This window comes from Microbulbifer weihaiensis, from assembly GCF_048323715.1.
Lineage (GTDB): Bacteria > Pseudomonadota > Gammaproteobacteria > Pseudomonadales > Cellvibrionaceae > Microbulbifer.
In genome coordinates this window covers 60,172-117,842 of the sequence record NZ_JBLWFL010000005.1, presented here as the reverse complement: position 1 = coordinate 117,842, position 57,671 = coordinate 60,172, and the positions used below count along the sequence as shown (strand labels likewise).

The 57,671-nt window shown below is 58.7% G+C and carries 43 protein-coding genes (2 of these 43 only partly in view); 30 read left to right on the top strand and 13 right to left on the bottom strand.

Annotation, left to right across the window (positions count from 1 at the left end; genetic code table 11):
• The 3 genes in view from ACNKU7_RS06820 to ACNKU7_RS06810 are tightly spaced (at most 9 nt apart) and all read left to right on the top strand, a layout consistent with a single transcriptional unit that may run on beyond the window.
• On the top strand, positions 1-1,461 hold the 3' portion of the coding sequence (locus tag ACNKU7_RS06820) for a DUF3604 domain-containing protein (RefSeq protein WP_418296223.1). Its footprint begins 486 nt before the window's first position; only the last 1,461 of its 1,947 coding nucleotides appear in the window; its start codon lies beyond the left edge, outside the window; its stop codon occupies positions 1,459-1,461.
• Positions 1,462-1,470: 9 nt separating this feature from the next.
• A complete protein-coding gene (locus tag ACNKU7_RS06815) occupies positions 1,471-2,367 on the top strand; it encodes a peptidyl-prolyl cis-trans isomerase (protein ID WP_418296222.1) in 897 nt (298 codons plus the stop codon).
• The gene (locus tag ACNKU7_RS06810) at positions 2,364-3,401 is read left to right on the top strand and encodes a HupE/UreJ family protein (RefSeq protein ID WP_418296221.1); all 1,038 of its coding nucleotides are present in this window, start codon (positions 2,364-2,366) and stop codon (positions 3,399-3,401) included. Before ACNKU7_RS06815 ends, ACNKU7_RS06810 begins: the two co-directional genes overlap by 4 nt.
• Here the strand turns inward: ACNKU7_RS06810 and ACNKU7_RS06805 are convergent.
• A complete protein-coding gene (locus tag ACNKU7_RS06805) occupies positions 3,396-4,397 on the bottom strand; it encodes a helix-turn-helix transcriptional regulator (RefSeq protein WP_418296220.1) in 1,002 nt (333 codons plus the stop codon). The two genes, ACNKU7_RS06810 and ACNKU7_RS06805, sit on opposite strands and share 6 nt — an antisense overlap.
• Before the next feature lie 183 nt (positions 4,398-4,580).
• On the opposite strand from ACNKU7_RS06805, the gene ACNKU7_RS06800 reads away from it, so the two are divergent.
• The 5 genes from ACNKU7_RS06800 (at position 4,581) to ACNKU7_RS06780 (ending at position 10,501) form a co-directional block, all read left to right on the top strand.
• The gene (locus ACNKU7_RS06800) at positions 4,581-5,114 is read left to right on the top strand and encodes a 2,4'-dihydroxyacetophenone dioxygenase family protein (protein ID WP_418296219.1); all 534 of its coding nucleotides are present in this window, start codon (positions 4,581-4,583) and stop codon (positions 5,112-5,114) included.
• Positions 5,115-5,139: 25 nt separating this feature from the next.
• Positions 5,140-6,162 carry an NAD-dependent epimerase/dehydratase family protein gene (locus ACNKU7_RS06795; protein WP_418296218.1) on the top strand — a complete coding sequence of 341 codons (1,023 nt, stop codon included), beginning with the start codon at positions 5,140-5,142 and terminating at the stop codon, positions 6,160-6,162.
• A gap of 12 nt (positions 6,163-6,174) precedes the next feature.
• A complete protein-coding gene (locus ACNKU7_RS06790; protein ID WP_418296217.1) occupies positions 6,175-7,008 on the top strand; it encodes an SDR family NAD(P)-dependent oxidoreductase in 834 nt (277 codons plus the stop codon).
• Positions 7,009-7,140: 132 nt separating this feature from the next.
• The gene (locus ACNKU7_RS06785) at positions 7,141-8,715 is read left to right on the top strand and encodes an AMP-binding protein (RefSeq protein WP_418296216.1); all 1,575 of its coding nucleotides are present in this window, start codon (positions 7,141-7,143) and stop codon (positions 8,713-8,715) included.
• 187 nt (positions 8,716-8,902) lie between these two features.
• The gene (locus ACNKU7_RS06780) at positions 8,903-10,501 is read left to right on the top strand and encodes a phospholipase D family protein (RefSeq protein ID WP_418296215.1); all 1,599 of its coding nucleotides are present in this window, start codon (positions 8,903-8,905) and stop codon (positions 10,499-10,501) included.
• Between the two features lie 47 nt (positions 10,502-10,548).
• Here ACNKU7_RS06780 and ACNKU7_RS06775 read toward each other — a convergent pair whose 3' ends face one another.
• From ACNKU7_RS06775 to ACNKU7_RS06750, 6 genes are all read right to left on the bottom strand, one after another.
• Complete coding sequence (locus tag ACNKU7_RS06775; protein ID WP_418296214.1) at positions 10,549-11,265, bottom strand: DUF2092 domain-containing protein; 717 nt, start codon at positions 11,263-11,265, stop codon at positions 10,549-10,551.
• Positions 11,266-11,501: 236 nt separating this feature from the next.
• Positions 11,502-12,290 (bottom strand): transporter, encoded by a 789-nt coding sequence (locus ACNKU7_RS06770; protein ID WP_418296213.1) that lies wholly within the window; start codon positions 12,288-12,290, stop codon positions 11,502-11,504.
• A 267-nt stretch (positions 12,291-12,557) separates the two neighbouring features.
• Positions 12,558-13,448, bottom strand: a complete 891-nt coding sequence (locus tag ACNKU7_RS06765) for a DegV family protein (RefSeq protein WP_418296212.1) — start codon at positions 13,446-13,448, stop codon at positions 12,558-12,560.
• Positions 13,449-13,669: 221 nt separating this feature from the next.
• Positions 13,670-14,596, bottom strand: a complete 927-nt coding sequence (locus ACNKU7_RS06760; protein ID WP_418296211.1) for a DUF4380 domain-containing protein — start codon at positions 14,594-14,596, stop codon at positions 13,670-13,672.
• A 14-nt stretch (positions 14,597-14,610) separates the two neighbouring features.
• Positions 14,611-17,214: a glycoside hydrolase family 3 protein gene (locus ACNKU7_RS06755; protein ID WP_418296210.1), complete on the bottom strand. Its 2,604-nt coding sequence runs from the start codon at positions 17,212-17,214 to the stop codon at positions 14,611-14,613.
• A 221-nt stretch (positions 17,215-17,435) separates the two neighbouring features.
• Positions 17,436-18,905: a sugar porter family MFS transporter gene (locus ACNKU7_RS06750; RefSeq protein WP_418296209.1), complete on the bottom strand. Its 1,470-nt coding sequence runs from the start codon at positions 18,903-18,905 to the stop codon at positions 17,436-17,438.
• Between the two features lie 317 nt (positions 18,906-19,222).
• Here ACNKU7_RS06750 and tilS point away from each other — a divergent pair, with 317 nt between their 5' ends.
• From tilS to rpoS, 12 genes are all read left to right on the top strand, one after another.
• Positions 19,223-20,521, top strand: coding sequence for a tRNA lysidine(34) synthetase TilS (gene tilS, locus ACNKU7_RS06745; protein WP_418296208.1), 1,299 nt, complete (start codon positions 19,223-19,225; stop codon positions 20,519-20,521).
• 124 nt (positions 20,522-20,645) lie between these two features.
• A complete protein-coding gene (locus ACNKU7_RS06740; protein WP_418296207.1) occupies positions 20,646-22,280 on the top strand; it encodes a CTP synthase in 1,635 nt (544 codons plus the stop codon).
• An 83-nt stretch (positions 22,281-22,363) separates the two neighbouring features.
• A complete protein-coding gene (gene kdsA, locus ACNKU7_RS06735; protein ID WP_418296206.1) occupies positions 22,364-23,209 on the top strand; it encodes a 3-deoxy-8-phosphooctulonate synthase in 846 nt (281 codons plus the stop codon).
• Between the two features lie 101 nt (positions 23,210-23,310).
• Positions 23,311-24,597: a phosphopyruvate hydratase gene (gene eno, locus ACNKU7_RS06730; protein ID WP_418296205.1), complete on the top strand. Its 1,287-nt coding sequence runs from the start codon at positions 23,311-23,313 to the stop codon at positions 24,595-24,597.
• A gap of 229 nt (positions 24,598-24,826) precedes the next feature.
• Positions 24,827-25,129 carry a septum formation initiator family protein gene (locus ACNKU7_RS06725; RefSeq protein WP_418296204.1) on the top strand — a complete coding sequence of 101 codons (303 nt, stop codon included), beginning with the start codon at positions 24,827-24,829 and terminating at the stop codon, positions 25,127-25,129.
• Complete coding sequence (gene ispD / locus ACNKU7_RS06720) at positions 25,126-25,869, top strand: 2-C-methyl-D-erythritol 4-phosphate cytidylyltransferase (protein ID WP_418296203.1); 744 nt, start codon at positions 25,126-25,128, stop codon at positions 25,867-25,869. Before ACNKU7_RS06725 ends, ispD begins: the two co-directional genes overlap by 4 nt.
• Positions 25,866-26,351 carry a 2-C-methyl-D-erythritol 2,4-cyclodiphosphate synthase gene (gene ispF / locus ACNKU7_RS06715; RefSeq protein WP_418296202.1) on the top strand — a complete coding sequence of 162 codons (486 nt, stop codon included), beginning with the start codon at positions 25,866-25,868 and terminating at the stop codon, positions 26,349-26,351. The genes ispD and ispF overlap by 4 nt, the downstream gene beginning before the upstream one ends.
• Positions 26,344-27,336 (top strand): tRNA pseudouridine(13) synthase TruD, encoded by a 993-nt coding sequence (gene truD, locus ACNKU7_RS06710; RefSeq protein WP_418296201.1) that lies wholly within the window; start codon positions 26,344-26,346, stop codon positions 27,334-27,336. Before ispF ends, truD begins: the two co-directional genes overlap by 8 nt.
• A gap of 103 nt (positions 27,337-27,439) precedes the next feature.
• On the top strand, positions 27,440-28,111 hold the full coding sequence (locus ACNKU7_RS06705; RefSeq protein ID WP_418296200.1) for a protein-L-isoaspartate(D-aspartate) O-methyltransferase: 672 nt from the start codon (positions 27,440-27,442) through the stop codon (positions 28,109-28,111).
• Positions 28,111-29,058 carry a DUF368 domain-containing protein gene (locus ACNKU7_RS06700; RefSeq protein WP_418296199.1) on the top strand — a complete coding sequence of 316 codons (948 nt, stop codon included), beginning with the start codon at positions 28,111-28,113 and terminating at the stop codon, positions 29,056-29,058. The genes ACNKU7_RS06705 and ACNKU7_RS06700 overlap by 1 nt, the downstream gene beginning before the upstream one ends.
• Positions 29,059-29,332: 274 nt before the next feature.
• Positions 29,333-30,097, top strand: a complete 765-nt coding sequence (locus ACNKU7_RS06695; protein WP_418296198.1) for a peptidoglycan DD-metalloendopeptidase family protein — start codon at positions 29,333-29,335, stop codon at positions 30,095-30,097.
• Between the two features lie 241 nt (positions 30,098-30,338).
• Positions 30,339-31,391 carry an RNA polymerase sigma factor RpoS gene (rpoS, locus tag ACNKU7_RS06690; RefSeq protein ID WP_418296197.1) on the top strand — a complete coding sequence of 351 codons (1,053 nt, stop codon included), beginning with the start codon at positions 30,339-30,341 and terminating at the stop codon, positions 31,389-31,391.
• 81 nt (positions 31,392-31,472) lie between these two features.
• Here rpoS and ACNKU7_RS06685 read toward each other — a convergent pair whose 3' ends face one another.
• The 3 genes from ACNKU7_RS06685 to ACNKU7_RS06675 form a co-directional block, all read right to left on the bottom strand.
• Positions 31,473-31,799: a YdbL family probable chaperone protein gene (locus tag ACNKU7_RS06685; RefSeq protein ID WP_418296196.1), complete on the bottom strand. Its 327-nt coding sequence runs from the start codon at positions 31,797-31,799 to the stop codon at positions 31,473-31,475.
• Positions 31,800-31,865: 66 nt separating this feature from the next.
• Entirely contained in the window at positions 31,866-32,078 is a 213-nt protein-coding gene (locus ACNKU7_RS06680; protein WP_418296195.1) for a YnbE family lipoprotein, read from the bottom strand.
• A 147-nt stretch (positions 32,079-32,225) separates the two neighbouring features.
• Positions 32,226-35,378, bottom strand: coding sequence for an intermembrane phospholipid transport protein YdbH family protein (locus ACNKU7_RS06675; RefSeq protein ID WP_418296194.1), 3,153 nt, complete (start codon positions 35,376-35,378; stop codon positions 32,226-32,228).
• Between the two features lie 103 nt (positions 35,379-35,481).
• Here ACNKU7_RS06675 and ggt point away from each other — a divergent pair, with 103 nt between their 5' ends.
• Both ggt and pepN read left to right on the top strand, forming a co-directional pair.
• Positions 35,482-37,194, top strand: coding sequence for a gamma-glutamyltransferase (ggt, locus tag ACNKU7_RS06670; RefSeq protein ID WP_418296193.1), 1,713 nt, complete (start codon positions 35,482-35,484; stop codon positions 37,192-37,194).
• A gap of 60 nt (positions 37,195-37,254) precedes the next feature.
• Positions 37,255-39,897, top strand: coding sequence for an aminopeptidase N (pepN, locus tag ACNKU7_RS06665; protein WP_418296192.1), 2,643 nt, complete (start codon positions 37,255-37,257; stop codon positions 39,895-39,897).
• Positions 39,898-39,933: 36 nt separating this feature from the next.
• Here pepN and ACNKU7_RS06660 read toward each other — a convergent pair whose 3' ends face one another.
• Both ACNKU7_RS06660 and ACNKU7_RS06655 read right to left on the bottom strand, forming a co-directional pair.
• Positions 39,934-40,539, bottom strand: a complete 606-nt coding sequence (locus ACNKU7_RS06660) for a histidine phosphatase family protein (RefSeq protein WP_418296191.1) — start codon at positions 40,537-40,539, stop codon at positions 39,934-39,936.
• Between the two features lie 150 nt (positions 40,540-40,689).
• Entirely contained in the window at positions 40,690-42,279 is a 1,590-nt protein-coding gene (locus ACNKU7_RS06655) for a carboxylesterase/lipase family protein (protein WP_418296190.1), read from the bottom strand.
• Positions 42,280-42,970: 691 nt separating this feature from the next.
• On the opposite strand from ACNKU7_RS06655, the gene ACNKU7_RS06650 reads away from it, so the two are divergent.
• From ACNKU7_RS06650 to ACNKU7_RS06615, 8 genes are all read left to right on the top strand, one after another.
• Positions 42,971-44,221 (top strand): MDR family MFS transporter, encoded by a 1,251-nt coding sequence (locus tag ACNKU7_RS06650; RefSeq protein WP_418296189.1) that lies wholly within the window; start codon positions 42,971-42,973, stop codon positions 44,219-44,221.
• Between the two features lie 384 nt (positions 44,222-44,605).
• A complete protein-coding gene (locus tag ACNKU7_RS06645) occupies positions 44,606-46,708 on the top strand; it encodes a BapA/Bap/LapF family prefix-like domain-containing protein (RefSeq protein ID WP_418296188.1) in 2,103 nt (700 codons plus the stop codon).
• A 167-nt stretch (positions 46,709-46,875) separates the two neighbouring features.
• Positions 46,876-48,339: a TolC family outer membrane protein gene (locus ACNKU7_RS06640; RefSeq protein WP_418296187.1), complete on the top strand. Its 1,464-nt coding sequence runs from the start codon at positions 46,876-46,878 to the stop codon at positions 48,337-48,339.
• 86 nt (positions 48,340-48,425) lie between these two features.
• A complete protein-coding gene (locus ACNKU7_RS06635) occupies positions 48,426-50,588 on the top strand; it encodes a type I secretion system permease/ATPase (RefSeq protein WP_418296186.1) in 2,163 nt (720 codons plus the stop codon).
• Entirely contained in the window at positions 50,585-51,910 is a 1,326-nt protein-coding gene (locus tag ACNKU7_RS06630; protein WP_418296185.1) for an HlyD family type I secretion periplasmic adaptor subunit, read from the top strand. Before ACNKU7_RS06635 ends, ACNKU7_RS06630 begins: the two co-directional genes overlap by 4 nt.
• Positions 51,907-53,004 carry a transglutaminase-like domain-containing protein gene (locus ACNKU7_RS06625; RefSeq protein WP_418296184.1) on the top strand — a complete coding sequence of 366 codons (1,098 nt, stop codon included), beginning with the start codon at positions 51,907-51,909 and terminating at the stop codon, positions 53,002-53,004. The genes ACNKU7_RS06630 and ACNKU7_RS06625 overlap by 4 nt, the downstream gene beginning before the upstream one ends.
• On the top strand, positions 52,982-54,970 hold the full coding sequence (locus ACNKU7_RS06620) for an acylphosphatase (protein WP_418296183.1): 1,989 nt from the start codon (positions 52,982-52,984) through the stop codon (positions 54,968-54,970). Before ACNKU7_RS06625 ends, ACNKU7_RS06620 begins: the two co-directional genes overlap by 23 nt.
• 49 nt (positions 54,971-55,019) lie before the next feature.
• Positions 55,020-55,748, top strand: a complete 729-nt coding sequence (locus ACNKU7_RS06615) for a TIGR02466 family protein (RefSeq protein ID WP_418296182.1) — start codon at positions 55,020-55,022, stop codon at positions 55,746-55,748.
• A gap of 55 nt (positions 55,749-55,803) precedes the next feature.
• On the opposite strand, the gene ACNKU7_RS06610 is transcribed toward ACNKU7_RS06615, so the two are convergent.
• Positions 55,804-57,671, bottom strand: partial view of a CapA family protein gene (locus ACNKU7_RS06610; protein ID WP_418296181.1) — the 3' end only. It continues 2,908 nt past the right edge of the window; only the last 1,868 of its 4,776 coding nucleotides appear in the window; the start codon falls outside the window, past its right edge; the stop codon is at positions 55,804-55,806.

The following is a 57,671-nucleotide window of genomic DNA, read 5'->3' as shown; positions in this document are numbered from 1 at the left end:
GTGCTGGATACCATGTCGCCGGGCATGGCGGATCCTGCGCTGGCAGACCCGGCAATCATGAAGCCAATCTGGCAGGAAGTTGTGCGCACCGCCGATGAATACTATGAGCCGGGCAGGTTCACTACCTTCCCTGCATTCGAATGGACCTCCACCCCGGCCATGCGCAATCTGCACCGGGTGGTGGTGTTCGAGTCTTCCAAAGGCGTACCCGAGCTGCCCTTCAGCACCAATGAATCCGAAGACCCGCAGGATCTGTGGAAGTACATGGATCGTGCCCGCGAAAATGGTGCGACGTTGCTGGCGATTACCCACAACGGCAATGCCAGCGATGGGCTGATGTTCCCCACGGCCACTGCCGATGGCGAACCGCTGTCGGCGGAATATATCGAAGCGCGCATCGCCAATGAGCCACTGTATGAGGTCACCCAGATCAAGGGCACCTCGGAAACCCATCCCTCCCTGTCGCCGAATGATGAATTTGCCGGTTTTGAACTGTGGGATTACCTGCTGGCTGCCAGTGCAGCCGTGGTGCCGGAGCACAAAAAAGGCGGTTATGCCCGTCAGGCGTATCTGGACGGCCTGTCGATGGCGGCGGATGGCCGGCCCAATCCCTACAAATTTGGTTTGATCGGGGATTCCGACACCCACAACGCGGCGGCTTCGGTGGAAGAAGACAATCACACCGGCAAGTTCGGTATTGAGGCCACGGCGCAAAAACGTCTCGATGGCCCGCTGCCTGGAGACGAAGTCAACAACCGCCGCGTGCGTGAATTCAGCTCCGGTGGTCTCGCCGCCGTGTGGGCCCCGGAAAATACCCGTGAGGCGATTTACGCCGCGCTGATGCGCAAGGAAACCTACGCAACCACCGGCACGCGCATGAAAGTGCGTTTCTTCGGCGGATGGAACTTCGATGAAACCACGCCGCAAAGCAGTGACTGGGTTGAGCAGGCCTACCGCACCGGCGTGCCGATGGGCGGGGAACTGCCCGCATCGGAGGGCGGGAAAGCACCGGTATTCCTGATCAGCGCGCTGAAAGACAGCGCTGGTGCCAACCTGGATCGCATCCAGGTGGTCAAGGGCTGGATTGAAAATGGCGAGCAGCGCGAAGCCATTTTCGATGTGGCCCTGTCCGATGGACGCACCGTCGGTGATGACGGCAGGGTACCGCCGGTGGGCAATACCGTAGACCCTGAAACTGCGACCTACACCAACGACATCGGTGACAGCCAGTTGTCGACAGTATGGCGCGACGACAGCTTCAAACCGGATCAGCACGCGTTTTACTACGTACGCGTTCTGGAAATTCCGACACCGCGCTGGTCTACCCATGATGCCAGCGCGCTCGGTCGTAAACCCCGTGCGGATCTGCCGGTTTCGATTCAGGAGCGGGCCTGGAGTTCGCCGATCTGGTACACGCCGGAAGCAAAGTACTTCGCTGAAGTGAATGCCTTTGAACAGTGAGTGGTTGTCATGCACTTGAATAAAATCCCGCTGCTGCGGGATCCCCTGCTGCACTTCGCGCTGATCGGCGGGCTGCTGTTTGCGGTCGATGCGCTGGTGAATACCGACTCAAATACGGTCGAGGACATTGTGATTACCCCAAACCGGGTGGAGCATCTGGCGGCGGTATTTGAGCGCAGCTGGCAGCGCCCGCCGAACGCTGAGGAAATGCAGAAGCTGGTGGATAACTTTGTGCGTGAGGAAGTGCTTTACCGTGAGGCACTGAAGCTCGGGCTGGAGTCGGATGACACTGTCATCCGGCGGCGCCTGCGGCTGAAGATGGAATTTCTCGCTCGGGATCTTGTGGATACGATCGAGCCTGAGCCTGAAGTACTCGCGCAGTTTTTCCGTGACAACGCCGAGCGTTACCGCGTGCCGGCACGCATGACTTTCCGCCAGATCTATTTCAGCAGTGATTCCCGCACGGCGCCAGCCCGGGATGCCAAAGCGCTGCTTGCCCGTTTAAGGCACAGTGACAGCACCACAGCGGGCACGGATGAGAGTGGTGACAGCACCCTGTTACCCGACCGTATTGCGCAGGCTTCGGCGGAGGCGGTGAATAAGCAGCTGGGCCCGGGGTTTGCTGAGCAATTGGCTGGTCAGCCGCGGGGACAGTGGCTGGGCCCGGTCCAATCTGCCTACGGCGAACACCTGGTATTTATTGAAACGTATGAGGCGGAAGCTGCGGCAGAATTGGCCAGTGTAAAGACGCAGGTCGTACGCGACTGGCAGGCGCAGGCCCACGCGGAGGTTTTGGAGCAGCAGTATCAGCTGCTGCGTGAAGGGTATCGCGTACAGATGGATCCCGAGGTAAGGGATCAGGTTGCTGGTGGCTCTGCACTGGTACGCGAGGTTGCTGGCCGATGACCGGGAAGCTTATGCGGGCGTTGACGTTACTCATTGCCTTCTGCGGCAGCGTATTTGTCAGTGATGTGTTGGCCCATGAATTGCGTCCCGCATACCTGCAGATTACCCAGAAAGCGCCAGAAGAATTCAGTGTGCTCTGGCGGGTGCCCGCACGGGGGCAGATGAAACTCTCTCTCTCGGTTGCCTTTGATGGTGAGGTGACCCAGCTCGATAGTGCGGCTGGCCGGCTGGCGAATGGTATGTACAGTGAACGCTGGCACATCAACAGTGCAACCGGGTTAACCGGAACCGCGGTGGTGGTGAACGGACTGGAGCAGACCATGACCGACGTGCTGATGCGCGTGGAATGGCTCGACGGCCGCGAACAGGTAGTCCGCCTGGTACCGGAAAATCCCCGCTATGTGTTTTCTGGAAACGCCCGGGCTGACCATTGGCTGCCGACGTATTTTGTACTGGGGGTGGAGCATATTCTGCTGGGTATCGATCACCTCTTGTTCGTACTCGTGCTGTTGCTGCTGGTGAGTGGCTGGCACTCCCTGGCGATCACGATCTCCGCATTTACCCTCGCGCACAGTGTGACTCTGGCGCTGTCTGTTTTGGGGGTGCTGTCAGTACCGCAGGCGCCGGTAGAGGCGGTTATTGCCTTGAGTATTGTCTTCGTTGCCAGTGAGATCCTGCTGAAGCAACGGGGATTGTCGACACTGTCGATTCGGCGCCCGTGGCTGGTGGCAATGGGGTTCGGGTTATTGCACGGCCTCGGGTTTGCGGGTGCCCTCGCAGACATCGGTGTGCCTGCGGAAGCCATCGCGGGATCCCTGCTGGCGTTCAATCTCGGTGTAGAGGCGGGGCAGTTATTGTTTATCGCCGCAGTTGCCGCAGTGTATGTACTACTGCGCACGGGACTTGAAACCGGCGTGATAACAGGCAAACGCCTGCACGCAAGCCGCGCAATGGTGATGTCGTTGCTGGTCTATGTTATCGGAGGCACTGCGAGCTGGTGGTTGATCGATCGCACGGTCGCGCTGATCTCATGAATTCTTGTTCCGTGTTTTCCATTCGCTCGGGGAGTTTCCGGTCCAGCGTTTGAAATTGCGGCTGAATATCGCCACATCGGCGTAGCCCAGGTTCAGCGCCAGATCCGTGACACTGAGCTGGCCGTGCTGCAGGTTGCGTTCAGCCACTTCCATGCGGGTTTTCTGCAGCAAGGCGCGAAAGCTGGTGCCGTCCTGCTGCAGTTTTTTCTGCAGTACCCGCGGGTGGAGATTCAGTGCCGCGGCAACGCGCTCGATGCTGCACTCGCCGCTGGGCAGCAGGTTGCCGATGATATGGCAGACCTGAGCCTGCAGGTTGCCGGGATAAATAGACTGCAGCAGGCGGATGCGCTGCTGGAAGTGCGCCCGCAGCAGTTGTTCGTCGTACTGTGGTTTCCGCGTGAGCCAGCTGAGCGGAAAGCTGATTCCACCAAAGCTACTGCCGTAGTGGATCTGGTCTTTGTACGGTGACGGCGTATCCACACGGGTCGTGGGGGCAGACTGGGGCAGGTGCAGTTTCAGTGCGCTGCCGGTATTGCCCACCATTTGCGCAATCAGGTTGAACGCTTGCCCGGCGCTCAGTTGCATCAGTTGGGCGAGCCCGCTGGCGTTGGAAAAGTCGAACGCCAGCTGCAGTTCCAGCACATCTCCGCGGGGTTTTTGCTGCACGTGCACGCCGTAGGCATGCAGGCTGATGTGCTGGTTTGAATAATTGAACGCGTCCGCCAGTGTGGGTTGCTGGCGGATGGACAGGCCGATCTCGCCAAGTGCCAACACGCTCTGTTCGGCGGCCAGGTTCAGGCCGAGCAGTGGGTTTCCGCAGGCGACGGCCGTGGCATCCAGCAAGTCCGCAAGCCGGGTATAAGACACATAGGTGTTTGGGTCGCGCAGCTGCGCGCTGCTGAATCCGAACTGTTGCAGCAGGGTAGTGGGGTTCTGACCGTACTGGGTGACCAGTTGTTCATAGCCTTCGATGGCGCCACTTCGGATCAGGAACATGGGGATCTTCGACTTTTGTCTGGGGTAGGGGTTCGCAAATAGTCAAATTGCGTTCGTAAAAAGTCAAGTTTGGCTTGTGCCATCTTCCCTAGACTGGGCAAATTCCCTCACACCTGTACAAGGGTTGAGAGGGCAGGGGGAAACAGAATAACAACCTACCTATGCAACTTTTGGAGAATGGCGATGAGTGAGACAAAGACCCCGATTCTGGAAATGCTGGCCGCAATGCAAAGCGGCGGCGTAGTATCCCGCGATCACGCCCGTGAGGCGATCCTGATTCAGGAAGCGGATCTGCCCTGGGTTCCCCTGCCCGATGGCTCCCTGTTGCAGGTACTGCACGTGGATCTGAACCAGAACCTGTGGGTTATCCGCAACAAGTTCAAACCGGGCTTTTGCGTCGACACCCATTACCACACCGGCCCGGTATTCGCCGTGACCACCAAGGGCGAATGGTTCTACAAAGAGTACCCGGACAAGGTCAACAAGGCCGGCTCCTACCTGTTCGAGCCCGCCCACTCCGTACACACCCTGACCGTAGCGGACGACGCGACAGAAGATGCGGAAGTCTGGTTTGCGGTTTTCGGCAGCAACGTGAACATTGACGACGACGGCAATGTCACCAGCGTACTCGACGCGAAAATGGTGATGACCGTATATCGCGCACTGTGTGAAGCGGAAGGCAAAACCTGCGAGAACATGATCGTCGTCGGCGAATAAGCCTCTGATACTGGACGAGGTTGCCATGCGCCATCTGAACTCCGCTTTTGTAACTGGTGCTGGCGGCTTTATCGGCCGCCACCTGGTGCGCCAGCTGCTGACTGAAAAAGTAAACGTCGTTGCCCTGATGATGCCCGGTGAGCGGGCGCCCGAAGAGTGGACACTCTGGGGTGACCAGCTGCGCACGGTTATCGGCGATGTACGCACGCTCACTGGCCTCGCCGATGAAATTGGTCCGGTGGATGCAATTTTCCACCTGGCGGCCGTGGTCGGCGACTGGGGGGCGTTGCAGTCCCATGTGGATATCACCGTGCACGGCACCGAGCAGGCCATTGACCTGGCCATGCGCTGGGGATCCCATTTTGTGGTTACCACCAGTGTATGTGCCTACGCCAGCGCACTGGCCAAGGGCCGGCTGGACGAGGAGAGCCCGGTGGGCAAGCCCTGCTCTCCCTACGAGTTCTGCAAGCAGGAACAGGAGCGGGTCACTCTGGAAGCCGTGGAACACGGCGGTCTCAAGGCGACCATCGTGCGCCCGGGCAATGTGTTCGGCGTTGGCAGTGGCCCCTGGGTGAACACCATGCTGGAGCTGCTGCGCAGTGGGCAGCCCTGCCTGCTGGGCAAGGGCGACTGGGATGCGGGCCTCGTTCATGTGGAAAACCTGGTCGCCATGCTCATCGCGGCGGCGCGCTCGGACTGTGACAGCGGCGAGATCTTTGTCGCGTCCGATGGCTATGGCGTTACCTGGCAGCAATACCTGCAGCGCCTGGCAAACCTCGCCGGTGCCCCGGCGCCCAAGTCTGTCCCCAACTTCCTGGCCCGCGGCCTGGCCCCGGTGCTGGAATTTTTCGGCCACCTGTTGCGACAGGAGCAGCGGCCGATGATTACCCGGCAGTCATACCGGCTGATGGGTGGCCCGAATGAATTCTCGAATGAAAAAGCCCGTCGCCTGCTGGGGTACGAGCCCGTGGTGACGTTCGACGAGGCGATGGATGAATTGCAATCGCACTTCAACAAAACACAGGCCGCTGTGGCAGCGACTGCGTAAGAGCGTAGAAATATGAGCAACTGGAAACATGGAACGCCCAAGGTGGCGTTTGTATCAGGCGGTGGCAGCGGTATCGGTCTGAACCTGACCCGCGCCCTGCTCGCGGATGGTGCCTCGGTAGCGATCTTCGACCTGAAGGTGGAAGACGCACTGATGGAGGAATTGCGAGGACTGTGCCGGGGCGACGCCCGCGTTGAGCGCTTTGTGGTCGACATCACCGATCCGGAGGCCGTCGAGCGTGCAATGGACGAGGCTGCCGCGACCCTGGGCGCACCGGAGTTTGCGATCAACTGTGCCGGCATCCTGCGCACGGCGGTGTTTACCGAAATGTCCTACGCGATGTTTGACCAGAGCATCCGGGTCAACCTGTATGGCAGCCGCAACTTTGCCGCGGGCGTACTCAAACATATGCGTAGCGGCGGTCACCTGGCCCTGATTGCCTCACTGGCGGGCATGTGTGGCAGCTTCACTCACGGCGCCTACGCGACATCGAAATTCGGCGTTGTGGGCCTGGCGGAAGTACTGCGCACAGAGCTGAAACCGCGTGGCATCGATGTGTCGGTTGTCTGCCCCGGCGAAATCCACACGCCGATGCTCGAGGAAGAGCGTCGCGTCGGCAGCAAAGTCACCGAAATCGTGAATGAATTCGCGGGTGTGTTGCCGGTAGAAGTGGCGGTGCAGGGTATTCTTGATGGCCTGCGCAAGCGCACCTTCATGATCACCCCGGGATTCAAGGCGAAGCTGACCCGTTACCTCGCGCGCAGTCACACCGGATTGTTCCGCTGGATAGTAGACAAAAAAGTGGCCGAAGCACTGAAGCAATATGGTGACCGTACACCAGTGTAGGGCTTTGATGTCACGAATGGACTTGAAGTCAGGCTTGTCACAGTAATAGGATTACTTTTCTGCGCTTTTTGGTGCAGGATTAAATGGACAGCAACAACAATAATCTCCTGAGTGCTGATGAGAGAACAGAATATGAACGTATGCGAAATGAGTCAGGGTTCTGCAAACCTTGCTGAGTATATCGGCCAGTGTCTGAACCGTTTTCAAGACAAGCCTGCTTACCACTGCCTGGGTCAGACACTGACCTTCGGTGAGATCGAAGAGAAATCCCGTCATCTCGCGCAATGGCTTCAGCACGAATGTGGCCTTGAGGCCGGCGACCGCATCGCGATTCAGTTGCCCAATATTATCCAGTTCCCGATCGCGGCTTACGCGGCACTGCGCGCGGGGCTTGTTGTAGTCAATACCAACCCGCTGTACACACCGCGGGAAATGCAGCACCAGTTTTCCGATTCCGGTGCCAAGGCACTGGTAATCCTTGCGGACTTCCTCGGCAAATACGAAGAGATCAAAGCGTCTACCGAAATTGAACACGTGCTGGTGACCGGCCCCGCCGACCTGCTGGGCAAGGCAGTGACTGCGCCCGAGGGCTACCACAGTTTCATGTCGGCGATCGAGCGCGGCGCCGCTTGTGAGGAATTGCGCCCGAACACGGCGAAGCGCGAAGACATCGCTGTGCTGCAGTACACTGGCGGCACCACTGGCGTGGCTAAAGGCGCCTGCCTGAGCCATGCGAACCTGCTGGCGAACACTGACCAGATGCTGGAGCGCATCACCCGGCTGGGCAAAGAAGGCGAAGAAATTTTCGTCTGCCCGCTGCCGCTGTATCACATTTACGCGTTTACCGTGAATATGCTCGCCCTGTTTGGCATGGGCAGCATGAATATCCTGATCCCGAACCCGCGCGATCTCGACGGCTTCGTGAAAATGATATCCCCATTCAAATTTACCGGCTTTGCCGGCATCAACACCCTGTTCGTGGGTCTTTGTCGCCACCCGGAATTCCAGAAACTGGATTTCAGCGGGCTCAAAATGACTTTCTCCGGTGGCACCGCCCTGACCAGCAGTGCCGCGGAACTGTGGAACAAGGTCACCGGTTGCCCAGTTACTGAAGGCTTTGGCCTGTCGGAAACCTCACCGGTGATCAGTTTGAATGAGTTCGGCAAGCAGGAAATCGGTACTGTTGGCACCGTGTTGAAAGATACAGAGGTGCAGGTTTGGGATGCTGAGGGCAATGCATTGCCGCAAGGTGAAAGTGGTGAGCTGGTTGTGCGCGGTCCGCAGGTGATGCTGGGTTACTGGAACCGCCCGGAAGAAACCGCCAAGGTTTTGCAGAACGGCTTTTTCCGCACCGGTGATGTGGGCCTGATTCAGGACAACGGCAATATCCGTATCGTCGACCGCCTGAAAGACATGATCATCGTCTCCGGTTTCAATGTGTATCCCAACGAAGTGGAAGACGTACTGTGCCGCCACCCGCAAGTGGTTGAGGCGGCAGTGGTTGGCGTTCCCAGCGAGCAGTCTGGCGAAGCTGTGTGCGCCCATCTGGTTGTAGACGGTGCCGTTGAAGAGCAGGAACTGATCGAGTTCTGCCGCACTCAGCTGACCGCGTACAAAGTGCCGAAGCAGATCGTGATTCACAAGGAGTTGCCGAAATCCACCGTGGGTAAAATCCTGCGCAGGGAGCTGCGCGCGGAACCAGCCTGAGGCCGGTGTCCACCCGGATCCGATCCAGAAAGCGCAGCTCCGGCTGCGCTTTTTTTATGCCTGCCGAATATCCCTGGCGGATAAATACGCCCGGGGACAGGGGAAATGCCAACAGGGCAACTGGCTGCGGCAATGGTGCGGCAAGGGGACTAGACTGAGCGAAGACCGTTTCCTGGAGTCCATTGAAATGTGGAGCGGCACCTCCCGGGTGAACATCCTGCGCGCCGGTGCAGCGCAGCTCAAGGTGCAGAGTCTTCTCTGCCTGCTACTGCTCGCTGGCTGTGATGCATACGGTGATATGAATAGCGCCTCTTACTCCGTTTCCAAAGCCCTGCCGCCCGCGCAAGACAGTCGCCTGGCCGAAGGCATTGCGCGCGCGCTCGATCGCCGCGATGGCGCTGAAAGTGGCTTTTACCTGATTCATGACGGGCTGTCGGCGTTTGTCGCGCGGGCCGCCGTGATTGAAGAGGCGCAGGTGTCGCTGGACCTGATGTATTACATCTACAGCGACGACACTTCCGGGAGAATTCTCACCGCACTGCTGTTACAGGCCGCAGACCGCGGTGTGCGGGTGCGGCTGCTGGTGGATGACCTGGGTACAAGAGTGACCAATCCGTGGGTGACGGCGCTGGAAGACCACCCAAAGATCGAGATCCGGATCTTCAATCCTGTGGAGGGGCGCTCTGGCCTGAGGCGGGGCATCGAGCAGCTCATGGATTTCGGCCGCATCAATCACCGCATGCACAACAAGCTGCTGGTCAGCGATGGGCTGGTGGCTATTACCGGCGGGCGCAACATTGCCGATGGCTATTTTTCCAAGTCGGAAACCGAGTTTCTGGATGTGGACATCGTTGCCATCGGTGCCGTGATAAACGAGGCCTCAGCCATTTTCGATGAGTACTGGAACAGCGGGGTTGCGGTTCCCGTATCGGAACTGATTATTGCCGATGATGACAGCTACTCGCTCGATGGGCTGCGCGAGCGGGTGGATAAATACCTGGCCGGTGAGCGCGAGTCGGAATTCAGCAAAGCCCTGCAGAAGGCGGAGATCGCGGAAAAACTGGCTGCTGGCCAAGTGAATTTTCACTGGGGCAAGGCGACGATTTTCGCTGATCCACCGCGCAAGGCGATCGATCGGGAGAGTGTTCCGGTCAGCGAATACCCAGGGTATAAGCTGGAGAAAATCCTCCAGCAGTGCAGCAAGCGACTGCGCATTACCAATGCCTACCTGGTGCCCGGTGTGCCCGGGGTCGACCTGTTTTCCACACTGCAGGGCGCGCGCGTACAGGTCGATATTCTCACCAATGGGCTGGCTACCAATGATGTTGCCGTTGTTCATGGAGCCTATTCCCGCTATCGCAAACCCCTGCTGCAGTCTGGCGCACGCCTCTGGGAACTGCGCCCGTCGGCTGACCAGAAGCAGCGTAAACACTGGTTCAAGGGGGATTCCCGCGCGAGCCTGCATGCGAAGACATTCGTGCTGGATGATGATCGGGCGTTTGTCGGCTCCATCAACCTCGACAGCCGCTCGATCATCCAGAATACGGAAATCGGCATGTTGATTGAGAGTGCCGAGATCAATCGCGAGCTCAACCAGCTGTTCGAATCCTGGATTTCGCCGGATGCCGCCTGGCAACTGAAACTCGATGAAAGCGGCAGTATTGCCTGGCACGCCGAGGACGAGCAGGGGCAACCGCTAGTGGAAACGCGGGATCCGGATACCAGCTGGTGGCACCGCTTTCTCGCCTGGGCGCTCTCGTGGCTGCCGATCGAATCGCAGATTTGACGGTTCCTGCAAGCACTATGTGCGGTATCCGCACGGCAAACAGCGGATCAATCACCTTTCACCGCTTTCGGCCGCAGCTTCTCGAAGGGTATCCATTGAACGTCATCGGGCAGCCTGGGGCGGAAGCGACTGATTGGCAGGCTGTCGGCATGCTGCCAATGCAGGTCGGCGAAAAAACGCGGCGCATGGGGATCCTTGCGGTTCACGGTGGATATGCGCAGTGGCAGGGCGTGTTCGCCTTCGGCAAGCCAGATCTCCCAGTCGAGGCCTGGCCCGCGAATCGCCCAGTGCTGAACTTCTTTGCCATCGATTTCGGTGTTGCCAACCAGGAAGGCTTCCTCAATCTGGTGGCCATCGGCGTCTTTGGTGCCCCACACCAGTAATTCCATCAGCGGAAATTCCAGCCCGTACTCTCTTGCGATGATTGCCATCGCGGTGTGCGTATCGGTTTTCATTTCCAGCTCGCCGGCATAGCCTTTTTCCGGTACCACCAGTGTCAGTTTTTCGCCGTCGTGAAACAGGTGGCGGTTGGAACTATCGGTTTTCAGTTCGAGGCGCAGCTTGTCCGGGCGCCGGAATTCCAGGCTGGATTTGCCACTGATCAGTACTTTCTGTCCGTTGGCGAGCACTGCTTCGGTGATAAGTGTTGCCTCAAAGGCGAGTGATCGGTGGCTGTCGAGTGCCTTGCCCATCCGCTCCAGCGCTTCGATTGCGGCGGCGGACTTTTCTTTGGTTTCTGGCGGCGCCGCGTGAGGCGCTAACACCTGTGCCGGCGCTGTTGCCGGCAACAGTAAGCCCAGGCAACCGTGGAGTAAAAGACACAAGACCAGGGGAGCGGGGCGTAAAGTTGGCCGGAAAAACGTATTCATAGTGCGGTTTCCGCGGATTGGGGAGCTGGAGCTTTTCCGTGCACTAGAAAAAAGCCCACGTTTCAGTGGGCTTTTGGGTGGCGGTGCATGGAGATTGCGGGGAAGTGGATACATTTCACTTGTGGTGCGCGCTATTTCGGGAACAGCATGATCCAGCTCATGCGGAAGCCCCAGTCCTGGGCGCCGCCGTCCGGGCTCTCGGCGTAATAGCGGGGACCGGCCTGGATCTGGTAGGTCTGCTTTCCGACCTTGAAAAGCTTCGCGACCAGGAAGTGAACCGGGACATTCCACTGTTCGGTCTCCCAATCGTAAGTAGATTCCGTCTGCAGGGTGAACGTCCAGGACGTGGGCGTGTTGTAGGCGAGGAACGGCTGGATAAACGTGCTGTTCACATCATCGCGATCGCTGCTGCCGGTAAAGGACCAGATATGGTTGGCGAGCGCGCCCATGGTCCAGGGGCCGGTCTGCTTCAGCACGACACCGGTTGGGCCTATCCCCCATTTTTCTGTGCCCAGTAGCGGCTCGGTTGCGGTGGGCAACAGGAACACCGGTCCCGCGCCCCAGATAATGCCGCCAGCGGTAGGCTTTTTCGGTGAGAAAAACAGGCTTTGCACGGTGTCGCCCATTCCGGTCTGGTCGCCACTGCCAGGGAAGATATCTTCCTGGCTGACCACCGGAAGAATGGTGCGGCTGATAAGATTCAGATCTTCATTGAGGTCAATCGGGATCACCGGCTGGATATTCAGGGTGAAACGGCGGCCGTCTTCCAGTGGTCCCACGCGATTGTCCCAGTTGAATTGGAACGGCACGCTGATCAGATCCGAAACCGGATTGCTCAGCTGTTTTGCGAGGTCGCTGTCCGCGTAAAGGTGGGCACTGAAAACTACAGATAAAAAAACCACAGATAATTTTCGAAACATCTTGCGCACCAATTGAAGAATACAGGTGAAACGACTTTCTTCAGTCTAGGACGAAAGGGGCATGCAATGTGTGTTGGTGTCGCCCCGGACGACACGCAGTTCGAATAATACGGTAAGCAGGTAAAAACTTTGCCGCAAGGGCAGTCTTCTGGCGGCGTTTTTCGACTTTGGAATAAGATGTCGTGCGCTGGGAAAGAACACAAAAATAAAAAAGGCGACGCTTTTCCGGCGTCGCCTTTTTTGGGGGGCAGGTGGAGACTTACTGGATTACTTACCGGCGAATGCCAGTGCCACTGTGCCCGGGCCGAGGTTGATGCCGCCAGACAGGCTCATCACCGAGCGATATACCTTTACCTTGTGTTCTTGCGCCAGCTGTTCGAATGCGCGGAAGCCGGGGACTTTCTCGAGGTCTTTCAGTGGGCCCGCGATACTGACCACGACAGCCGGCATCAGAAGTTCACCGGCGCGGATTTTTTCCGCGGCGATATCGAACAGCTGCCGGTTGCAGTTATCGTATTCCTTCACCGTATCTGCCACGGATGACCCTTCGTGAGTCATCTTGATGATCGGGTGCAGGTTCAGCGATCTCGCCATAAAGGCTTTCAGCCAGCTCACACTTTTTTCGTTTTTCTGGCGGCCGCGTTCGCGCAGGTAATACACATCCCGGATGGCGGCGTAGCCGGTAATCTTGCGGCCAAACTCCTCGGTACGCGCTTTTATCTGGGCGCCGGTCATACCGCGCTGGATCAGCGACAGGGTGAACAACGCGAGCAGTCCCTGGCCGGAGAACAGGGTGTGGGAGTCGATCGGATGGATCTGCACGTCACCGTTGCTGAGCTTGCGCGCCACATTGACTGCGTTGGCAAAGGTCGGGCTGTTGGCGGCATTGATGGTCTGGATCACGATGTCCTTTTGCCCCAGCTGCAGTTGGCGCTTCAGGATCTGCTCGATGTCCTGCTCGCTGGCGGGGCCGGTGGCCACCTGGCGGGAGCGGTCTATCAGGGACAGCGTATAGAAATGGGCCATTTGCGCGGGGTTGCGCTGATCGGCAAAGGCGTCATTGCCCATGCTCACGCTGTGAGGCAGCACCGGAATGGCGTATTTACGCAGGAATTCATCGGGAAGGTCGCAACCGGAATCGACGACTAACTGAACCATGGGTACCTCTTTTTATATGTGGCTCACTGTCGGGAGTGTAAGGCGTACAAATGTACCATTTTGTAACGGCGCGGGACAGTTTCGAGCGACGTATCCGAGCGACGTATCCAAGGTGCAAAGCGGGTGGGGCTGGAGTAGAGCGCAGCGAAAAAATGGCCGCCGGCGTCGACCGGGCGGCCGAGGCTTGCTCAACAAGCGAAAACGGTAATTAAAGGAAGGATTCAGTGGGGTTCAACTGCCGGCAGGCGCGCTACCTGTCGGCGGGCGAACGCCAGTAGCGATGCAGAGCCCGGGGCAATATCCACGGTTGCGGGAATAGGGAGTAACAGCCACGTGACGGTCCAGTCCAGGCTGTCGCCCGCTGCCAGTGCCTGCGCAGCGCTTTGCACTTCCAGTTCCAGATAGGGCTTTTCCCCACTCAGGTACAACTCGATATCCCCTTCACCGGTGGCCATTTTTTCCGCCGCTACCTGTGGGTAAACCTTCAGGTAGAGCAGGCCATCCACGGCATAGGCGAGCCAGCCTTCACTGCCATTGGCGATCACCTTGCCTTCGGTGAGTACTTCGCTGCCAGACATCGGCAGCCACAGTGTGCCGCCGCTATCCAGTTCGTAATCCATCTGTCCACGCACGGTGGCTACCGTCTCCGTATTGACCGGCGCAAAGGCCAGCCCGCGGTTGGCGACCCGGGTAATTTCCCAGGCCGCAATTTCGCGGAACGGTTGCTCGGCGAGGATGCGGTAGTCGAGACGTGCGCGCCCCTCGCCTTCGCCCTCTCCCTCTAAGGTGACGGCTTTGGCAATCCGGGTTCCCGCGCCGGCAGTGCTTTCCAGGTGCAGGAAATGCTCACCGGATTTGCGCACCTGGTAAGGGGCCGAGTCGTGTTCGGCAACCGGCGGCCAGTTCCACAGGGATTGCGGGGAAAGCCAGAAAGTCGAGCCGAAGTTGTTGGGGTGCCGGTTTTCCAGCGCCAGCAGGTCGGTATCGGCGAGGCGCATTTCGGTAACGCGCCCACCGTGTTGCGGATCCAGGGCGATCGTGAAATCGCCTTTCTGCAGCCGGGTAACCTCTTCACCATGTGAGGTGCTGCTGAGCGCCGCAGCGGCGCTCAGCAGGGTGGACAACAGCAGCTTGTGGCACTGTTTCATGGTTGTTGACCTGATCAGCTGTCGCAGCGCACGGCCGCCTCTGCGGCAGCGCCGGGCACAAACTTGATATTCGCCACGGACAGGCCAAGCGCGCCTTCACTGCGCAGGAACAGACCGCTGGACACCTGGCTGAAGTCGGCACCGGCCTTGGCAAAACACTGCAGGTCGATCGACAGTTCGGACCACTCGCCCGGCTTCAATTCAGCCAGGGGTGCCTGCAGTGGCAGTTCGCCCGAGCAGGCTTCTGTGGTGCAGCGCATACCGGCAAACACCGGTGCACTTGCCGCGCTGTCGAGGCGCACATCCATGGTCAGCGCGGCGTGCTCATCCAGGTAGCGGCTCAGGTTTTGCGGCTTCTTGGTTTGCAGAACCACGCTGCCGCCACGCAGGCCTTTCCAGGTGATCTGGCGCGCATCTTCCTGGGACAGCATGTCGATGGAGGCCACGGTGATATTGTCGTCTGCGGTGCTGGCCTGATTGCCGCTCACCCACAGCGGGGCTTCCTGCGCTTCCTCAATGAACAGCTTCCACGGTGCACGCGGGCGGGACACCATCAACCAGGCGTCTTCCAGTTTGCCATCCGCATAGGATTCGCCGTTTTCATTCAGGTTGCTGGCGATGTTGCGGTTGTCCGTATAGGTGAGGCCGTAGCCGTAGCTGAACAGCGGGGCGTATTCGGCGTCATCGCGGTTGATCACGGTCTGGTGCACCAGGTCCGGCCAGCTGAAGGACAGGCGACCGGTGAAATCGTACTGCTTGTTGCCGTCGGCATCGGTGAGGATCACATCGGCAACGCCGGCGCCTTCCGAGCCCGGCAGCCACGCGGCCACAAATGCGTCAGACAGGTTGAGCTCCTTGTTCACCCACAGCGGGCGACCGGACAGGAAGATACTGACCACGGGAATGTTCTGCGCCTGCAGCTTCTGCAGCAGCTCCTGGTCGTCCTTGCTGCCCAGCTGGTACTCGATGCTGGCGAGGTCGCCGTGCCATTCGGCGTAGGGTTCTTCACCGAATACCACGACGGCGACATCGGGCTTCTGGCCATTGCGGAAGCTGTCCGCACTGAAGTCACCGTTCTCGCTCAGTACCACATCGCCGCCGGCACCCTGTACCGCCTGCTCGATGCCCTGGTAAATGGAGGTAGCGCCGGGGAAGTCTTCCGCGGTATTGCCGGTGCCCTGCCAGGAAATGGTCCAGCCACCGCTCTGCTTGGAAATGTTGTCCGCACCGTCACCGGCCACCAGGATGTTCTGCTGTGGCTTAAGGGGCAACAGGTTATCGTTGTTCTTGAGCAGCACCAGGGATTTGCGCACGGCTTCGCGGGCGATAGCGCGGTGCTCGGGGCTTCCCATAATGCCGGTCTGGCCCGCCAGCGGGCGGTCGCGCTCGAACAGGCCCGCGCGGATTTTCACCCGCAGGATACGGCTCACGGCATCGTCGATCCGGCTCATGGGAATCTCGCCGCTTTGCGCCTGGGCCACGGTGTTGTGGTACAGGGCCTTCCAGTCGGACGGCACCATGAACATATCGAGACCGGCGTTGATCGCGGCGGCACAGCTTTCTACGGTACAGCCATCGACAAAACGGTGGCCGTTCCAGTCGCCAACCACAAAACCGTCGAAGCCGAGGCGGCCCTTCAGTACGTCAGTCAGCAGGTATTTGTGGCCGTGCAGGCGCAGGCCATTCCAGCTGTTGAACGAGGCCATGACCGACTGCACGCCGGATTCGAGGGCGGTGAAATAACCGGCGGCGTGGATTTCGGCCAGTTCCTTCTCGCTGACCTGGGTATCACCGCGGTCGATACCGCGCGTGGTGCCACCATCGCCGACAAAGTGCTTGGCGGCAGACACCAGGTGGCGGCCGTCCAGGAACTGCTCACTTGTCTTTTCGCCCTGGATGCCCTTGATCATTTCGCGGGCGTAGCTGGCGACGATTTCCGGATCTTCCGAGTAGCTCTCGAAGGTACGGCCCCAGCGGTCGTCACGCACCACGGCGATGGTGGGGGCGAAGGTCCAGTCGATACCGGTCACCGCCACTTCACGGGCGGTGGCTTCGCCGATGCGGCGGATCAGCTCCGGGTCGCGGGCGGCACCGAGGCCAATATTGTGCGGGAACAGGGTCGCGCCGATCACATTGTTGTGGCCGTGCACGGCGTCGCTGCCCCAGATGATCGGGATCGCCACACCGCCATCGCTGGTGTCCATGGAGGCGGCAAAGTAGGCATCGGCCAGCTGGCGCCAGTCGTCCGGGGTGGCGAACTTGTCGTTGTTGGGGAAGGTGCCGCCGCCATTGAGGATGGAGCCCAGATGGTACTTCTTGACGTCTTCCGGGGTGACAAAGCGGATCTCCGCCTGGATCAACTGGCCGACTTTTTCCTCCACACTCATACGCGACAGCAGGTCAGCGATACGCTGTTCCAGGGCCGGGTCTGCGGGCAGTGCCGGCTGCAACTTGGGCCAGTTCTCCAGCGAGCGCGCCTCGGCGCCGGGCTGGGTATCGGTATGGGTATTGATCTCTGCGGCCTGGTTGCCGGCGGGTTCCCCGCAGCCGGCAAGGCCAGTGGCCAGCGCAATGCTCGCGGCCAGTCGTTTGACGATGATCCCGGTTGAAGACTTCATGTTGGCTCCGGTTGTTGTCCGTTTCGTTTCTGTGATTCGCCCTGGGGCGAAAAATGGGCGCCCCCCTCTAAAAGGGCAAAAATAGGGGGTGCCCGCAAAATGGTTCGTGGTGTAGCAGCTACCCCAGAGGCGTTCGTTTGCGAACGTTTCGAGGGTGAAAAAAAGGCGGCCTCCGTGCGGCCCAGATACCTTCCTGGTGGGTGCTACAAGGTGAATTCAATTCAGCCGCGCATATCTTCCAGTTCCACACCTTTGGTCTCGTGTACCAGGTAGATCACAAAGGCGATGGAAAGCACGGCAAACAAGGTGTAGATGCCGTAGGCCCCAGCGAGGCCGATTCCCACCAGCATGACGGGGAAGGTCATGGTGATGGCAAAGTTGGCGCCCCACTGGGCGAGCCCGGAAACCGCCAGCCCCGATCCGCGAATCTGGTTGGGGAACATTTCCCCGAGCATGGTCCACATGGCCGGTCCCCAGGAACCGTTGAAGAAGAACACGTAGGCATTGGCGGCAACCAGCGCCAGCAGCCCCATTTCGTTGGAGAGTTGCAGGGAGCCGCTGGCATCCACGCTGGCGGTGGTAAAGGCGAAGGCCACCAGTCCAAGGGTGATCGCCATGCCGATGGATCCGACCAGCAGCAGCGGTTTGCGGCCGATGCGGTCGACCAGCGCCATGGTGATCAGGCAGGCGCCGATGCTGACACCGCCGGAAATAATGTTGATCAGCAGGGCATCGGCTTCCGAGAAGCCCACCGCCTGCCAGAGTACTGCGCCGTAGTAGAACACCACATTGATGCCCACCAGCTGCTGGAAGACCGCGAGCCCGATGCCGACCCAGACGATCTTGCGTATCTTGCCGAGCCCCATGAGGCGGCCTTTGGCGTTTTTATCCAGCAGGTCCGACAGTTTCGGCTGGTGGTCGGCGACAACGGAGGCGCGGATCTGATCCAGCTTTTCCTGCACCCGGGATGCACCGTAGAGCTTGCGGAGTACTTCGGTTGCTTTCTCAGGCTGTCTGGAGAGCACCAGGTAGCGCGGACTTTCCGGGATCAGTAACAATGCGACAAAAAACAGGGCGGCCGGGATGATTTCTACCCAGAACATCCAGCGCCAGGCGCTGAAGCCCATCCACCATTCGTTCACCGCCGAACCCGCAGTCCTGGCGAGCCAGTAGTTGCTGATGAAGGCGACAAACAGGCCCGAAATGATGGCCATCTGGTTGACGGTGGTGAGGCGCCCGCGCATGGCGGCCGGTGCCACCTCACTGATATAGGCGGGCGACATGACGCTGGCGGCGCCAACCGCGAGCCCGCCGAGCACCCGGTAGAACACGAACTCCGCGGAGCTGGCGGCTATGCCGGAACCCCAGGCGCTGACCACGAACAGCACCGCGGAGATCAGCAGCAGCTGTTTGCGTCCCCAGCGGTCGGCCAGGCGACCGGCAAAGAAGGCACCAACCGCGCAGCCGAGCAGCATGGAGGCAACATTGAAGCCGGTGCCGGCGGTATTGGAATTGAACGCCTGCTGCAGTCCGGTCACAGTTCCATTAATCACACCGCTGTCGAAACCGAACAAAAAACCACCGATGGTGGCGACACTGCAAATCAGGATGACAAAAAGGAGTGGGGGGGCGTCTTGCTGAATCTGGGCAATACCCGGATTCCCCTCGACGGAATTCTCAATCGCTTGCATAAGGTTCTTCCTGCTTTTTATTGTTTTGCTCGTTATCGTCGTGCTCGAAGGCAAAACCAGGCTCAGTGCAGGGCCCCGGTTTTGCTGGGTAATTCGGCGTCTTGCTGGACGGCCATTGATGATGACGCGCGGGCGCCGGGAAAGCGTCCTACTTTGCGAAAATAGGTAAAGTTGGACACGCCGGTCGTCTCACTTTGCCCGGCGTCCCGTTTTATAGTGGGACACAAGGTCTGCGCAGGATGTCCACAGGCCGGGCGGATTTGGACACCCTGGCACAGGTATACTGTGCGCCCAGTTAACCAACCGGATTTCGAACCTTGCCCGCTGAAACCAACAACCTTCTGGAATTTCTTCTGTCGGCCCTCTCGCGCCATCCGGCACAGGGACAGCTGTGGGTTGGGTATTCCGGCGGACTGGATTCAACGGTTCTCCTGCATTTACTGGCTGCGGAGGGAATCCCGGTACAAGCGCTTCACGTGCATCATGGCTTGAGTCGTCATGCTGACGCCTGGCAAGCCCATTGCGCTGAGCAAGCGCGCGCGTTGGGGGTGCCGTTCACCGCGTGCGCCGTGGAAGTGGCAGCGGGCGACGGTGGGGTGGAACAGGCCGCGCGCAATGCCCGTTACCGCGCCTTCGCTGAGGTGATGGCGCCCAGTGACACGATTCTGCTGGGGCATCACGGCGACGATCAGGTGGAAACCTTCCTGTTGCGCCTGCTGCGTGGTGCCGGTGTGGACGGGTTGTCGTCGATGCGGGCGTTTCGGCAGTTTGCCCCGGAGCGCGCACTGCTGCGACCACTGCTGGGCTGTTCCCGGGCCCAGCTCGAATCCTATGCGCTTCAGCAAGGGTTGCAGTGGATCGAGGACGACAGCAATTCAGACCTGAAATTCGACCGAAACTATCTGCGCAGTCAGGTGGTGCCGGCGCTCGCCGCCCGCTGGCCCGTGGTTCCCCTGCTGGCGCGGGCGGCCGAAAACCTGCAGGAATCCGCGGGGCTGCTTGAAGAGGTCGCCGGGGAAGACGGTGCCCGTTGCGACCGCCGCATCGAGCGGGTGGGGCAGAGTATTGACCTGGAGTCGCTGCGCGGGCTGACGCGGGCACGACAAAAAAACCTGCTCAGGTTCTGGATTCGATCGATCAGTGGCCGTGGGCCGGAGTCGGCCCAGCTGGACCAGGTGCTGGGCCAGATGGATGCTGCAGAGGATGCGGTGCCACAGGTCGAGCTCGCGAACCTTGTGGCGAGAAGATTTCGCAATCGCCTGTATCTCACACCACAATTACAGCCTCAGGATGTGGACGTTGAACCCGGGAGTAGCTGGCAATGGGATGGTGCTTCCGATCTGAAATTACCCGGCGGCGCTGTTTTGTCGCCGTCCGCCGGATGGCCCGCAGCGGACTATCGGGTCTGCTTTCGCGCGGGTGGCGAGCGGGCGCAGCCGCGTGCGCGGCGGCATTCCCAGACCTTGAAAAAGCTGCTGCAGGAATATGCCCTCGAGCCCTGGCTGAGGGATTGCGTTCCACTGATTTATCGCGATGGGCAGCTGGTTGCCGTTGGCGACCTGTTCGTCACCCCGGAGGGGCCAATCCAACCACCATATTGGCGGTTTTTCGATTGAGCAGAAAACTGCTTTCTGGTAGTCTGGCGTCCCATCTCAAAGGCACTAGGTTGCGCGGCTTCGCGCCCCTGAGCCAGTCCCGCACGCCCGTCTTCGTCGGGCATTCAACTGACCAAGGTTTTGCATGACGCGCTATATATTTGTCACTGGCGGCGTGGTTTCCTCATTGGGGAAAGGTATCGCCTCCGCTTCTCTGGCCGCAATCCTCGAAGCCCGTGGCCTGAAGGTCACGATTCTGAAGCTTGACCCTTATATCAACGTTGACCCGGGCACCATGAGCCCTTTCCAGCACGGCGAGGTCTACGTGACCGAAGATGGCGCCGAGACTGACCTGGATCTGGGCCACTACGAGCGCTTCATCCGCACCCGTATGTCCAAGCGCAACAACTTCACCACCGGCCGTGTGTATGAAACCGTGCTGCGCAAAGAGCGCCGCGGTGATTACCTGGGCGGCACCGTACAGGTGATCCCGCACATCACTGACGAGATCAAGCGTCGCGTGATTGAAGGCGGCCGTGATGTGGACGTAGCCATTGTCGAAATCGGCGGAACCGTGGGGGATATCGAATCCCAGCCGTTCCTGGAATCCGTGCGCCAGCTGCGCGTCGAGATGGGCACCAATCGCGCCCTGCTGATTCACCTGAGCTACGTGCCTTACCTGGGCACCGCCGGTGAGACCAAGACCAAGCCGACCCAGCACTCCGTGAAAGAGCTGCGCTCCATCGGCCTGCAGCCGGACATTCTGCTGTGCCGCTCCGAGCGTGCCATCGACGACGATTCCCGCCGCAAGATCGCACTGTTCACCAACGTGGAAGAGCGTGCCGTAGTGCCGCTGCCCGACGCCAAGACCATTTACGGTGTGCCGCGCATGCTGCACGGCTATGGCCTGGATGAAATCGTGGTGGAAAAACTGCAGCTGGATTGCGGTGCCCCGGACCTGTCCGAGTGGGACGCGGTGGTCGACGGCAAACTGAACCCGCAGCACGAAATCAAGATTGCCATGGTCGGCAAGTACATGGAGCTGCTCGACGCGTACAAATCCCTGATCGAATCCCTGATTCACGCCGGCATCAAGACCCGCACCAAGGTCAACATCGACTACATCAATGCCGAAGATGTGGAAGGCGAGAATGGCCTCGACCTGATCAAGGGCGCCGATGCCATCCTGGTACCGGGCGGCTTCGGTGAGCGCGGCCTGGAAGGCAAGCTGGAATCCGTGCGCTACGCCCGTGAAAACAACATTCCGTTCCTTGGCATCTGCCTCGGCCTGCAGTCTGTCGTCATCGAATACGCCCGCAACGTGCTGGGCCTCGAAGGCGCCAACAGTACTGAATTCAACGCCAAGTCACCGCACCCGGTGATCGGCCTGATTACCGAGTGGATCGACAGCGAAGGCAACATTGAGAAGCGCGATGAAAAATCCGACCTCGGCGGCACCATGCGCCTTGGTGGTCAGGAGTGCCGTCTGGCCAAAGACAGTAAAGCGCGCGAAATCTATGGCAAAGACATCATTGTCGAGCGCCACCGTCACCGCTACGAAGTGAACAACAACTACGTTGACCGCCTGCAGCAGGCCGGCCTGAAGATCGGCGGCTGGTCCGCTGATGACACCCTGGTGGAAATGGTGGAATTGCCGGAACACGAGTGGTTTGTGGCCTGTCAGTTCCACCCGGAATTCACTTCTACCCCGCGTGACGGCCACCCGCTGTTTGAAAGCTTCGTTACCGCGGCGCTGAAGCATAGCCAAGCGAACAAGTAAGCCCCGAATTCTAGAAAATCTTCGAGCCCGCGCCCCCGTCTTTCAACCGGAAGACAGGTGGCGCGCAAAGGATGTTGAGCGCTATGAAAACAATCGAAGTCGGCAACCTGCAGGTGGCCAACGACAAACCGTTCACGCTGTTTGGCGGCATGAACGTGCTGGAATCCCGCGACCTCGCCATGCAGGTGGCCGAGCACTACGTGAAAGTCACCGAAAAGCTCGGTATTCCCTACGTTTTCAAAGCCTCCTTCGACAAAGCCAACCGCTCTTCCATCCACTCCTACCGCGGTCCCGGCATGGAAGAAGGGCTGAAGATTTTTGAAGAAATCAAAAAGACGTTTGGCGTCCCGCTGATCACCGACGTCCACGAACCGCACCAGGCGGCACCCGTCGCCGAGATTGTCGACGTCATCCAGTTGCCCGCATTTCTCGCACGCCAGACCGACCTGGTTGCGGCGATGGCGGCAACCGGTGCAGTGATCAACGTGAAGAAGCCCCAGTTCATGAGCCCGCCACAGGTCAAAAACGTGGTGGAGAAATTTGCCGAGGGCGGCAACGAAAACATCATCCTGTGCGAGCGCGGTGCCTGCTTCGGCTACGACAACCTGGTCGTGGACATGCTTGGCTTCCGCACCATGATCGATGCGTCCGGCGGCGCGCCACTGATTTTTGACGTGACCCACTCGCTGCAGATGCGCGATCCGGGCGGTGCCGCTTCCGGCGGCCGTCGCGCCCAGGTCACCGAGCTCGGCCGCGCCGGTCTCGCCATCGGTATTGCCGGCCTGTTCCTCGAAGCCCATCCGAACCCGGAAAAGGCCCTGTGTGACGGCCCCAGTGCGCTGCCGCTGGAAAAGCTCGAGCCATTCCTGGCACAGATGAAAGCCGTGGATGACCTGGTCAAAGGTTTTGAGCCGCTCGACACCAAGTAACCCGGCAAAACGCAAATAACCAAAAAGAAGCGGCGCAGTGTGTGCCGCCGATATTTCACCTCACAGACTCTTTACCCATTAACAAGGAGCCCGTTAAAACAATGAGCAAGATTGTTGCTGTAAAAGCTTTTGAAGTATTGGATAGTCGCGGTAACCCCACCGTTAACGCTGATGTAATTCTGGAATGCGGCGCGGTAGGTTCTGCCTGCGCACCTTCCGGCGCTTCCACCGGCTCCCGCGAAGCCCTCGAGCTGCGCGATGGCGACAAGAGCCGTTACCTGGGCAAAGGCGTACTGAAAGCCGTAGCGAACATCAACGGTGAAATCGCCGAATTGCTGAAAGGCATGGACGCAACCGATCAGCGCGCCCTCGACCAAGCGATGATCGACGCCGACGGCACCGAGAACAAATCCAAGCTGGGTGCCAACGCCATCCTGGCAGTATCCCTGGCTGCCGCCAAAGCCGCCGCCATCTCCAAGGGCATCCCCCTGTACCAGCACATCGCCGAAGTGAACGGCACCCCGGGTCAGTACACCCTGCCGGTACCGATGATGAACATCCTGAACGGTGGTGAGCACGCCGACAACAATGTCGACATCCAGGAATTCATGGTTCAGCCGGTAAAAGCGAAAACCTTCGCCGAAGCCCTGCGCCAGGGTGCGGAAATCTTCCACTCCCTGAAAAAAGTACTGTCTGCCCAGGGCCTGAACACCGCCGTGGGTGACGAAGGTGGCTTCGCACCGAACCTGCCGTCCAACGAAGGCGCCCTGAAAGTGATCGCTGAAGCCGTTGAAGCCGCTGGCTACAAACTGGGCGACGACATCACCCTGGCCCTGGACTGCGCGTCTTCCGAATTCTACAAAGGTGGTAAGTACGTACTCGCCGGCGAAGGCAAGGAATTCGACAGCGAAGGCTTCGCCGACTACCTGGCGCAGCTGTCTGAAACCTACCCGATCATCTCCATCGAAGACGGCATGGACGAGAGCGACTGGGACGGCTGGAAGATCCTCACCGACAAGATCGGCGAGAAAGTACAGCTGGTGGGTGACGACCTGTTCGTAACCAACACCAAGATCCTGAAAGAAGGTATCGAGAAGGGCGTTGGTAACTCCATCCTGATCAAGTTCAACCAGATCGGCTCCCTGTCCGAAACCCTGGACGCGATCAAAATGGCCAAGGATGCTGGTTACACCGCGGTTATCTCTCACCGCTCCGGTGAAACCGAAGACACCACCATCGCCGACCTGGCGGTTGCCACCGCTGCTGGCCAGATCAAAACCGGCTCCCTGTGCCGCTCCGACCGCGTAGCCAAGTACAACCGTCTGCTGCGCATCGAAGCCGAGCTGGAAGGCAAAGCGCCTTACCGTGGCATTGCTGAGTTCAAGTAAGAACTGAAGCCCGGTAAACTGGCTGAATCTCGCTTTGTAGCTCGTGCTCCAAAGCGAAAGCTCTGATACCGGTGGCCCTTCCCGGGACCGTATGCGGCCAGGACGGCCGCATTCGAGCCCCCATGGATGGGTTCACGGCGTGTCCCGGGAAGGGCCACCGGTAGCAGAGCTGCCACGGACTTAGTGCCGTGCGCAGTACCACTAAAGCCAGAGAGAACAAGCAAAAACAATGAAATGGTTGCTGGCAATCCTTACCGTCATGCTACTTGTCACCCAGTACCGTATCTGGGTGGGCGAGGGCAGTTTTGCGGAAGTGACGCGGCTGGAGCGGCAGCTCAGCGAGCAGCAGCAGAAAAACGCTGCGCTGGAGCGGGAAAACCGCCAACTCCTGCGGGAAGTCCGCAGCCTCAAAGAAGGCACTGACGGCGTCGAAGCCAAAGCCCGCTACGACCTCGGCCTGATTAAAGAAGGCGAAACCCTGTTTATTTTTCTCGACCCAGACAAGCAGAACTCATCGCGAGAAAAAGAATGACCGCCGTTAACGCGCGTGCCGTAGAGCCCTACTGGGTGGTAGTTCCTGCCGCCGGCTCCGGAAAACGCATGGGCGCCGACAAGCCCAAACAATACCTGCCACTCCTCGGCAAACCCCTGATCGTCCATACCCTGCAAAACATACTCCGCTGGCCCGGCCTGGCCGGTGTAATCGTCGCCATTGCAGCCGATGACAGCGAATTCGGAAACCTCGCAGAAGCCTCGGATCCCCGCATCCACACCGTCACCGGTGGCGCCGAGCGCGCAGACTCCGTCCTCGCCGCCCTCGAATACCTGAGCACCCTTGCCGAGCCGGACACCAGCGTCCTCGTACACGACGCCGCACGCCCGCTCGTCGCCAGCAACGATATTGAAACGCTCATCGGCCCCGCATCGGCCGCCATCGCACTACTCGCGCAGCCCGCAAGCGACACGGTAAAACGCGCCAGTGCCGAAAATGGCACAGCGGTCGTTGCGGAAACACTGCCCCGGGATCAAATCTGGCTCGCGCAAACCCCGCAAAAAGCACCGCTGCAGATACTCAAAGACAGCCTGCAAGCCGGCCTGCGGGAAAACCCGGCCGCCATAACCGACGAAGCCAGCGCCTTGGAACTCGCCGGTTACCGCCCGCAGCTCATCGCCGCGTGCCGAACCAATTTTAAAATTACCCAGCCGGCAGACCTGCTGCTGGCGGAAGCGCTACTGACACAGCAGCGAACGCAACAAGGCGAACCGTCATGAATATCCGAATCGGTCAAGGGATCGATGTCCACGCATTTGGCCCCGGGGATCACGTCATCCTCGGCGGTGTAACCATTCCGCACGACCAGGGCCTGGTTGCCCATTCCGATGGCGATGTGCTGCTGCACGCCCTCGCTGATGCGCTGCTCGGCGCGCTCGCCCTGGGTGATATCGGCAAACACTTCCCCGACACCGATGACGCCTATGCCGGCGCAGACAGTCGGGCGCTGCTGCGCCATGTGATCGGCTTGATTCACCAGCACGGTTACCGGCTGGTGAACGCCGATGCCACCCTGATTGCACAGTCACCGAAGATGGCGCCACATATTGATCAAATGCGTGCCAACATTGCCGCTGACTGCCAGGTTGAAGCCGGCGCGGTCAGCGTCAAAGCCACCACCAGTGAAAAACTGGGCTTTACCGGCCGCAAAGAAGGCATCGCCGCGCAGGCGGTTGTCCTGCTGGAATCCATTCATGGTTGAGAATACAGAGCGTCACTGGGATCTGGACTGGCCGCGGGCACTCGGCGGTGCCGCCATACAGGGCGATTTCCGCACCGAGCCGGAAGACTTCATTGTCGATGAGATCGCCGCGCCGCTGGCGGGTGAGGGCGAGCACGTCTACCTGCAGATCCGCAAGCGCGGGGCCAACACCGGTTATGTGGCCCAGCAGCTGGCACAGCTGGCGGGTGTGCAGAACAACGATGTGGGCTTTTACGGGCTGAAGGATCGGCATGCGGTAACCACCCAGTGGTTCAGCGTATGGCTCGCGCAGAAGCCTGAACCGGACTGGTCGCAAATTGAAAGTGACGAAGTCACCCTGCTGCAGCACTATCGCGGCCAGCGAAAGCTCCGTCGCGGGGAGCACAGCGGCAACCGTTTTCAAATCCGCTTGCGCAATATCGCCGGTGATCGCGACGCCGCCGCAGCGGTGCTCGCGCGCGTGTCTGCCGGCGTCCCCAATTATTTTGGTGAGCAGCGCTTTGGCCACGACGGCGGTAACCTCGATCTGGTAGAACGCATCCTCGCTGAGCAGGCGGCAGGAAAGCGCAAGCGCCTTCCCCGCAGCCAGAAGAGTTTTGCCATGTCTGCGGCCCGCAGCTGGCTTTTCAACCAGGTCCTCGCTGCCCGAGTACTGGCAGGTAACTGGCAGCAGCCGCTCGAAGGGGAGCCCGAGGCGGCGCCCAGCGGCCCGCTGTGGGGAAGGGGGCGCAATGCGGCGAGCGCCGAGCAGCTCGCACTGGAAGAACACGCCATGGCGCCCTGGCGCAATTGGCGTGACTGGCTCGAACATTGCGGTCTCAGCCAGGAGCGGCGGAACCTGGTGCTGGTGCCCGAAGGCTTTCGCTTCGAGTGGTGCGGGGACGACCTGAAGCTCGCATTCGCGTTGCCACCGGGTACTTTTGCCACCGCCCTGTTACGCGAAGTGGCGGAGCTGGCCAACCTGGCCGATCGCACAATAAAATAAACGACAACAATTGTGACCGATGACGCAGACGTGTCTTCGGTTTGGTGCCGGCTAGGTGACTGTGAGCGCCGGCGAACCGCTTGCAGGGAGACAATTCGTCCATATGGATCGATTGAGACACGAAGGGCTGGGCATGACGTCCCAGCGCACCCGCAACCGCCTGATACAGCGGCTGCGGGACGAGGGTATCAGCAGCGAAGAGGTGTTGGATGTCATGGCGTCTACGCCGCGGCACCTGTTCCTGGACGAGGCGCTGGCCATCCGCGCTTATGAAGACACTGCCCTGCCCATTGGTTACGGACAAACCATCTCCCAGCCCTACATCGTTGCCCGAATGACCGAGCTGCTGCTGAGCCGCGCCAAGTCCCGTGCGCGGGTACTGGAAGTCGGCGCCGGTTCCGGGTACCAGACCGCAATCCTCGCCCGTCTCGTCGACAAGCTTTACTCGGTGGAGCGCATCGCACCCCTGCTGGACAAGGCGCGCGAGCGTATGCGCGAACTGGGCATATTCAACGTCGAGATGCGCCTCAGTAACGGGGGATTCGGTTGGCCGGAGCAGGGGCCTTACGATGCCATTCTGTGCGCGGCTGCCCCAGCAAGCATTCCGGACGAACTGCGTGAACAGCTGGCACCTGGCGGCGTGTTGGTGATACCGGTTGGCAGTGACTACCAATTTCTGACCATTGTGACCCGCAGCGAGGATGGCAGCCGTTTCGATGTGGAAAAGGCTGAACCGGTGCGCTTTGTACCCCTGCTGAGCGGGGTCGTGCGTTAATGGCAAAGGGGTTGATAAGAAATCGCTATTGGGGCGTTGCGGCACGGGGACTGGCCATGGGCGCCGCAGATGTTGTGCCGGGGGTGTCCGGAGGCACGATCGCCTTTATTACCGGGATCTACCAGGAGTTGCTGGACTCCATCAGTCGCATCGGCCCGAAAACCGTACGAACCCTGTTCTCTCAGGGGATAGCCGCGACCTGGCAGCAGGTGAACGGCGGATTTCTCCTGGCGTTATTCGCCGGCATTCTTACCAGTATTTTCAGCCTGGCCAAACTGATCAGCTATTTGCTGGCGAGTTACCCCATTATTGTCTGGTCATTCTTCTTTGGACTGATCCTGGCATCGACGGTACCGATAGCCAGGCGAGTGCCCCGCTGGACCTGGCAAACCGGACTGGCGCTCCTGCTGGGGGTTGCGGCGGCGATTCTTGTCAGTGAAATGCGGCCGACACAAATTGCCGCGACGCCAGTCTCGCTGTTTCTCTCCGGAGCGGTGGCGATTTGCGCAATGATCCTGCCCGGTATTTCCGGCTCCTTTATTTTGCTGATGATCGGGATTTACCCGCAGGTGATTACTGCGGTGCACCAGTTCAACCTGGTGGCCCTCGGCTGGTTCAGCGTCGGCGCCGCGTGCGGCCTCTTGTTGTTCAGCCGGCTGCTTTCCTGGCTGATGCACCGATTTCCGGCGATAACGCTGTCGTTTCTGGTCGGCATATTACTGGGCAGCCTGAAGATCGTCTGGCCGTGGAAACTGCCCGGTGACCTGGAGAGTGATAAATTGGCTCCGGCGTTGTCCAACACGCTGCCCGGTACATTTAGTGATGTCACCGGTGAGCCTTCGCAATGGTTGGGGGCAATCACGGCAGCCCTGCTGGCCCTGGTGTTGGTGCTGGCTGTTGAATGGGTGCACTGGCGCTATGTAGGCAATGTCGTACAAGAGTCATGAGCGTTTTCAGACACAGAAGGTGCTGATCGCTTAACCTTTTTTTGCCGATAGCCGCAGGGGTTTTTGATAATTATTATTCTCATTCTGGTTTCCTGCTGTGAAAGAATCTTTGCGCAGTTTTTTTTACCGGTTGGGGTCGATAAAACAGCAGATTTCTTTAGACACTTTTTCCATAAATGCCCCCCCTTGATGTAAAAAGAGAATAATGAAACGGCGTTTTTTTCTACATTTTACGGCCAATCCTGACGCCAATCTGGGGTGCAAAGCGCGCCTTTTGGCCGCTTTTTACTGTCGCCTGGTTTTGGTGACCCTCTGCTGTTTTTTCGTCATTTCGTGTTCCAGTAACCTGGCACCTACCAGCTCGCTCAACCAGCCTCCGAGCCAGAAAATTCGTCATCACCTGGTCAGTAAAGGTGAAACCCTGTATTCCATTGCCTGGCGATACGGCAAGGATTTCAAAGAGTTAGCGGCGATAAACGGGATCCGTTCGCCATACCAGATTTATCCCGGCCAGCGCCTGAGCCTCGCCGGTCAAGCGGTTCCAGTGAAGCGGACGACTGTCACGAAAACGTCATCGGCCGTCAGTCGGCCTGCCCGCAAGCCGGTAAAAGTGGCGGCAAAGCCGGCGAGCAAACCTGTCAAAAAAACGTCAATTCCGGCCAAGGTGAGATCCAGCATCAAATGGCAGTGGCCGGTACGGGGTCCGCTGATCTCCCGATACCAGCCCAACAACCCCCTGCGAAAGGGTGTTGATATCGGAGGTGAAAAGGGGGAATCTGTTCAGGCAGCGGCGGATGGCACAGTGATTTACGCCGGAAGCGCACTGAGAGGTTACGGTAAGCTTTTGATCATCAAGCACAGCGAGGAATTCCTCAGTGCTTACGCCCACAACCACAAGTTACTCGTGGGAGAGGGTACGGCGGTCAAAGCGGGGCAACGGATAGCGGAACTGGGTTCGAGTGGTACCGACCGCAATATGCTTCACTTTGAGATCCGTAAAGATGGTCAACCTGTGGATCCCTTGTCTTACCTGCCTTGACCGGAGCGAAGATCTGCCTGTCTAACGCTGTTGTGCAATAAAAATGGATTTTTATTAACACCACTTGAGGTAGTCACCGGGAACGGCTGTAACTGCCCTGCAGTGACCTTACTCACCACGCGATCATACCAGCGCAACGGTGAGGTGCCGGGAACGGAGGCTGTCGCAAAGACAGTGACCAGTTCAGTAACCGCGAACTGTCTATGCGGCTGACACAGGCAAAGTACAAGGAGTTGGGGAAATGGAAGCACAACGTCACGATCAGCTGGACTTCAACGCCAGAGCAGATCTTACTAGTGAGGCATTGGATAACGAGGCATCCTCCAGTACAGAAACAATCTCGAAACTAGGCCGCGTCCGGAGCAAGGCGGCAAAAAAAAACTCCGAAACTTCATCTCAAAAAGTTCCTGCCCAGAAGACATCCATTCGTAGGCTCGATGATACCCACGGGCAAAAGAACCTGGACGCAACCCAGCTTTATCTCAACGAAATCGGTTTTTCTCCGCTGCTGACAGCGGAAGAGGAAGTGTACTACGCACGCAAAGCGTTACGCGGTGACGCCGCAGCTCGCAAGCGTATGATCGAAAGCAACCTCCGACTGGTTGTAAAAATTGCGCGGCGCTACGTCAGTCGTGGCCTGGCGTTGCTCGACCTTATTGAAGAAGGCAACCTGGGACTGATCCGCGCGGTGGAAAAATTCGACCCCGAGCGAGGCTTCCGCTTTTCAACCTACGCGACCTGGTGGATTCGCCAGACGATCGAACGGGCCATAATGAACCAGACCCGTACCATCCGGCTGCCGATTCATGTGGTCAAAGAACTCAACGTTTACCTGCGCGCTTCACGCGAATTGGCGCAAAAGCTCGATCATGAGCCCTCCGCAGAAGAAATCGCCAATCTGTTGGAAAAACCGGTAGAGGATGTGGAGCGAATGCTCGGGCTCAACGAGCGCGTAACCTCCGTGGACACGCCAATTGGCCCCTCATCGGAAAAAACACTGGTTGATACGATTCCGGATCAGCAGGAGTCCGATCCCGCTGAACTGCTCCAGGATCAGGATCTCTACGAGAGTATTGACCGCTGGTTAAGCGAACTCCCGGATAAGCAGTGTGAGGTAGTTTCCCGCCGCTTCGGCTTGCGAGGCTTTGAGCCCAGCACCCTGGAAGAGGTCGGGCGTGAAATCGGACTTACCCGTGAACGTGTACGCCAGATTCAGGTTGATGCCCTGAAGCGCCTGCGGGAAGTGATGGAAACACAGGGGCTGGACGGCATGTCGTTGTTTGCCAACCTGTAAATAGCAACGGAAGAAACTGCAACAAAAAACCCGCACATTGTGCGGGTTTTTTTATGCTTATTTGAATGGCACCAAGGGATCTTACTTCTGCTTCCAGCGGCCCAGGTTATCCTGGTAGTACTCCCCTTTGGGCAGCCGGGCCTCGAGTTTTTCCGCGGCGCGAGCGGCCACTTGGGAAATATCAATATTGTTGCGCTTGGCGATCGCAGCATATTCCTTTTGACGCTTGGCGTTGACTTCAGCCACCAGGCGCTCCACTTCCGGCGTTCCCTGCTGCACTACGGCCACATAGCCACTGTTGGCTTCGCCGACGATTCCCTGTGTCTGGGCCTCTTTCAGCGTGACTGCGCTGGCGGGCAGGGAAACCATTACGCAGAGTGAAAACAGTGTCGCAATTAGTTTTTTCATAGATATGTCCTAAAGAGTATTCTCCATTTCCCCGGAAGACGCTGAGGATCGGGTAGCGATTCAGCCTCAGAATATGCCTTCTTTGTTCTCGAACAGATCATCCAGCTCTTTGTCGACTTTGACCCGGATCTCATGTTCTATCTTCACATTGAGGTTAACGGTAATCGGTTCACTGGGCGCCTGTACCGCGACCGTCGGGGTGCAGGCTGATAACAGGGTTGCGCTGCACGCGAGCGCAGCTGTTATTGCCGGCAGCTTGATAAATCCTGCTTTGGTCACATAACGCTCCTTACATGATTAGGGGGGATGAAACGTTCCCTACCTTTGTTGTTCACTATAGATAGTGCCAGATTAACGCTTCCTGAACAGCCTGCAAACCGGTGCGAATACACGCCCCTTTCCTGTTTCGCGGGGGTGAGCCCCCGGCTACTGCATGGATTTTTCCAGCACGTCCGTCAAATCCCGGCTCGCCTGCAGGGACTTCAGCATGCTCGGGACATTGTTTTCCAGATTCAGGTTGATAATCAGGTCGCGATTCGCATCGACCGCGCTGCTGCGTCCGGTCAGCTTCAGGTTCAGTTTCAGGTCGCCGCTGAGGGGGTAGGTAATGGTTCCGCGCATGTCCCGATAGTTGTAGTCCTCCAGAGCCCCCGCGATCAGCTTCAGCTGTGGATTACTGGTGAGCATACTGGGTGAAAACGCACCGTAGTACCGCAGGCGCCCGCCCGGTGGCCGGGCGCTCAGTGTGCCATTTTCTATGGTTACGCCCTGTTTATCGACGGTGATTGGCATTTTTGCGTCCAGCAGGCCGGTGGCGACAAAGTTTTCCGCGTCCATTTCCTTCGCTAACGCCGCGAGAGATAGCCCTGTAAATGAAACCAGGGAATGCCTTTGGGCACCGTTCAGGTTCCAGGTCAGTACTTCTGAAGTAAGTGCCCCTTGCAACATTTCACCAGAGAATTCCGTCAACGTCAGATCCCCGCTTTCAGTGAGTCTGAGCCTGAAGTTCAGGTTTTCCAGCGGAAGCCCCGCATCCAGTTTCTGGATCTTTACCCGCTTGCTCTCGGGCGTGACCCAGTACTCCCCGGATTGGGTAAGGGAGATTTCGCTGTCGATCCCGACCGCAAAGATATCCCCGAAACTGATGCCCACGGAATCCAGAGCAGCATAAATCCGGTTGGCTCTTCCCGTTTTGGTGTTTTCATTTGGCCAGTAGATCGTGCCAGTAGCTGTGAGCTTCCCATCCACGATATCCACAGGCAATCCCTGGACGGACTGGCTGAGGGGCGACTGTGGATTAAATGAGGCTTCCGGAACTTTGAACCTGAGCTCGCCAGCGGACCTTTCAAGGTTGTGCTCCCAGGTGGTCTCAATCTTCATGCCTCCGCTACTGACGTGGCTGGTGCCCCGGACCTGGTTCTCCCCCAACTGCAGGCTGCCCGTCGTATCAAGGGTTGCCCGGTATGGCCCGAGCCCGCTCACTGTAAGGCTGTCTGAGCGGTAATTGGCTTTGGCATGAATGCCTTTTGCCTGCTTGCTGACTGCGATTTTTTCAAAAAAAACTGCCCCAGCGATCGTGGCATCCGGCACTGCTAGCGGCGCCAGGCTCAGGGCGATCTGGTCAGATCGACAGACCGGATCAGTTTTGTCCAGGCTGCAGTTGACTGACTGTGAGAAAATTTCCGGCTTTTCAATGGCAACCTCGCCAATCTTCAGGAAGTCGGCTGCTGCGTTGAATGTGGATAACTGGATGTTGCTTGCGTTATTTTGCTTGCCGTCTTTATCTGTCAGGTTGCTGATGCTCGATTCGAGGGTGATTTCTCGAGCCTCGAAATCGGCCTCCTTGATCTTCAGGGTCGAAAGGTTGGCAACAAACTGCAGGCTGCACTTTGATTGCACAAGGTCGCTGCAGGTCAATTCTTTTATCGTGCCGGCCAATTTTGGCAGCGTGTTGTCGGATGCCTTCTTTCCCGCTGGGGCGGAAGGTTGGGAATGAACCGCAAGGCTTGTGAGTTCCAGCTTTAACGGAGCAGGCCAGCTGGGCGCGGTTAACGTGGCTATCTCATTCAGTGTCAGTTGTATGGCGGCATTTGGCCATCCGATTCTGGTCAGGGGATTGTCGGCTCCTGGAGGGGAAACGTGCGTGGCGAGCGTACTGCCGGGCTGTATTTGGAGTCGGATATCATTGAGAACGAGATCTTGCAGGTTGCTGAGATTTTCCAGCGGCGGCAGTTTTGCAGTTCCGGTGAGCTTTAACTCACCAGTGAACTTCTCCAGCTGATAGCCCGCCAGTAAAGTCTGCATCCAATCCCGGGAAACCAACTGGTTGATACGGCTCAGATTGACGGCACCATTTACCGCAATGTCCTGATTTCCGGTGCTACCCAGTGCAATATCTGCCGTGATCCAGTCGGTTTCCGTTCCCTGCACCACGGTGTCCACCGTAACCGCGAGCTTCCCTGTCGCCGACGCGAACTGGAGAGGCGTCACGCTCGCCAGTTCCATTGTTAGGGGAAGCGTGCTGTTTGCAGTTATTTTCAGTGGTACAGCGATATAGGGGTTGATGGGCGGAAGGGCCCACTGCAAATGGTCCGCTTCGAGGTTGGCAACGAACTTGCGGTAGCCATCCAGGGTCAACACGGAATCTGGAAGTTCACCCTGTAACTGCAGCAGCAAATTGCCGCTGGCAGGCGACTCGGGCAGCGCCGCGAGCGCATTCAGGCCGATCTTTCTGGCCATTTTTTCCGTATTTTCCAGGGCCGCACGCAGGTTACCGGCCATTTGCCAGTATTTCTGGTTTTGTGAATCGTCGGGACCGGGCGGTGTAAACCTGAGTTCGGCCGCGAACGCCTGCTGGTTATCGTCGGTTGCCCGAATGTGTAATTTCGTCTGATCTTGCGTACTTGCCAGTGCTGCAGACAGGCGACAGCCGCTGCATTGGCTATGGCTTAGTTGACCGTCAAATTCATTGCCTCGCCTGGTGAGGTTCAGGGTGAAGGCACCGGGAGCCATATCCGGCCACTCTATGGATTGTACGTCGATTTGCTGAAGCCCCAGTGACTTAAGCCGTTGCAGGGTTTGGCTGAGCAATAGTGGCTGCTGTTCTTCGTTTTTTGTTTTAACCCGTCGGTTCGTCGGATTCGCGCCCTGGCCGGCACTGGTGCCGGGTTCCTGCCGCCGTTCGCTGTTATCGCGCGGGGAGGAAGTGTTGCCGGAAGTGCGGGCCTGCGCGGAAACGTTCGCCTGGTCGATTACCAGTTTTGCCCCGCGCTTACTTTCCTTAACCCCAGAGTTGCCTGCCAGGGCAAACCAGTCAGTAAGCCTGAGGTTCCGGAGTTCCAGCTCCCGGCCACCGGGAAAGGCAATACGCAGGCGCGCAATCGTGATGCTTTTTCCCCAATCCGTTAGCTCAAATTGCTCCACCTTGCGAATTTCCACCGGACCCAGCCAGTTATTGGCCAGTGCCGGTAGCCACTGATGCCGGCTTTGCCACCCATATACTCCACCGAAGACCAGGGCGAGCAGCAGGCCAATGGCAATGACTCTGGTTGTGGTTAGGTTGGGGGAAAACTTGGGCACTGATACCTCGGCAAGGCCACAGGTGATTGACTTGTGATTCAAGGGCGAAACGTAGAGACTTGTTCAGAGCATAACGACGGGGGAAGTATTTGTGAAATTCACCATGACAGTTTTACGTGGTTGCAGCCGTCTGGCGCTCGGCGCGGCCGTTGCTCTGGGCAGTATTGCCAGTGCCCAGGCCTATGACAGGGTAAACGGTGAAGGGTTCGCCAGCCGTTCGCCAGTGTTGGCCACTCAGGGGATGGCGGCAACAAGCCAGCCGCTGGCCACCCAGGTGGCACTCGACGTCCTCAAGCAGGGCGGCAGTGCGGTGGATGCGGCAATCGCCGCCAACGCAGTACAGGGACTGATGGAACCCACCGGGAACGGCATAGGCGGCGATCTGTTCGCTATTGTCTGGAGCGCGAAGGACAAGCGTCTCTACGGGCTGAACGCCAGTGGTCGCTCGCCCAAGTCGCTGCCGTTTGAGTATTTTGCCAACAATGGTCTGGACAAGATTCCCTCCCATGGGCCTTTGCCGGTTTCCGTGCCGGGTGCCGTGGATGGCTGGTTTGAACTGCACAAAAAGTTTGGCCGCCTGCCAATGAAAAATCTGCTTGAGCCGGCGATTCGGTACGCCAACGACGGCTTCCCGGTGACCCAGCTGGTGGCCTACTACTGGAATCGCTCGGTGCCCGTTCTGAGTAAATATCCGGGGTTCCGCGACACCTATATGCCCGATGGCCGCGCGCCGAAAGAAGGCGAGATATTCCATAATCCCCGCCTGGCGAAAACGCTGCACAAAATTGCCGAAGGCGGTCGGGACGCGTTTTATAAGGGCGATATCGCGCGGGAGATTGATGCCTATATGAAGGCGAATGACGGCTTTCTTTCCTACGAGGATCTCGCCAGCCACAAGTCTGAATGGGTGGAGCCGGTTTCGACCAACTACCGCGGCGTAGATGTGTGGGAGCTGCCGCCGAACGGGCAGGGTATCGCCGCACTGCAGATTCTCAACATACTCGAAGGCTACGACCTTGCGGCACTCGGCCGCACCAGCCCGGAGTACGTGCACCTGTTTGCCGAAGCGAAGAAGCTGGCCTTTGAGGATCGTGCCCGTTATTACGCGGATCCTGCCTTCAACGAGTTGCCGGTCAAGCAGCTGATTTCCAAAAAGTACGCCAACGAGCGCCGCAAGCTGATCAATCCGGAACGCGCCGCCAAGCGCTACGACGCCGGTACCGTGGCGCTGCGCCACGGGGATACGATCTACCTGACCACGGCGGACAAAGAAGGCAACATGGTGTCCCTGATCCAGAGCAACTATCGGGGCATGGGCTCGGGTATGACACCGGGGGAACTGGGTTTCATCCTCCAGGATCGCGGCGAGATGTTCAGCCTGCAAGAGGGCCATTTTAACCAGTACCAGCCCGGCAAGCGCCCGTTCCACACCATTATCCCCGCATTTGCCACGAAAGATGGCAAACCCTGGTTGAGTTTCGGGGTCATGGGCGGCGCTACGCAGCCGCAGATGCACGCGCAGATCATCATCAATATGGTGGATTTTGGTCTCAATGTGCAGGAAGCCGGGGACGCCCCGCGGATATTGCACAGTGGCTCCAGCCAGCCCACGGACGAACTGATGGAAGACGGCGGCTACCTCAGCCTGGAAGACGGGTTCCCGATGGAAACCCGGCGTAAACTGGTACAGATGGGCCATCAGATCCGTTTTGAGAGCGGCCCTTATGGCGGTTATCAGGCAATTATGCGCGACGGGCAGGGTGTGTATCACGGTGCCTCGGAAAGTCGCAAGGACGGTCAGGCAGCCGGCTATTAAGGCGTATTACCCCGCTGTAGGCGGGCAGAACCCCAACCCATTCAAATAACAGACCGAAGTATGAAAGAAGCACAACCACGCACTGTTTACCTGAAAGACTATCGTGCACCGGATTACCTGATCGATCACACGCAGCTGCACTTCGAGCTGGAGCCGCAGGCAACACTGGTCAAGTCGACACTTGGCGTGCGGCGTAATCCGGCGGCGGAGAGCTCCGGCGCACTGCCCCCCCTGTGGCTCGATGGCGTTGACCTGGAGCTGTTGTCCGTTGCTATCAACGGCGAGCTGGTTCCGGCGCAGCGATACCGGGAACTGCCCGGCGGACTTGAAATCGATGTGCCGGGGGAAAACTTCGAGCTGGAGATCTGTACCCGCATCAACCCGCAGGCCAACACTTCGCTCGAAGGGCTCTACCTGTCCAACGGCATGTATTGCACCCAGTGTGAGGCGGAAGGGTTTCGCAAGATCACCTATTACCCGGATCGACCGGATGTCATGTCGCTGTTCACCACCACGATCGTGGCGCCGCCGACTTATCCGGTATTGCTGTCCAATGGCAACAAGGTGGCCAGCGGCACCACGGACGACGGAAGACTCACCGTCACCTGGGAGGATCCATTTGCCAAGCCGGCGTACCTGTTTGCGTTGGTCGGGGGTGACCTGCAGTGGGTGGAAGACCGCTTTACGACCGCCAGTGGCCGCGATGTGAAACTGCAGCTGTTTACCGAGGCGAAAAACATCGGTAAATGCGCCCATGCAATCACGTCCCTGAAGCATTCCATGCGTTGGGATGAAGAGGTCTACGGGCGAGAGTACGACCTGGATATCTTCATGATCGTCGCGGTCGACCATTTCAACATGGGTGCGATGGAGAACAAGGGCCTCAATATTTTCAACTCCGCATGCGTGCTCGCCAGCCCCGAGACGGCGACCGATGCGGCGTTCCAGCGGATTGAGTCCATTGTCGCGCACGAGTATTTCCACAACTGGTCCGGTAACCGGGTGACGTGCCGGGACTGGTTCCAGCTGAGCCTTAAGGAGGGCTTTACTGTCTTCCGCGACGCCGAATTTTCCGCGGACATGAACTCACGCGCGGTAAAACGCATTGAGGATGTCACGCTGTTGCGCACCTCACAATTTGCCGAGGACGCCGGCCCCATGTCACATCCGGTAAGGCCGGATTCCTACATGGAAATTTCCAATTTCTACACCCTAACCATCTACGAAAAGGGCGCGGAAGTAGTCCGCATGATTCACACCCTGCTCGGCGCCGAGGCCTTCCGTCGTGGCAGCGACCTGTATTTTGAGCGGCACGATGGCTGTGCCGTAACCTGTGAGGATTTCGTGCGCGCAATGGAAGATGCCAATGGCGCAGACCTCCAGCAGTTCCGCCGCTGGTACAGCCAGGCCGGCACGCCGGTGCTGGAGGTTACAGATGCACACGATGCCGCCAGCGGCACCTATCGCCTGACGATCAGGCAGTTCACACCGGCAACGCCGGGGCAGGAAGAGAAGCTGCCGCTGCACATACCGGTGGCGATTGGTCTTCTCGACGACAAGGGGCAGGACTTGCCAATCGCTGAGGATGGTTCCGGCACTGTGATCCTGCATTTGACCGAGGCCGAGCAGACCTTTGAGTTCAACCAGGTCGCCACGCGCCCGTTGCCCTCTTTGCTGAGACGGTTCTCGGCGCCTGTCAAACTCCGCTATGGCTATTCCGATGCACAGCTGCAGTTCCTCATGCAGCACGACAGCGATGCGTTTAACCGCTGGGACGCCAGCCAGCGACTGGCGCTGAATGCGCTGTCTGAGCTGCAGGCACAATACCGCACGGGTGTACCCTTGCAGACCCCGGAGCAACTGATTGCCGGCTTCCGCAGTGTGATCAGCGATACCGCGCTCGACCCTGCGCTGGTGGCAAAAATGCTGTCGCTGCCCTCGGCACAGGAGCTGGCGGAGCAGGAAGGGGAGATTGATGCGGCCGCCATTATCGCGGCGCGGGCGTTTACCCGCGACGCGCTTGCCGACGCGTTGCACGATGAGTTTATGGCGCGCTTCAAGCAGCTGGATATCCGCAAGCCCTATGCACCGAATGCGGGCGACATTGCCGAGCGCAGCCTGAAAAATACCTGCCTGGCGTATCTGTGTGCGAACGGTACTGCACAGGCCCTGGATCTCGCCCGGGCACAATTGGATCGCGCGGAAAATATGACCGACAGTGCTGCAGCGCTGGCGGCGCTGGTTGAATTCGCCCCCGAAAGTGAAGCGACGACGCACCTGCAGGCATTTTACGATCGCTGGCAGCAGGATACCCAGGTGGTGGAGACCTGGTTTGGCCTGCAGAGCAGCAGCGCCAATTACGGAACCCTGGCGCGAATCAAGCAACTGATGGAGCACCCGGCGTTTGAGTTCACCAACCCGAACAAGGTGCGTGCGGTGATTGCCGGATTCTCCGCGCGTAACTTTACCCAGTTCCATCGCGAAGATGGTTCGGGTTTCGAATTCCTCGCCGATCAGGTGATCGCACTGGATAAAGTCAATCCGCAGATTGCATCACGGCTGGTGACGCCCCTCACGCGATGGCAGAAATACCGGGAGGAAGAAGGGCAGAAAATGCGCGCTGCGGTGCAGCGGGTGATGGAGTCTGGTGAACTGTCCCGGGATCTTTTTGAAGTGGTCAGTAAAAGCCTCAGTACGCGCTAAGGCTTTTTGCTGCGTTTCTTCGAGTGAACACGGCGGCTACCGGATACGGTTGCCGCTGTTTTTTTCTCTACCCAGTTCCACCAGCCAGAGGTCTCCTGATACCAGGCTCAGCTCGGTGCAGGAAGTGTAATCCGGGTGAAACTGCGCAACGCGGTCGTCACCGCGGATAGCTGCAACAACCGAGTTGATCACCATAAAGTGACAGAACACCAGCGTGGTTGCCATGGTATCTGCGCCGGTACAGGTACTGCCCAGTTGCCGTAGAAACGCGATAGTCCGTTCCCGCCAGACCTGTTGCGCCGGAGTGATCGTACTCCAGCTGCTGTGAAGCAGCGCCTGTATCCACTTGCCTCGTTCTGCCAGTGGCAAACCCTGGGGCGAGGGAATTTCAATCACGGCAGGTTCTTCCACAATTTTCTTTTGCCAGGCAGAAGCCGTGGGAATCGCCGTCTGTAATGCTCGCGTCTTGGGGCTACTGACGAGACCGACGCGTTCCGGTTCGGGAAAAAGTTGGCTGAGCTGTTTACTGAGGCTTTGGGCCTGCTGGTGGCCGGTGGCTGTCAGACCGGGATCCGCATCTTCAGGTGACTTATCCGCCTCGCCGTGCCTGATCAGGATAATTCTGTGTGCATTTCCTTCCATATTGATTCCATGTTCCCCCAGCGTACTGCTGCTTCGCCCGGCTCTAAATATCGTTAATTTCCGGTAATTTTACGCGCTCTTGCGGCGAATGACAGCGGCGGCTGCAACGTGGGGAATAGGGCAATGTCGGTTCGGTGTTTGGGCACAGCGTTACAGATAGCCGTGCAACATGTCGTCATCCAGGGCGCCCCAGACGGACATCACTTCCTGAGGGTCCAGGTAGCGGCCATCCGGATGGTTGCCAAACCGCCGACTGCCGCCGGCATCGAACGTGGGCCAGTCACTCCCGGGATCACCATGGGCCGCAAAATTAAGCCAGGCGTGGCGCATGGCATCGCTCAGATGCTGGGGTTCAGTTTCCCCGCCATACAGGTGGAGCAGTGACTCGTCGCCGTGAGTGCCGAACACATAGCCCAGTTCGGCGGCATGGCAGGCACCGAGGAGTGGCTGTGCCGCCAGTGGTTGCGCAAAGTGATAATGATAGCGCCGGCCCTGGTGGGCCTGGAGCAGCCGTACCCCGGGGAGTGTAAAGACCATATCTGTGAGCAACAGGTTCCAGGCGCGACTCCATAGCGGCCATGGGTTGTCGCGCAGAGATTCCGCGCGCACTCGGTAGTGCTCCAGCAGGGTTGTAAGCAGTTGGTCGGGTATAAGGTGCTGCAGGTGTGCCCGGATCTGCTGGTCATCCAGCGTGTAGCTTTCCGGCCGCGCGGCGCTGAACAGATTCCACTCGTCAAGATTGCTGCCCACCATCATCGGCACTTTTGCCGCGGCCCCATCGCGCAGGGCATGTACGGGTTTACGGTTGATCAGCAAGCCATCAATTACGGGTTTAAACGGCAGGTGCCCCCAGCGTTTATCCATGCCCGGCTCGGATAGCACGGCTTCCTGGGCGCAAAGCAGTTCTCTGGTAGTGGCGCTGGCGGGTGGGCGGCCCCCACTGATTTTGTGCAGATGCCCGAGAAAGGCTTCCGCCATGTCGGACGCACGGGCCGGCGTGTGGAATACCGCGGGATTGCCACTTTGCACTATGGCCTTGTGAAACAACTGGCGGCCAAATTCCGCGCTGAGCTTCTCTTCGGCGGAGAACAGCGCCGCAATGCTCATGGCCCCGGCGGATTCCCCGAAGAGGGTGATGTTATCCGGATCTCCGCCAAATGACGCAATATTCGTGTGTATCCAGGTCAGGGCCGCAATCTGGTCGAGAAGGCCCTCATTGCCGGATGCCGGTATGTCTGAAATGTCGCACAGACGCAAGAAACCCAGGGCGCCAAGACGGTAATTGATGGTAACGACAATGGCACGCCCGCTGCCTGCCAGTCGGTTGCCGCAGTACAGCGACTGGCTGCCAGAGCCCAGATAAAAGGCGCCGCCGTGAATCCACAACATTACAGGCAGTTTTTCGTGAGCTGGGTTTACTGGCGTGAAGATATTCAGGAAAAGGCAATCCTCGGTGTGCGGAGGCTCCCCGTTTGGTCCCTGTATATTGAAAAGCGGCGAAGGGTTTTGGGCCGCAGGCATTCCGTAGCGGTGTGCATGGAATGGCGAGCTCCAGGGCGGGATGGGCTGCGGTGGCGTCCAGCGCCGTTCTCCAACCGGCGGCAGCGCGTAGGGGATGCCAAGGAACTGGTTCACCCCGGCGGCGTTATCTGTGCGGCCGATGATTGACCCCTGAGGCGCCGCAACAATGGGATCCGAATTGCCTACCCGGTACTTGCCTGACTTGCCCGTAAATTCCATTTTTCGTTCAGTTCCAAACAGGTCATGAAAATTGTTTCGGTCAGTATAGTTGTCGTAACAATTCTGTTGTTCAGCGGATGCTCTGCAATAAATTTGAAATTTTTCAAAAAGGGTGGTTGCAAATAATTGCATGGGTGGTTAACAATGCCTTGATCCCTTATCTTGTTTGAGCTTTTCCTGCTGTGGACGCGCTACCTGCGTCGACTCTCAGTCATCAGACGGTCGTAGTGATGGACTGGTTAATGATCGGGGTAATGGATGTTTGGGCTACTCAACGCCGAATGGCTGCGGCGCCCTTTTCTGAATTTTAATTTTGGGTTGAGCAATTTTCGTGAAGCAGATTTTCAATCGTAACCATTGCCTCTCGTGGCGCAGCGCTCACTGCTGCTTGCCGCGTATTGCGCTGTGGCTACAGGAAAAGCCTGCAGACTCCATTGCTTGGGTACAGGGTATTGCAGCCATGTTGGCTGTCCGCGCGTGTGCGTTGATTTCAGTTACCTGGTGTGGCGTGAAATCCCCGATTCAGCACGGCGCGGCAGTCCGTCCGGCCGTAGTGCGCCTGAAGCTGATCACCTGACACCCGAAACACATTTGTGCTGGAAGGTGTAGAAGACCTTCCAGAAAAAAACCCGGAAGGTCCGCCTTCCGGGTTTTTTTTTACCTGAAGAAATTGAAGATGGAGTGCTATGCAATGGACAGGCAGTGGTGGCAGAGGCTTTATGGCTTACCGCCTTTAATATGGATAATCCTGGTTGGCAGTTTTTTCGGCCGCGGAACCTATTTTATGGTTTGGCCGTTTCTTTCCATTCTGCTGTATGAAAAATTTGGCCTCAGTGCCTCGGAGATCGGTGTTGTACTCAGCCTTTCTGCTGTAGGAGCTGCGCTGTTGGGCTTTTATGTGGGGGCGCTGTCAGATCGGTTCGGACGACGCAATGTCCTGTTGCTCGGCACGGGTATCAATAGTTGCGCCTTTGCCTTGATGGCATTTGCAGAGACACTGCCATATTTTGTAGTGGCTATCGTTCTGTGCTCTGTTGGCCGCGCGATATGGGAGCCGCCGGCGGGAGCCCTGTTTGGCGATTTGATCAGCAATATCAGTACCCGCGAACTCGCGCTGCAGTTTCGCTATTTTCTGGTCAATGTTGGCGCGGCACTTGGGCCCATCGTCGGCGTTTGGGCCGGGCTCAGTGCGCAGCAGTCTACCTTTGGTCTTACGGCCTTAAGTTATGTCCTGTTGTTCCTGGGGTTTATCTGGGGATTCCGTTTTACTGCCAGTGGGCGGCTTGCTCACCTGAAGAGAAATTCAGCCAGTCGGCTGCGGGATGCGCTGCGTGTATTGAAGGCTGACCAGGTTTTTCTGGTGGTTATCCTGGCAAATATCCTCACGCTGTTTATCTACGCCCATATAGATTCGAGCTTGATCCAGTATCTGACGCGAGCAAATGCGCCCGATCTGGTGAAACTGATCTCGAGTATGATTTTGGTCAATGCCTCTACCATCGTATTCCTGCAGTTCCCGCTGCTGGGTGCCATGAAACACATGACCATTAATCAGCGGGTTACTTTCGGGATCCTGATTCTGGCGGCAGGGCAGGTCTGGTTTGCGGTCAATCCGCTGGACTGGTACACGGGGTGGCTGGGGGCAACGTTCGTGGTCAGTGTTGCAGAAGCGATTCTCTTCCCAACCATGAGCGTCCAGGTTGACCGAATGGCTCCTGACCATTTGCGTGGTAGTTACTTCGGCGCGGCATCGTTTTATTCCCTTGGGTGGTCGAGCGCACCATTCGTTGGAGGCCTGTTAATTCAATACTGGAGTGGGCAAGCGTTGTACTGGATGATGTTTGGGCTCTGTGGCGTTGCACTGCTTATGTATCGTTACAGCAATGGCCTGCCAAGGCCCGAATGGCCGTTGCCTGGGGAAAAGCCACAAGTAACGGCATGAATTTCACCCTTCTTTTCACGGCTCTCACCATGAGGGCCGTTTTTTTGCTTGCTCCCCTGCAGTTAAATCCGGATAGAAATCCTCCTGCGGGACCGGGATCGCCGCGAAGTCTTTTCCCTCGGAGCCGGGTGCTTCGATAGATCTGTTGATAGCGCATATGTGTCGCCTCAAATATCGCGGACGCAAAAATGTCTTCGTTACCTCGCTTTTTGTTTGAAAAAGTGGCTGCTGCTTGAAAAAAAAGAATAACTCAGCCATACCGAATAGTGACAGGTTAAAAAATAACCGGATCGAGCTATTTTTGATCTGTTTGGAAGGTTGGTTTGAGCGTCACAGAATTCGTGTTCGTGGTGTTTTTCAGAGTACAAGCAGTAGGTACGCAGGATGCAAACCCAAGTTGTAGATAAGTCCAGCGGAGCCTTGACGGCATTCGACTCTTCACTGGTGAGGTTGGATGCGCCAGGGCTCGTAAAACTATCTTTGGCGGAAGAGGATGTGGAGTCGATAACACGGTCAGGGGAAGACCTGATCGTGCGGCTGGCATCCGGCGAAGTGATCACCATCGAAAACTTCTTTCTCGCTGATGGTAGCGAGGGCCAGAGTGACCTGTTTCTGCAGGATCCGGAAACGGGCGAAGTGCAGTTAGCACACTTTGGTGGCGATGGTTTTTTTGTCTCTACGGAGCCGGTAAGTAGCAGTGCGGATCTTGCGGGCGTCGTGCCGCCAAATCCCACGGTATGTCCCTGGGTCTGGGCGGGCCTCGCGGCCCTCGGAATCATCGCGATCGCAGAAGCGGTCGATGACGACGATGACAATCCCAGCGGAATCCGGCCGACGCCGCCGGAGCCGGAAGAGCCGGAACCGCCCGGTGGTGGACCTACTCCTCCCCCGGGTGGTGGTCCTACTCCTCCCCCGGGCGGTGGGCCTACTCCTCCCCCGGGCGGTGGGCCTACTCCGCCTGATGGTGATGCGGATGCCGACTCCGATGCGGATGCGGACGCCGATACCGATGCGGATGCCGATGCGGACTCTGATACCGATGCAGACGCAGATGCCGATACCGATGCGGATGCAGATGCTGACGCAGATACCGATGCGGATGCGGACGCGGATGCCGACGCCGACGCTGATGCGGATGCGGATGCGGATGCGGATGCTGATGCCGACGCTGATGCGGACGCCGATGCCGATGCCGATGCCGATGCCGATACGGATGCTGACGCCGACGCCGACGCCGACGCCGATGCGGATGCCGATGCGGATGCCGATGCGGATGCCGATGCGGATGCCGATGCGGATGCTGACGCCGACGCCGACGCCGACGCCGACGCCGATGCGGATGCGGATGCGGATGCCGATGCGGATGCGGATGCCGATGCCGACGCCGACGCCGATGCGGACGCCGACGCGGACGCTGATGCCGACGCCGACGCCGACGCCGATGCTGATGCTGATGCGGATGCGGATGCGGATGCGGATGCGGATGCGGACGCCGATGCGGATGCCGATGCGGATGCCGATGCGGATGCCGATGCGGACGCCGACGCCGACGCCGACGCCGATGCCGATGCCGACGCCGATGCCGACGCCGATGCGGACGCTGATGCGGATGCGGATGCGGATGCGGATGCGGATGCCGATGCGGACGCCGACGCCGACGCCGACGCCGACGCCGATGCGGACGCTGATGCCGATTGCGACGCAGATGCGGATGCCGACGCGGATGCCGATGCCGACGCCGATGCCGACGCCGATGCCGACGCAGATGCCGATGCTGACGCCGATTGCGATATCAACGTCGATATAGACATCGATATTGATTTCGACTGCAAGCACGACGGCGATGCCGATGCGGATTCAGATCATGACTACGACCGAGATGGTCAATACAGTTATGAATACAGCTTCCACGGCATTGACGTTGATGTAGACATCGATGTGGATATCGACAAGGTTAAACCGCCATCTGATCACTGTGGAAAGGGTTGTGAGATTAACGTCGATATAGATATCGACATTGATATCTCCTGCGATCCGTATCCGAAGTTTGATTGCGATGACGACGGCGGATACCAGATGGTGGATGCCGGTTCCGGTGGAGGATGGATGTCGATGCCGATGGCCATGTCCGGCCTGGAAGGTGATGGCGTCTACCTGTCAGAACCCGGTGCCGGACCAATGGAACCACAGATGCTCGAGGAAACCATCGAACTGGCAAATATGCTGGATCCTGGCGGAGACGAGGCTACGGGTTATGGTTCCCCCGGAGCGGACCATGATGGTGGCGGAGCGCCGATGGTCTCCCTGCAGGAACTACTGGATGACGACTGCAGCAGCGATCTTCTCTCGGGTATGGGATTGGGCGATGCGATGGATACTCATCTGGTTGCCCTGGATGATCCGGGAGATGGCATGGAAATGCTGCCTCAGGACATGGAAGATCCGACGCGAGACCTTTGGTCGCAAAGTGGAAACCATGATGTCTAGAGGTAGTTACCTCACTTAACGCCCGCTGTTTAGGGCGCGAGAAGCACCGAGCCGAAAGGCTCGGTGCTTTTTTATTGATCTAAACTTGTGGCGGCAATAGGAATAACCGACCGTTTGTGACTCCGGGCTTTGGTGTCGTCAGGCGGGCCTCAATAAAGTGAAATACAGTGCGCCAATATTACGCGGATCACAAGCTAGGGACGGCTGCGCGTAACGCAGCCAGCCATTCCCGGTTGATCATATTTGTCGCCAGCGCCTTGATATCGCCGTTAATCGCGCAGGCAGACAGTGACACTCTGGAAACGATCAGCCCGATGGAGCTTGAGGGCGAGACCAGCGCCCGTCCGCTCTTCAGTGCCCAGCCCGTGTCGGCTACCGCCAGCGGTGAAACTCGACAAATTGATATGTCGGATGCCGTCCAGCGTGCGGTGGCCTGGCATCCGGTGATCGGCGAGTCGGTCGGTGCCCTGCAGCAGCGGCAGCAGAACATTCGCGCCGCGCGCGCCGGCTATTTTCCCCAGTTGAGTGTTGGCGTCGTTGGTGGCTACGACAGTGAAGACGATGGCGACGGCGACGGGCATGCCGTGCAGCTGTACGTCTCGCAGGTTATCTATGATTTTGGAAAAGTTTCCAGCAGTGTGGACACGGCAACCGCTGAAGCGAGAGCGTCACAGGCACGAGTGCTGCAGAGTATCGATACTGTGGCGAGGGAAACGGCACAGGCGGCGATAGAAGTGCAGCGCTACCAGGCGCTGCTGGAATCCGCCGAGCAGCAGATAGCTGGCGTGTCGGCCATTTCACGCCTGGTAAAAATGCGCAGTGACCGGGGTGCGAGTTCCCGTTCAGATTTCCTACAGGCGCAGGCGCGGATGGAATCTGCCAGAGCCAACAAGCAGCAAACCCAGGCGCAGCTGGAACGCTGGCGTAGCGTGCTGCAGAACCTGATCGGATCCGCGGATCCTGTCACCGTTTCCATGGCTGTGCCAGAACCGGTTATTCACGGATGTTCAGTGGAGCCCGCACAGGCGCGGTTCGCACCGGCGGTATTAATCGCCGAGGCTGAGCGGGCGGCCGCGGTGGCGTCTTTGAAAGAGGCGCGTGCAAGTGCCTGGCCGACCCTGTCGCTGGACGGCAGCGTCAATCGTTACCTCGATCCGGACTATGTCGATAGCCGCGCGCTCGACGATCACGAAAGCGCGATCTTTTTTAATCTTTCCATGCCCATCTATCAAGGCGGGCGAATTTCTGCGAGCAAAGATGCCGCTGACTCGGCAATGCGATCCGCCGAGGCTGCGAAAGACAACGCCCGCTTGTCGGTCGAACGGGATCTGCGTATCGCACAGAGCCAGAGTACAGGGTTGAGCCGGAGCCTTTCCATCCTTGATACGCGACTGGATGCCATCGCGGAAACCCGGGATCTGTACCGGAAACAGTACTCCTCCCTGGGGACCCGGACACTGGTGGATCTCCTCAATTCTGAAGAGGAAGTGCATCAGGCCAGGGTGGAAAAAAATAACACCCGGTACGATCTGTATCGATTGCAGGTCGACTGCATGTATACGATCGGCGAAATCCGTCGTGCTTTCGACCTGGAGGGACGGGCAATTCAGGGTGTGGAAGTGCTGCCATGACCGGCACCGAAAAATTAATCATCGGCTCCGTTGTTTTTTATTGATCAGGTTCGGGTGCTTTCACAGGGGTAGCAAGAGGTAGCGGTATGGATGACTCTTCTGGTCAAAAAAAGGATTTTGAACCCTGGCTTGCTCCCATATTGAGGGTCGCCAAGCACTATCGGCTGGACTATTCGGCGGAGAACATACGCATAGCGTCTCGCTGGCGACAGGATGAACCTTTCGAAACTATCGTGCGAGGCATGGCGCGACAGGCGGGACTGGTCGCCCGGTTTTCTACCTTTGATTCGTCGATGCTGAGCCCCTGGCGCCTTCCCCTCGTCGTGCAGCTGCAGGGCGGTCAGGTGGGCGTCATCGAGTCCATGGATGGCCAGGGACGCCTGGCGGTCGCATTCAGTGGCGATGAAGGCGCCACTTCGTCAGTGAGCGCCAGTGCTTTGGCGCAGCAGATCGCCACAGTTGTGGTACTGCGCCCGGCAAACAATGTGCACGATGTGCGGGTGGATGACTACATCAAGCCACCACAACAACACTGGTTCCGCGCCATTATCCTGCGCGACCTCAAGCCTTATGCCCATGTCATGATTGCCACCACCGTTGCCAACGTGCTGGCGCTGGCGGGCATCCTGTTTTCCAAGCAGGTTTATGACCGGGTAATTCCCGCGGAATCCACGCCGACACTCTATGTGTTGTTCAGTGGCGTGATGATCGCAGTGCTGTTTGATTTCGTGATGCGAGTGTCGCGTATCCGCATCACCGACCTGCTCGGGAAACGCGCGGACATTCGTGTTTCGGACCTGGTGTTCGGGCACGCGGTGCGCCTGCGCAACAGCGCCAAACCAAAGTCTACCGGTGCCTTTATTTCGCAGATCCGCGAGCTTGAGCGGGTACGGGAAATGGTGACGTCCACCACCATCCTGGCCATGGCGGATATGCCATTTTTCTTCCTGTTTCTGTTTTTCATGTGGTACGTCGCCGGGCCCCTGGCACTGGTGCCGCTCGGCGCGCTACTCCTGTTGATCGTGCCGGGCCTGCTGGCGCAGCGCGAGCTGGGCCGGCTGGCCGGGGAGTCCATTCGCGAGTCATCCCTGCGCAACGCCATGCTGGTGGAAACTGTACAGGGCATGGAAGACATTAAGGCGCTGCAGGCAGAGCAGCGTTTCCAGCAGCAATGGAATCACTACAACGCAGTGACCGCAGAAGCCAACCTGCGGCTGCGCAGCCTTGTGGGCAGGCTGGTCACCTGGACCCATAACGTTCAGTCGTCAGTGTTCGCCGTGATCGTCCTGTTGGGAGCGCCTATGGTCATGAGCGGGGATATGACCACAGGTGCGCTGGTCGCCGCTTCGATTCTGGGCTCGCGCATGATGGCACCGATGTCTCAGGTGACCCAGGTCTTGAGCCGCTGGCAACAGGCCAAGTATGCACTCAAGGGGCTGGATCAGATCATGCAGCTGCCAGTGGATCACCCGGAGGGCAGCAAGCGTGTGCACCTGCCGGATATCAATGGTAACTATGCGTTAAAGCAGGCCGTGTTCCGCTATGGCGAAGAGGGGGGCGTACCCGCATTGACGGTGCCGCGCCTGGACATTCGTGCGGGAGAAAAAATCGGCATACTGGGGCGCAATGGTGCGGGCAAGTCCACGTTGTTGCAGGGGCTTTCCGGCGTGCTCGAAGCCAGCGGTGGGGAAATCACCCTCGAGGGAGTCAGCATGGAGCACATTGATCCGGCCGATGTGCGCCGGGACGTGGGCTTCCTGACCCAGAATGCCAACCTGTTTCACGGCACGCTGAGAGACAATGTCACCCTTGGCGCACCGGATGCGAGCGATCGTGAAATTATTGCCGCACTGGATATGTCCGGTGCCCTGGAATTTATTCGCAAATTACCCCGCGGGCTGGATCACAAAATCCTCGAGGGCGGACTGGGTCTCTCCGGAGGCCAGAGACAATCCCTGCTATTGGCGCGGTTGTTCATCCGCAACCCCAATGTAGTCCTGCTGGATGAGCCCACCGCATCCCTCGACGATGTGACCGAGAAACGCTTTATCGCCAAGCTCCAGCGATGGGCGAGCCATCGCACGCTTGTTCTTGCCACCCATCGCAGCAGTACCCTGCAACTGGTCGACCGCATCCTGGTCGTCGAGAACGGCCAGGTGATCCTGGATGCACCCAAGGCCCAGGCGCTCGCCCAGTTGGCGCAGGCGGCAGGGCGTGAAGGCCATGCGCGGGAGAGGGTTGCAGAATGAGTGCAAAGAAACTGCCAGCAAGAACTGCGGCCAGTAAGGAAAAAGTACAGGAGTCCGGACTGGTACAGAGCGAAGCAACCGCCATCAGCCGTCCCGGTGACGGTGCTGCAAAACTGGCCAATGTCGCGTTGCTGGAAGCCGATTTTCACAACGCGGGGTCTCACTATAGCGAAGATGCCGACGATGCCCGACTGTCAAAGTCGACCCGGGTGATCTGGATTTTTTTCCTGCTGCTGGGATGTTTCGTCACTTGGTCCTATTTCGCGAAAGTGGATGAAGTTTCCAAGGGAAGCGGCAAAGTAGTGCCAACGTCACGGGCCCAGGTCATCCAGTCGCTAGAGGGGGGCATTCTCGAGGAACTGCATGTTTCCGAGGGCGATATTGTTGAACTGGGGCAGGTGCTGGCGCAACTGGATCCCACCAAGATCCGTTCGAATGTCGAGGAAAGCGAGGCGCGTTATCGCGCCGTACTGGCGAGGGCCGCGCGCCTGAATGCGGAGGTGAACGGATCCGAACTGGAATTTCCGAAGGAGTTGCAACAGCACGAGGATCTGATTGCCAAGGAACGCAAACTCTACCACACGCGCCAACGCAGCCTGCGGGATGCCATGGACAGCGTACGGGAATCGTTGAAACTGGTGGAGAGTGAACTGTCCATTACACGCTCTCTGGTGGCTTCTGGTGCGGCGAGTAACGTTGAGGTGTTGCGCTTGAGCCGGCAGAAATCGGAGCTTGAGCTGAAGCTCAAAGAGATGCGCTCGGAGTATATGGTGCGGGCGCGCGAAGAACTGGCGACCACCAGTGCAGAAGTGGAGGCATTGACCTCCGTTATTGAAGGCCGTGCGGATTCACTGACTCGCCTGACCTTGAAATCACCGGTACGCGGCATTGTAAAAGACATTGAAGTCACGACGATCGGCGGTGTGATTCCGCCCAACGGCCGCCTGATGGAGATAGTCCCTCTGGATGATCGCCTGCTGATTGAAGCCAAGATATCTCCGCGGGATATCGCGTTTATTCATCCGGGGCAGGATGCCAAGGTGAAGATCACCGCTTACGACTACTCGATCTATGGCGGGCTGAATGGCAAGGTCACGACCATATCGCCGGATACCATCCAGGATGAAATCCAGCCAAACGAATACTATTACCATGTGCTGATACTGACCGACAGTGACGCACTGATTAACCGGGCCGGTAAGCAGTTTCCTATCGTACCGGGGATGGTGGCCACGGTTGACGTGAAGACAGGTTCGAAAACAATCTTCGATTACCTGGTCAAGCCGTTCAACCAGGCCGGTGAAGCCTTGCGGGAGCGATGATTCAGGCCATGCTTGCGCTCGAATCTCCGGCCATTACCCGCCTTGTGAAAAAATATCTGGCGACGGGTGTGCGGATTACACTGACACTGCTCGCCTGCTCAGTTGCAGCCAGGGCGGAATTCGCCGTGTCCGACAGCCGTCCATTGACCAGCTTGACATTGACCGCGGAAATTACGGTGCACAATGGTACCGGTGAGGAGATTTTCGGCTATGTGCATCGTGTGGCGATTCCGGTTGCCGGGCATATGCAGCAGCAATTGATCGGTATTCGGCACGACCGGTTTGACCGTTTCGAGCGCAGGTTCTATCGCCATCACGTCGATGGCAACAGCGGGGAACCCGCCGACCAGTATGCAGAAATGGAGTGGGATATTCCTGCGCACTCGGTATCGAAAAAGTTGCTGCACTTCGACCTGGTGGTTTCCGCATTTGATATGGAAGGGGATTCCGCGGTGGTAAAAGGGCAGTCCCTGCGGCCACTAGACAAGACGGTGACCACTTCCTCCAGCGATGACATTCAGCACAGGTTTTCCCCCTTCCTCGCGCCTGCAGAATTTATCGAATCGGACGCGGCAGGCATTGTTCGCGTTGCACGTGACATTCAAGAGAAGTATCCGGATCCTGAAGCGCAGCTTCGGGCGGCCTTCCGTTTCCCGCAGCGGCATATCAAGTATCAGCGGCAGAAAACCCGTGGAGCCCTGTATGCCCTGAACACGCGCCGGGGTGACTGCTCCGAATACGCGGCCCTGTTTGTCGCTATCGCACGCGCCATGGGTTACCCCGCGCGCCTCACGTCTGAATTCCTGTTCGTCAAAAGCCGTGACTTTGCTCAGCCCAATCACCACGCCGCGGAAGTTTATCTGAACCAAACCTGGATCCCGGTGGATGCCAATCTGGCGCTGGAGCCGGATCTGGGTTACGGCTTTGGTTCCGGCCGCAATGCGAAGGTGGTGCTCAATCGCAATGGCGCCTGGGTCTGGTCCAACCTTTGGCCGCGAGGTGTCAGCCAGCGGCAGGGAACGGTAGATGTGGGTATGCAGTGGCACATAGAGGTGACAGAGGAGGGAAACGATGGCGGACACCCTGCCCGTTGATGCGATCATTCAGTCGAGTGGCGGAAATGATTATTCCGACTCGCCATTTCTGAAACGCCGGGAAGACATAGGCACCATGCTGGTGTGCAGTGCCGCGGCAGACAAAAAGCTGGAGGTGAAGTATCACCGGGGCCTGATTTACGAGGTCTCTGACGGCGGCCGACGGGTGGTGTTCCGGCAGAATTCCCCGCAAAACTCAGCCGTATACACCTACTGCGCACGGCAGAAACATATCGCCAAGGCGATCCTCGCACGCCATGGGGTTCCGGTTCCCTCCGGTGAGATCTTTGAAGATTACGCGGCGGCGCTGGGATATTTTCGCGCAAGTAACCACACGGTGACCGTCAAACCCTGCGATGGGTCATCGGGCCATGGTGTGACCAGTGGTGTAACCAGCGAGCGTGAATTCGAAACCGCCTGGCAATGCGCGACGCAGGAAAGTCGCAAGATTATCGTTGAGCAAAATATTGTCGGCCAGGATGTTCGCGTCATCGTGATCGGCGGACAGGCGGAGGCTGCCTATGTCCGCGAACCAGCCCATGTGATTGGCGATGGCAAACACTCGATCCGCGAACTGGTTGACGATAAAAACCGCCAGCGGGTTAAGAATCCTGGAATGCGCTACGACATGCTGAAGCGCTTCGACCTTCTGGAGCGCGACGGTATATCGCTGAGCTATGTGCCGAAGGCCGGGGAGAAAATCCAGTTGACGTCTGTGGCCAATGCATCTGCCGGTGGTGAAACAGTACAGATACTGGATCATCTGGATCGCGACGCGCTGGAGATAGCAGAGCGTGCTGCGCGCTGTTTTCCGGGACTGGTTCAGGTAGGGGTTGACCTGATGTATCTGGGCAAGGCATTGGAAGACGGTGAGCCGCCGGCCTATGTGATCGAGGTGAACTCGAATCCCGGGATTTGCGATGCCGTTTTTCCGTGCTACGGACGCCCGGTTGATGTCCCGGGAAAATTGCTCAGTCACGTGTTTTCGCAGCAGCCACATGTGCAGCGCGCGCCATTTTCGCTGGCTCTGGCGCCGTTGTATGGCTACCAGCACTACCCCAAAGCGCTCTATCGCGGCGTGCAGCGGCAGGTGGATCTTATCCAGCAGGCCGCATTTGGCCTGGGCCTCAGGGTTGAGACCATTTCTGAATCCGTTTTTTCCCTGCACAGCGAAACCCGTCGCTGCATGTTCCACGGTGGCATGCCAGAGGGAATACCCATGGTCTCACGTAAGATCACACGGAACCGGGAGTGGATGGCCGAGGTATTGCCAGCCTGCTCCCAGCTGAGTGCACCGGCGATGGTCAGCCGTGCATCGCCGCAGTCAGCGGCGAGCCCTGCGGCGCGCCTCAAGCACTATCGGCTGCTGGTGGTTGGGGGCCGCCTGATCGCAGCCCTGGAAATCGAATCCCAGGGTGACGGTACAAGCCGCAAAGATGTCAGTGACCTGGTGCACGAAAGTGTGTTGCCGATTCTGCAGGCGACACTGGAGGCCATTTTCGACCCCTGCCTTGCCGGTGTGGATTTGCTGGCCGAGAACATTTCCACGGACATGCAGCAGCAGCTCTGGCGTGTGGATGACGCGGTGTGTAACCCGATTCTCGGGTTGCATCATTTTCCGGATCAGGGGCCGGGGCGCGATGTATCGCGAGCGCTGGTTCAGGCCCTGTTTCCGGAGTTACCTGTGCCACCTGTGGCCAGGGTCTGTGAACGTTTGCTGATCAGTGGCCAGGTGCAGGGCGTGGGATTCCGGCGCTGGCTGAAACTGATGGCTATCCGGCACTCCGTGTCCGGCTGGGTCAGAAACCGCCCGGACGGGCAGGTGGAAGCAATCATCGAGGGAACGCCAAGCGCACTGCGGGCGTTGACGACACTGTGCTCCCGCGGGTCGACCGGGGCGCGCGTGGACGCGGTACTGAAAGCGTCGTCGGTAGCCGTGGGCCGAACAGATTTCACCATTCTCTAGCCGACGGCGTTAGCACCATGGACGGGGCGAAAATAGCAGAGGGATACTTATGCACACGGTAAAAACTGCATTCAGCACGCCAATTTTAATTCGTGACTGGGATGAGGCTACTGAGGTGAATCGCCGCTTGACGGCCATCATCCTCGAAAAGGAAGCGCGTGAGCCGGCAATGAAACGCTCCAATATTGGCAGCTGGGATTCGAAGAAGGATCTGTTCAATTGGCCGCAACCGGAGATTGCCCTGCTCAAGCAGTGGGTCGTGGCGGGGATCAGGGAAATTACCCAGACAGCCACCAAGGGCAAACTGGACCCCGAGCCAGAGGATATGCTGGCCCATGCCTGGGCGAATGTTTCCCGTGCTGACAGTTACAGGAAGATTCACAATCATGAAGCCTGCACCTGGTCCGGTGTTTACTATGTGAAGTCGAAGCTGGTGAAAGAGCGGAGTGTCAGCAGCGGCAATATCGAATTTCTCGATCCGAGAATGCAGTGTATTACCACGGAATTGCCCGGCTGTAATGTTGGCGGCCGGGTACGCGTTGTGCCCAAGGCCGGGCGCCTCGTCATTTTCCCCAATTGGCTGCTTCACTACGTCAATCCGGTGGAGGACGATTCGCTGCGCATCTGCATTGCGTTCAACGTGAAGCTGGAAACCCGCACTGTGAAGCGCCGGGCGGGTACCATGTATCCGCTCGGGCAGGCTGCGCCGGTTAGCGTGGACGCACCGGTGATCGGTGCGCATTCTTCCAGCGTGGTGGTATCGCTGGACGACGACTGAGCTCGAGCGAGTGGCGGCCGCAGGTTAAACTGCGGCTATCTCCTTGTCGCGTGCTCTACACGGTTTCGCTATCGCTAAACTGCTTCGCGAGTAATTTCGCCACCCTGCCGAAGTCGGAATCCCGCCGCGAACCCTTGATCAATACCAGGTCGTCTTCGCGCACTTCGCCTGCGAGGTAAGCCGCCATTTTTTTCGCGGTGCTGAAATGGGGGCCCAGCAGGGCATCGGGTAAGGCTTCGCGCAGGTGATGCATTTCGTCCCCGTGCGTAACCACCTGATCCACGCCGCTGGCCAACAGCGGCTGGGCCAGGCCGCGATGCAGGTGAGGCGCCTGGTCACCGAGTTGCACGATGCGCCCCAACGCCGCGATTTTGCGCCCGCCATTGGCCACGGGGGTTTGCGCGAGTACGGAAAACGCATTCAGCATCGAGCTTACGGTGGCGTTCCAGCTGTCGTCGATGACGGTGGCTACCCCGTCGCGCAAAGGCAGGCTGAAACGGTCGAGGTGGCCTTCATCCAGTTGCAAATGCGCAATCCTGCGCGCAGCCTCTGCCAGTGGCCTGCCCATCGCGTAAGCGGCACAGAGGGCCGCCACGGCGTTGTGTACCATCCCGATACTCGGCGCGGGCACGCTGAAGTGAATATCTTCCCCGCCGGCACGCACACTCACCATACTGCCTGTGCTGTCGCCCTGAACCGCCACTATCTGCACTTCGGCGGCGGCACTGGATCCGAATACGATCACCCGCTGTGCATGCCGCCGGGCTGTCTTCAGGACATAGTCAAAATGCTGTAAATGCTCGCCGACGATCGCTACGGCCCGCCCACTGAGCCCGTCAAAAATGCGCGATTTCCACACGGCGGTGTCGCGGGTGGTTTTCACCCGGCTGGTGGTTTGCGATACGCCAATTTCGGTGATCAGTGCAATGGTGGGTTGCAGGCGCCGGGTTATCGGTCCCTGCTTCATCCACAGTGCGCTCTGGGCCACTTCCACGACCGCCGCTTCGTGCTCGTTGTTGAGACTGGCGAGCATGGATGGGGCGCCGACCCGCGAGTTGTAATTGCCGAGGCTGGCGAGGACTTTCTCCGGGCCTCCCAGCATATGGCTCAGCATCTTCAGGGTGGAGGATTTGCCGGCGGTACCGGTGACCGCAATGACGTCACCGCGGTAGCGCTGACGCGCGGCCAGCCCCAGCTCGATGATCACCTGAATGGGATCCGGTACCTGCAAAACCGGCAAGCCCGGTGGCAGGCCGTCCACGGGGCTCGAAACGATTACTCCGGCCAGCCGGCCGGGAAACTCTTCGACTATCTGGGCCAGACGGTCGTGCAGATTCCAGTTGGTGTATTTACTTTCGGCACTGCGCTCGTGGTAGGCACGATCTTTACTGGCATGGGCCACAAACAGGACCGGCGCGCGGGAGGCTTCGATGAAGCTGCGTCCGGAAACCACACTGGCGACAAGCCAGCCGGGCGGCGGGGCCACCAGCCACTGGCCGCCGGTGATGGCCTCCAGTTGTTCGGCATTCCACGTCTGCCCGGGGTGATCCTGGGCGGCAATCGCGGGGAAGTGTGCGCGGTACTGCGGCGGGCGGCGTTCATCACTGGCCCCGGCACTGGCGAGCCGCGGAATCCTGACCACAATCGGTGTGTCCAGTACCGGTACCGGGGCAACCGGGATGTCTCCCCCGGTGAGCCCGACTTCCAGCTGCAGGTCGATATTTTTCAGTTGCCCGGGCGGGGGCGGGCGCAGACCGTAGAAATCCCGGTAGATGATGCCCTGTTGCCAGCGGCTCGTAGGCAACTGCCAGTCGCAGGGATCGTGATCCATGGCCTGCCCCCAGGGGGGCATGGGGGTTTCGGTGATCGGTACGGCACGAATATTCAGACGCAGGTCTTCGGAAGTGGGCTCATCCTGACACC

Bases quoted from the DNA above. Each gene is read 5' to 3' on its own strand.
- ACNKU7_RS06815 (WP_418296222.1), top strand. From the start codon at position 1,471: ATGCACTTGAATAAAATCCCGCTGCTGCGGGATCCCCTGCTGCACTTC.
- ACNKU7_RS06810 (WP_418296221.1), top strand. From the start codon at position 2,364: ATGACCGGGAAGCTTATGCGGGCGTTGACGTTACTCATTGCCTTCTGC.
- ACNKU7_RS06805 (WP_418296220.1), bottom strand. From the start codon at position 4,397: ATGTTCCTGATCCGAAGTGGCGCCATCGAAGGCTATGAACAACTGGTC.
- ACNKU7_RS06800 (WP_418296219.1), top strand. From the start codon at position 4,581: ATGAGTGAGACAAAGACCCCGATTCTGGAAATGCTGGCCGCAATGCAA.
- ACNKU7_RS06795 (WP_418296218.1), top strand. From the start codon at position 5,140: ATGCGCCATCTGAACTCCGCTTTTGTAACTGGTGCTGGCGGCTTTATC.
- ACNKU7_RS06790 (WP_418296217.1), top strand. From the start codon at position 6,175: ATGAGCAACTGGAAACATGGAACGCCCAAGGTGGCGTTTGTATCAGGC.
- ACNKU7_RS06785 (WP_418296216.1), top strand. From the start codon at position 7,141: ATGAACGTATGCGAAATGAGTCAGGGTTCTGCAAACCTTGCTGAGTAT.
- ACNKU7_RS06780 (WP_418296215.1), top strand. From the start codon at position 8,903: ATGTGGAGCGGCACCTCCCGGGTGAACATCCTGCGCGCCGGTGCAGCG.
- ACNKU7_RS06770 (WP_418296213.1), bottom strand. From the start codon at position 12,290: ATGTTTCGAAAATTATCTGTGGTTTTTTTATCTGTAGTTTTCAGTGCC.
- ACNKU7_RS06765 (WP_418296212.1), bottom strand. From the start codon at position 13,448: ATGGTTCAGTTAGTCGTCGATTCCGGTTGCGACCTTCCCGATGAATTC.
- ACNKU7_RS06760 (WP_418296211.1), bottom strand. From the start codon at position 14,596: ATGAAACAGTGCCACAAGCTGCTGTTGTCCACCCTGCTGAGCGCCGCT.
- ACNKU7_RS06755 (WP_418296210.1), bottom strand. From the start codon at position 17,214: ATGAAGTCTTCAACCGGGATCATCGTCAAACGACTGGCCGCGAGCATT.
- ACNKU7_RS06750 (WP_418296209.1), bottom strand. From the start codon at position 18,905: ATGCAAGCGATTGAGAATTCCGTCGAGGGGAATCCGGGTATTGCCCAG.
- ACNKU7_RS06740 (WP_418296207.1), top strand. From the start codon at position 20,646: ATGACGCGCTATATATTTGTCACTGGCGGCGTGGTTTCCTCATTGGGG.
- kdsA (WP_418296206.1), top strand. From the start codon at position 22,364: ATGAAAACAATCGAAGTCGGCAACCTGCAGGTGGCCAACGACAAACCG.
- eno (WP_418296205.1), top strand. From the start codon at position 23,311: ATGAGCAAGATTGTTGCTGTAAAAGCTTTTGAAGTATTGGATAGTCGC.
- ACNKU7_RS06725 (WP_418296204.1), top strand. From the start codon at position 24,827: ATGAAATGGTTGCTGGCAATCCTTACCGTCATGCTACTTGTCACCCAG.
- ispD (WP_418296203.1), top strand. From the start codon at position 25,126: ATGACCGCCGTTAACGCGCGTGCCGTAGAGCCCTACTGGGTGGTAGTT.
- ispF (WP_418296202.1), top strand. From the start codon at position 25,866: ATGAATATCCGAATCGGTCAAGGGATCGATGTCCACGCATTTGGCCCC.
- truD (WP_418296201.1), top strand. From the start codon at position 26,344: ATGGTTGAGAATACAGAGCGTCACTGGGATCTGGACTGGCCGCGGGCA.
- ACNKU7_RS06705 (WP_418296200.1), top strand. From the start codon at position 27,440: ATGGATCGATTGAGACACGAAGGGCTGGGCATGACGTCCCAGCGCACC.
- ACNKU7_RS06700 (WP_418296199.1), top strand. From the start codon at position 28,111: ATGGCAAAGGGGTTGATAAGAAATCGCTATTGGGGCGTTGCGGCACGG.
- rpoS (WP_418296197.1), top strand. From the start codon at position 30,339: ATGGAAGCACAACGTCACGATCAGCTGGACTTCAACGCCAGAGCAGAT.
- ACNKU7_RS06685 (WP_418296196.1), bottom strand. From the start codon at position 31,799: ATGAAAAAACTAATTGCGACACTGTTTTCACTCTGCGTAATGGTTTCC.
- ggt (WP_418296193.1), top strand. From the start codon at position 35,482: ATGACAGTTTTACGTGGTTGCAGCCGTCTGGCGCTCGGCGCGGCCGTT.
- pepN (WP_418296192.1), top strand. From the start codon at position 37,255: ATGAAAGAAGCACAACCACGCACTGTTTACCTGAAAGACTATCGTGCA.
- ACNKU7_RS06660 (WP_418296191.1), bottom strand. From the start codon at position 40,539: ATGGAAGGAAATGCACACAGAATTATCCTGATCAGGCACGGCGAGGCG.
- ACNKU7_RS06655 (WP_418296190.1), bottom strand. From the start codon at position 42,279: ATGGAATTTACGGGCAAGTCAGGCAAGTACCGGGTAGGCAATTCGGAT.
- ACNKU7_RS06650 (WP_418296189.1), top strand. From the start codon at position 42,971: ATGGACAGGCAGTGGTGGCAGAGGCTTTATGGCTTACCGCCTTTAATA.
- ACNKU7_RS06645 (WP_418296188.1), top strand. From the start codon at position 44,606: ATGCAAACCCAAGTTGTAGATAAGTCCAGCGGAGCCTTGACGGCATTC.
- ACNKU7_RS06635 (WP_418296186.1), top strand. From the start codon at position 48,426: ATGGATGACTCTTCTGGTCAAAAAAAGGATTTTGAACCCTGGCTTGCT.
- ACNKU7_RS06630 (WP_418296185.1), top strand. From the start codon at position 50,585: ATGAGTGCAAAGAAACTGCCAGCAAGAACTGCGGCCAGTAAGGAAAAA.
- ACNKU7_RS06625 (WP_418296184.1), top strand. From the start codon at position 51,907: ATGATTCAGGCCATGCTTGCGCTCGAATCTCCGGCCATTACCCGCCTT.
- ACNKU7_RS06620 (WP_418296183.1), top strand. From the start codon at position 52,982: ATGGCGGACACCCTGCCCGTTGATGCGATCATTCAGTCGAGTGGCGGA.
- ACNKU7_RS06615 (WP_418296182.1), top strand. From the start codon at position 55,020: ATGCACACGGTAAAAACTGCATTCAGCACGCCAATTTTAATTCGTGAC.